Source organism: Kitasatospora phosalacinea, from assembly GCF_000717185.1.
Taxonomy (GTDB): Bacteria; Actinomycetota; Actinomycetes; order Streptomycetales; family Streptomycetaceae; genus Kitasatospora; species Kitasatospora phosalacinea_A.
Window position 1 is genome coordinate 1 of record NZ_JNYE01000013.1, and the last position, 55969, is coordinate 55969.

A 55969-nucleotide genomic window follows, 5' to 3' on the forward strand; every position below is an offset into this window, starting at 1 on the left:
AGGCAAATGCACGGCCGAGCCAGGTTCCCTCTGCTCCGCCACCGCATCCTCCTCCAGTGACCACCACAGAGCGCTACCACCGATTACGGGACAGAGCCCAAAGAACGGTGCAACTCCCGATCAAGGAAGTAGCACCTGACGACGGACGTGACCGTCTCGGCCGAGGCCGTGGAGACCGTACGGCCGGTGGAGTTGCAGCCGGACGCCTTGGACGACCAGTTGATCGGGCAGTTGGTCGACCGGGTCCGCGCGAGCGGGCTGCAACTCACCGGCGCCGGAGGCCTGCTCCAGGAGCTCACGGAGAAGCTCCTGGAGTCCGCCCCCGAAGGCGAGCTGACGGACCGTCTCGGCTACGAGAAGCACGACCCGGCCGGGGCCGGTGGCGGGAACTCTCGCAACGGCGTTCGCTCGAAGACCGTGCTGACCGAGGTCGGCCCGGTTCGGATCGACGTCCCCCGCGACCGCGAGGGCTCCTTCGAGCCGCAGCTGCTCCGCAAGCGGCAGCGGCGCACGCCGAAGGCCTCGTTCGCCTGGTACCGCGACCTGATCACCGCCCACCGGGCGCGGCACGGAGGGTGGGCCGGGCCCCCCCGCGCCGGAGCGCGGGGGGGAGCGCGGGGGAGCCTGTGGCGGAGGGCGGTCGGGGAGCCCTCCGGGCGGAAGTCATCCGAGCTTCCACTGCTGGTTGCTCTGGCCGTTGCAGGTCCACAGCTCGACCAGGGCGCCGTTGGCGGTGGACCTGGCGGTGACGTCGAGGCAGAGTCCGGACTGGACGCCGGTGACGGTGCCGTCGGCGTTCACCCGCCACTGCTGGTTCGCCTGGCCGTTGCAGGTCCAGGTCTCGACCTTGGTGCCGGGCGCGGTCTGGCTGTTGTACGCGTCCAGGCACATCTGGGTGCCGCCCGAGGAGACGGTCAGCTGGCCGGAGGCGGTGCGGGTCCAGGTCTGGTTCGGTTGGCCGTTGCAGTCCCAGATCTGCAGTTGGGTGCCCGGGGTGGTGGTCGAGTTCGGCACGTCCAGGCACTTGTTCGCACCGACCGCGAGCACCGGGCCGGTCCGGTCCGTTCCGCCGCCGGTGCCGCCCGCGACGCGGAGCATCGTGGTGCCGTGCGCCGGGACCGAGGCGCTGATGGTGCCGGTGGTGGTCGAAGTCGCGCCGGACCACAGGTCGGTGAGGTCGTAGCTGGACGCCCCGGTCTTCCCGATCGCGGCGGCGGAGGTGCTGATCGTCGCGGTCGACCCGGTTTCGTTGAACAGGACCACGGAGACGTCGCCGTTGGCCAGCGGCTTGGCCAGCACGTCGAGACCGCCGACGGAGGAGACCATGGTTCCCTGCTTGCCCAGCGGGTCCTGGTCCACCGCGATCACCCGGGCGTTGGTGAGCGTGGACAGGGTGTTCGTACTGGCCGAGGCGATGTTGGTGCCGGCGATCAGCGGAGCGGCCATCTCCGCCCACAGGCTGAACTCCGAGCGGCTCTCGGTGTCGGTGAGCGGGCTGTTGCCGACCTCCAGCATGTCCGGGTCGTTCCAGTGGCCGGGGCCGGCGTAGGCCGCCAGCTTCACGTTGCTGTGGAAGATCGACAGCATGCTGGAGTAACTCGCGTTGATGTCACCCGTGGTGCGCCAGCTGTTGCCGACACCGGCGCCCCAGGTCCACACGTTGTCCTCGCCCCAGTTGCACAGGCTGAACAGGATGGGCCGCCCCGTCGCGGCCAGGGCGTCGCGCATCGTGGTGTAGCGGGTCTGCGCGGGCGCCTTGCTGCCGTTGGGGCAGGAGTTCAGCGCGCAGCCCGGCCCGGCGTAGCAGTTGTCGTACTTCAGGTAGTCCACGCCCCAGGCGGCGAAGGTCTGCGCGTCCGTGGTCTCGTGGCCCAGGCTGCCCGGGAAACCGGCGCAGGTCTGCAGCCCGGCGTCCTCGTAGATGCCCAGCTTCAACCCCAGCGAGTGGACGTAGTCGGCGGTGCCCTTGATCCCGTCCGGGAACTTGTTCGGATCGGGCACCAGGCGTCCGTCGGAGCCCCGGGTGCGGGTCATCCAGCAGTCGTCGATGTTGACGTACTGGTACCCGGCGCTCTGCATGCCGTTGTTGTGCATGGCCAGCGCCGTGCTCTTGATCAGCGACTCGGAGACGTTGCAGCCGTAGGCGTTCCAGTCGTTGAAACCCATCGGCGGCGTGGTCGCCAAACCGTTGCCCAGGGCCGCGGCCGGTGCGGCCGAGCCCAGGGAGAGCAGCGGAACGGCCAGGGACAGGAGCAACGCCGAGAGCACGCCGGCCAGCGTCCTCCGCAGCCGTGTGCGCGCCGGTGGTCGGGTGGTGCGCGGGGTCGGGGGGAGCATGTGGTCGCCTCCTGGTGGGAGTGGTGGGAGTGGTGGGGCTGTCTGCTTCCTGACGGCTCGGCACGCACCCAACATTTTCGTGGGCATGACAAGTAAGTTTCAGTGGACGTTCCCGTGATCGCGCGCGGGGGTCGGGGCGGGGTCCGTCGAAGCTGGGGGGCGGACGACGAAGTGTTAGCGCTAACAATCAATCGTGGAGGGGGCCGTGGAAATGCACGCCCCCGGCGTCGGCCAGATGGAGCTTCCAGCACCCTGCGCGCAGTGTCAACCCTTCTCGCGGCAGTGCGCCCTCCGGGCTTGGCAGTGCGCCCTCCGGGCTTGGCAGGATGGGGAGTTGGGCCGTGGAGAGAAGGGTTGACGGCGCGTGCGGGGTGGGGCAGGCTGCGGCCGTCGCCCTCGAACCTCCTCCGGAATGCCCCGCGTCATTGTGCAGGAGAGGGCGTGCGCACGATTGTTAGCGCTAACACCACCGGTGGCCCTGCCCCCACCCGTGCGCAACACCGAGGTTCCGACCCGCTCGAAGGAACCGTTTCGACCGGCCCGCGGAAGGTCCGTCGGCCGGCGCCCTGAACTCCCGTCCACCCACAGCGGAGGAAGAGCCCGTGAAACGCAGTTCCTTGTTCACACGTGCGCTGGCCCCGGTGGTCGTCGTCGTGGCTGCGATCGGCACGGCGCTGAGCACCGGCCTCAGCGCGACCGCCGCGCCGGTCACGGTCGCCGCGCCGGTCACGGTCGCCGCGCCGGTCACCGCCGCCGCGGCCAGCGGCGGCTGCGGCAAGGCGCCGTCGCTGGTGAGCGGCGCCCACACGATCACCAGCAGCGGCCAGACCCGCAGCTACATCCTGCGGATCCCCGCCAACTACGACCAGAACCGCCCCTACCGGTTGGTCTTCGGGTTCCACTGGCGGGGCGGCACCGCCAACGACGTCGACTCGGGCGGCACCGACGGGTACAACTGGTCCTACTACGGCCTGCGGCGACTGGCGGACGCCGACAACAACGGCACCGTCTTCGTCGCGCCGCAGGGCTTCGACAACGGCTGGGCCAACTCCAACGGCCAGGACGTCACCTTCGTCGACGACCTGACCAGGCAGCTCGAAGCCGGCCTGTGCGTCGACACGACGCAGCTCTTCGCCGCCGGTTTCAGTTACGGCAGCGGGATGAGCTACGCGCTCGCCTGTAGCCGGGCGACGGTCTTCCGCGGGGTCGCGGTCTACGCCGGGGCGAACCTCAGCGGGTGCAGCGGCGGTACGCAGCCGATCGCCTACATGGGGCTGCACGGCCTCCGCGACGACGTCCTGCCCATCTCCTTGGGGAGGGGGCTCCGTGACCAGTTCGTCAGGAACAACGGCTGCACCCCGCAGAACCCGTCCGAGCCGGCTCCCGGCAGCCTGACGCACGTCGTCACCACCTACTCCGGGTGCAAGTCCGGGTACCCGGTCGTCTGGGCCGCGTTCGACGGAGCGGGCCACGACCCCGGCCCGATCGACGGGTGCACCTGCGACGGCTGGCGCACCTGGACGTCCGGCGAAGTCTGGAAGTTCTTCAGCCAGTTCGGCTCCGGCACCACCACCCCGCCGAACACCGGCCAGGAGATCGTGGGCCAGGCGTCGGGCCGTTGCGTCGACGTCCCGGGCTCCTCCACGAGCAACGGCACCCAGGCCCAGCTGTGGGACTGCCACGGCGGCACCAACCAGCGGTGGACCTACACGGCGGGCAAGCAGTTGGTGGTCTACGGCAACAAGTGCCTGGACGCCTCGGCCCAGGGGACCGCCAACGGCACCGCCGTCGTGGTCTGGGACTGCAACGGCCAGACCAACCAGCAGTGGAACGTCAACTCCAACGGCACCGTCACCGGTGTGCAGTCGGGCCTGTGCGTGGACGCCTCCGGCACGGGCACGGCCAACGGGACGAAGATCCAGCTGTGGGGCTGCTCGGGCGCGGGCAACCAGCAGTGGAGCCTGCGCAACTGACCGGGGCTCCGGGGCCGGTCCTGCTGCCGCGGGACCGGCCCCGGAGCACCTGCGGTCGGACCTCGACGCCGGTGCGGAACGGTTCACGGCGCAGCGGCGGCGCAGCAGCGGCGCGCAGCAGCGGCGCACGCCGGAGGTCCCGTACGCGGGGTGCCGCGACCTGATCTCCGCCCAGCGGGCGAAGGCGGCGGGGTGGTGACGGGGGCTCAGCGGTCGGTGCGGGCGGTGCGGTCGGGGTGGTTGGGATGGTCGGGGCGGCTGTCGGTGGCCAGGCGGTGGAGCAGGTCGACGGTCTCCGTTTCGTGCGAGGCGAAGGCGCCGTGGTCGCTGCGCCAGGTGAGGACGTGGGTCGCGCGGGCGGCGAACCGGTGCTGGAGGTGCGGGTGGACGGCGCGGTCCTCGGTGCAGACGACGTAGGTGCTGGGCCGCTGGTGCCAGGCGGCGGCGGTCGTCGGCTGGCTGCCGGGGGCCATCGCCTGGGGGACGAGTCGGGCGGTGTGGCGGGCGCGTTCCGCCGGGTCGAGTTGGGCGTGGAACAGGTTTCCCGCGGCCTCGGGGTCGATCGTCGTGGTGCTGCCCGAGGGGTCGCCGACCATGCTGGTCGCCAGGGCGGTGGGCGGTGCGTCGGCGAGGAGGCCGAGGGCGGTCTCGCCGCGGTCGGGCATCATCGCGGCGAGGTACACGAGGTGGTCGATCCGGTGCGGCGGGAGGCCGGTGATGACGGCGCCGCCGTAGGAGTGGCCGCACGCCACGACCGGCCCGTCCCCGTCCAGCCGGTCGAGTGCGGCTTCGGCCGCGGCGACGTCGGCCGCCAGCGAGCCGCGGTGCAGTTCGGCGACGGCCACGGCGAGGCCGCGCGCCCGCAGCCCGGCAGCGACGCCGTCCCACGCGTGGCCGGTGTGCCAGGCGCCGTGCACCAGTAGCACCCCGCCGGGGGAGGGCGAGAGGGCGGGCGAGGGCGAGGGGGAAGGGGAAGGGGAAGGGGAAGGCGGGGAAAGGGGCACGGGGGTCTCCAGGTGCTCGATGCGGTGCGTCGGCCCCGCGGGCCGTGCGATCACAAGAGCCGCCGGACCGGGAAAAGGATTCGGGCTCCGGGGCGAGCAACTGCACGGTGTGCGCTGCGCTCCCGCAGATTCCCGGTGCAAGGGGGTTGACCCCCGGTCGGGTCGTACCCAAAGGTGGCTCCGAAATATAAAGGTACTGTTTCGAAATTTTCGAAACCCTGGCCGTCGGGAGAGCCACCATGCACCGACCAGCACCGCAGTTCACCACCGGGCGCCGGGCCGCCCTCGGCATGGGCCTGGGGCTCGGCCTCGCCGCCACCCCGCTCGGCGGGGCCCTCGGCCTGAGTACCGAGGCCTGGGCCGCCGCGTCCTCCTCCTCCGACAGCGACAGCGACAGCGACAGCGACGGCAGCGGCGACGGCAATGGCAACGGCCTCCGGGCGACCGACCCGGGCGGCTGGATCTCCTTCACCCCGCGCCCCGGCTGCCTCCCGCTGGTCGAGGACGGCCGTGCCGCCCCGCTCGTGGTCAGCGGCGCGGACCACCCCGGCGTGCTGCGCGTCGTCGGTGACCTCGCGGCCGACCTGGAGCGCGTCACCGGCGTCCGCCCCGCGGTCGTGCGCGACGGCGTCCCCCGCGGCCGCACCGCGGTGATCGTCGGCACGATCGGCCGCAGCCCGCTGGTCGACCAGCTGGTCGCGGCCGGACGGCTCGACGTGAGCGGCATCGCCGGCCGCTGGGAGACCTCCCTGCAGGCCGTCGTCGAGCACCCGCTGCCGGGCGTCGACCGCGCCCTGGTGATCGCGGGCAGCGACCAGCGCGGCACGATCTACGGCGCGTACGACGCCTCCCGCGGCATGGGCGTCTCGCCCTGGTACTGGTGGGACGACGTCGTCCCGCAGCACCGCGACGCGGTGTACGCGCTGGCGGGCCGGCACAGCCAGGGAACGCCCGCGGTGAAGTACCGGGGCGTGTTCATCAACGACGAGAACCCGGCGCTCGGCACCTGGGCGCCCGCGTTCTTCGGCCCGGGCAAGGCGCCCGGCTTCCCCGGCGGCTTCAATGCCGACTTCTACGCCAAGGTCTTCGAGGTGATGCTGCGGCTGCGCGCCAACTACCTGTGGCCCGCCGTCTGGGGCCGCGCCTTCGCGGAGGACGACCCGCTCAACCACGCCACCGCCACCGCGTACGGCATCGTCATCGGCACCTCGCACGAGGCCCCGATGATGCGCGGCATCGAGGAGTGGAACCGGCACGCCACGCCCGCCGTCCGCGACGCCGCGGGCAACGTCACCACCCCCGGGCACGACCCGTACGGCGGCACCGGCGAGTGGTCGTTCCGCCGCAACGCCGAGGCGGTGAAGGCCTATTGGCGGGACGGCGTGCGCCGGACGGTCGAGCAGGGCATCGAGGGCGTGGTCACCCTCGGCATGCGCGGCAACGGCGACGTCAGCCTGCCCGACGGCGACGGCATCGAGCTGATGACGGAGATCATCGCCGCCCAGCGGAGCATCCTCGCCGAGGTCACCGGCCGCGACCCGGCCACGATCCCGCAGGTCTGGACGCTCTACAAGGAGGTGCAGCGCTACTGGGACCGCGGCCTGCGGGTGCCGGACGACGTCACGGTGGTGCTCACCGACGACAACTGGGGCAACGTCCGCAAGCTGCCCGACCCCGCCGAGGGCGCCCGCGGCGGCGGGTACGGCCTCTACTACCACTTCGACTACGTCGGCGTGGGCCGCAACTACAAGTGGGTCGACACCACCTGCCTGCCCAACCTGTGGGAGCAGCTCCACCAGTCGTACGCCCACGGCAACCGCACGCTCTGGGTCGCCAACGTCGGCGACCTCAAGGGCAACGAACTGCCCACCCAGTTCTTCCTCGACTACGCCTGGCAGCCCGGGAGTTGGCCGCTGGAGCGGCTGACCGACTGGGAGACCGAGTACGCCCGGCAGAACTTCGGCCCGGCCCAGGCCCGGCAGATCGCCGAACTCCTCTCCGCCTACGGCCAGTTGCAGTCGATCCGCAAGCCCGAACTGCTCAACCGCAAGATCACCGTCGACCCGGCGAAGGACCCGGCCACCGATCCGTCCGCGATCCGCTACGACGACCGGGCCACCCCCTTCTCCCTCACCGACTACCGCGAGTTGGAGACGGTCACCGCCCGCTGGCAGTCGCTGGCCGCGGACGCCGAACGGATCGGCCGCCGCCTGCCCGCCGCCGTCCAGGACGCCTGGTACGAACTCGTCGGCTACGAGGTCGCCGCCACCGCCAACCTGTACGCGCTGCGCGCCGCCCAGTTCACCAACCTGCACTACGCGCCGCAGGGCCGGGCCCTGACCAACGACCTCGCCACCGCCGCCGAGGCCCGGCTCGCCGACGACTTCGCGCTCGCCGAACGCTTCAACACCCGGGTCGCGGGCGGGAAGTGGAACGGCTTCCAGACCCAGCCGCACATCGACTACGGCGACGTCGACCGGTACGGCCCCAACGCGCCCTGGCAGCAGCCGGAACGCGACAACGTCGCCCTCCCCGACGTGCTGTTCCCCGCCGTCGCCCGGATCGAGCTGCCCGACACCGCCGAACTGGGCGTCGCCGTCGACGGCTCCGCCGCCTGGTGGCCGAACGAGCAATCCCCGGCCGTACTGCCCGAGTTCAGCCCCTACCAGAGCCAACCCGCCCAGTACGTCGAGGTGTTCAACCGCGGCAGGCGGCCCTTCGACTACCGGGTCACCACCGGCGCACCCTGGCTCACCGCGGACCGGCCCGCCGGGCGGATCGACAAGCAGCAGCGGGTCGTCCTCGCCGTCGACTGGGCCCGTGCCCCGTACGGCACCACCGAGGTGCCCGTCACCGTCACCGGGCCGGACGGCGCGAGCGTCGTCGTCAAGGCCGTGGTGAACCGTCCGAAACTTTCGAAGAGCATCCGGGTCGGGCACGTCGAAGCCAACGGCTACGTCGCGATCGACGCCGAGCACCACACCCGGGCCGTCGCCGCGGGCGGGATCTCCTGGCAGACCGTCCCCGGCATCGGCCGCACCAGCGCGGGCGTCACTCCCGTGCCCGTCACCGCACCCCGCCAGACGCCCGGCGGGTCCGGGCCGCGCCTGGAGTACCAGGTCACCCTGTTCACCACCGGCCCGGTCACCGTCTGGGCCCACCTCTCCCCGCGCAACGACGCCCTCGCCACCGGCGGCCCGGCCTACGCCGTCTCCTTCGACGACCAGCCCCCGCAGACCGTCGAGACGATCGCCCGGAGCGGCGCCGACTCCGGCACCATGAACCCCCAGTGGGCCTACGGCACCTCCGACAACGTCCGCCGCAGCGCCACCGTCCACACCCTCACCGAACCCGGCCCGCACCGGCTGACCATCTGGATGGTCGACCCGACCGTCGTCCTCCAGCGCCTGGTGATCGACACCGGCGGCCTGCGCCCGAGCCTGCTGGGCCCGCCCGAGAGCCACCGCCTGGGCTGACCGGGCCGGCCGTCACCTCGGCCCGACGAGGCGCGGCCCCGTCCCGATCACTGTCGGGGCGGGGCCGCGGGGCCGGTGGTGGCAGGGGCCGGTGGCGGCGGGTCAGGCGGCGGCGGGGAGGTCGAGGCCGCGGGTGGTGACCAGGTGGGCGGTGCCGTCGACGAGGCGGTAGGAGAGGCCGACCACGGCGGTGGTGCCCGCGGCGACCGCGGCGGCGATGGTGTGGGAGCGGTCGAGCAGCAGGGCGACGGTGTGCCGTATGTGCTCGTCGATGAAGTCGGCGTTGTCGGTGTAGCCGGCCGCGTTGGCGGCCAGCACGCTCGGGGTGACCCGCTCGATCACGTCGCGGACGAAGCCCTCGCCGCTGGCGCCGACCGCCACCGCCTCCCGGGTGGCGCCGACCGCGCCGCAGGAGTCGTGGCCCAGGACGATCACCAGCGGGGTGCCGAGCACGCTCACGCCGTACTCGATGCTGCCGAGCACCTCGGGGCCGAGCACGTGGCCGGCGGTGCGGACCACGAAGAGGTCGCCGAGGCCCTGGTCGAAGATGATCTCAGCGGCGAGCCGGGAGTCGGAGCAGCCGAACAGCACCGCGAACGGTGCCTGGGAGGGGGCGGTCTGGGCGCGTCGGGCGGCGTCCTGGTTCGGGTGGCGCGGGGTGCCGTCGACGAACCTGCCGTTGCCCGCCAACAGCATCTCGAAGGCGGCCTGGGGAGTGAGGTGCGCGGCGTCAGTCATGCCCGCAGACTACGTGCCCCGGCCGCCGCCGGTCGCGCCCGGGCCACGTCCTGGACCTTCCGGTACCGGGAGCAAGGCATGATCAAACGGGCGATAGCGGCCGAAATCGTCCGTATTTCGGTGTCTGGATGTCGATAATCGCATCGAATCCGGTCGGCTGGTACGAATACCATCGGCCCGGGGCGCCCGCGGGACGGGCGTTGACCGGGGGAGAGGACGGGGGAGCGGTGGACGCGGTGCTGTTCGACGTGGACGGGGTGCTGCTGGACTCGCTGCCCGCCTACCGCCGCATCTGGGAGGCCTGGGCCCGGCTGCGCGGCCTGGACGCCGAGCACGTCTGGCACCGCACCTTCGGCCGCCGCCCCGAGGACACCGTCCGCGAGGTCGCCCCCGCCCTCGACCCGGCCGCCGAACGCCGCGTCCTGAACGGGCTGATGCACCGTGAGGGCGACGCCTTCCCCGCCGCGGACGGCGCCGCCGAGCTGCTGGCGGCGCTGCGCCCCGGCAGTTGGGCGCTGGTCACCTCGGGCAGCCGCGGCCCGGTGCACCGCAGGTTCGCCCTGGCCGGGCTGCCGCTGCCGCGGGTGCAGGTCTACGGGGAGGACGTGCGGGAGGCCAAGCCGCACCCCGGGGCGTACCTGCTGGCCGCGCGGCGGCTGGGCGTCGACCCGCGGCGCTGCCTGGTGGTGGAGGACGCCCCGGCGGGCGTCGCCGCGGGCGCGGCGGCCGGGTGCACGGTGATCGGCCTGACGCTCTCCCACCCGCCCGCGGCACTGCCCGGCGCCGCCCGCTGCGCGCCCTCGCTGCGGGCGGCCGGGGCGGAGCTGCTGGAACTGCTGGGGCTCCCGGGCGAGGGGGCAGGCGGGGGCAGGGGCAGGGGCGCGGGCGGGGGCGCGGTGGCGGGTCAGCCGAGGTCGGTGTAGCGGTCGGGGGCGAAGGCGCGCAGCGCGGCGGGCAGGTCGCGGCCCCGGTCGGGGAGGCGGTCCAGGCGCAGCAGGGCTTAGCCCAGGTGGCCCGCGGTCGACGAAGCCGCGCGGGAACGGCAGGACGGCGCCGGGCACGGCGTACACGACCAGGTGGGGGTGCGCCTCGGCGGTGTGCGGGAGGCGGCCGGTGGTGACGGCGCCGATGTCGGGCCAGCGGGCGAACGCCTCGGCCTCGGCGGGGTCGCGCAGGCCGATGCCGTCCGGGCCGATCCGCAGCCGCAGCGGGCGCAGTTGGCGGCGGGCCGCCCGCCCGGACGCCCGGCACAGCGGTGCGGTGAGCAGGGCGCCCAGGACGGCGAACGGCGCGGAGCCGAGCGCGCGGCCGAGGGCGAGGGCGCCGGCCGGCGGGACGGCGCAGATCGCGGCGGCGGTGGCGGTGACGGCCGTCCGGACGGCGGGGTCGGCGCGGCGGCCGGTGAACTGCCGTTCCACGCCGCCGAGTCGGGGATCGCGGGCGTCCCGGGGGCCGGGCGGCAGCAGGTGCCGGGGCGCGGTCTCGAACCGGTGGCCGGCGAACTCCCGCAGCGCGCGGACGAGTTCGGCCTGCGGCTGGTCGAGGTCGGTGCAGTCGAGCAGGGTGTGCTCGCGCGGGGCGGCGCCGCGCCCGGGCTCGCGGGGAAGTTCCGCGCCCGGGGCGAGCCGCAGCACCAACCGGGGCGGGGAAGGGCTGGAGCCGTCGTTCTCGGCGGACCGCGGCGGGTGCCGCAGCGCCACCGACTCGACGGCGTGCCAGGGGACTTCGGTGTCGTGCAGGGTGAGCCCGGTGTCGTCCAGGCGGAGCCGGAAGGGCCTGCGCAGGCGCCGCAGTTCGAGGGCGCCGCGCGGCAGCAGGCCCGCGCACAGGACCAGCAGGGCCAGGGCGCCGGTGCGGCGCTCCCCGGTGGCGGCGGCGGTCCGGGCCGCGGTGCCGAGCACGCCCGGCGCGGACCGGCCGACCAGCCGCAGCCCGCGGCGGCGGATCCGCCCGCTGATGGTGAACTCCATGCCCGCGCCCGTCCGTCCGGCTCCGTTCCGCTGGGGGAATCCTGCCCGCGGCCCGCCCATCCGGACCGCGCGGGCGGACGGGTGCGGCAGGGCTGCGACCGGCCACATCCGCCCGTTCACCCGCCGGTGCCCGGCGGGGAGTTGACTCCACCGCCGGGCACCGGTAGGCAGTGCGGGTCAGTAGCAGCGGTAGTCGGCGGAGCCCTGGTAGGTGGTGCCGGACCAGTTGACCCAGTAGACGAGGTAGTGGCCGTAGCGCTGGCCGTTGCCGGCGGTGTACGTGTAGGCCAGGAACTGCTGGAACTGGCCGTCGCCGTAGCCGTTGAAGTACTCGTCGGGGCAGCCCTTGCCGGTCAGGTCGGCGACGGGGGCCGCGGAGGCGGTGCCGGCCGCGCCGAGGGCGAGGGCGCCGGCGAGGGCGGTGACGGCGAGAGCCTTGGTGGCGCGCCGGAAGGCCATGGAATCTCCTGGGGACGGTTGTCGTGCGGACCGCGCCGGCGGGGTCGGGGTCCTCCCGGCGCGAACGATCATCGGGGGGAGCGGCCGGCCCGGTCAATGGTCTGGACCTCTTCTCGGGGAAGCATGACCGGATCGCACCGGACGCCCCACCCCGAGCAGCGCCGACGCCCCGGCCGCCGCGCCCCCGTGGCCGGATCGCGCCGTGGTCGCGGGGCCCCGGCGGTCCCGGCGGCGGGTCAGCAGCGGTGCGGAACCGGTGCCGATGGGAGCCCGATGGCGTGCCGGGCCTGGGCGAGGGCGCTGTTCCAGTCGCCGGTGAAGCGGACGGCCCGGTCGTCGATGTACACGGCGGCGCCCAGCTTCTTGTTGGTCACCAGCAGGCAGTCGCCCTGCCAGTAGGCGCGCTCGGGGTCCTCGTCGACGAGCGTCTCCAGGCCGGAGTGCTCGCGCAGCCAGCCCGCCACCGCGGGATGGAAGCGGCGCGGCCGGGCGGTCATGATGAACACCGAACGGACCTGCTTCAGCGCGCGCAGCGACTCGATCGCCCCCGGGACGGGCCTGCCGTAGATCCGGCCGTCCTGCCAGCCCTCGTCGTGGGCGACCAGGGTCTGGTCGAAGTCGATGCCGACGGCCTGAGAGGCGGGCGAGGCGGGGTCGAGCGGTACGACGGTCACGGGACGTTCTCCTTCGGGTACGGATGCGGGTGCGGCCGGGTTCCGGCCGGTTCGAAGGAGGGGAGTCGGCCGGGCGGCCCCACTTACCCGCTTTCGCCGCAACCAGTGATCAATTCACTCCATGGAGTGACGCGACGGTGCGGGGCGCGACGGTGCGGGGCGCGACGGTGTGGGGCGCGACGGTGTGGGGCGCGACGGTGCGGGGCGCGACGGTGCGGGGCGCGACGGTGCGGGGCGCGGGGTCACTCCGGGGTCAGCGCGATCAGCGCGATGTCGTCGACCAGGCGGTGGCTCCAGTCGCGCACGTCCCGCTCCAGGAAGGCCAGCACCTCCGCCGGACCGCCCGCGGCGACCGGTCCGCCCGGGCTGTTCGGACCGAACGCCGCCGACAGCCGCTCCGCCGCCGGGTAGAACTCGCGCGAGGCGTTGCGGGCCTCGGTCAGCCCGTCCGTGTACAGCAGCAGCACCTCCCCGGCGGGCAGCGGCACCCGCCGCGGCACCGGCACGTCCCCGCCCAGCACGCCGAAGCCGAGCGGCAGCAGGGCCGGGGCCGCCACCTCGCGCGCCCCCGCCGGGGCCGGGCCCAGCGCCAGCGGCGCCAGGTGGCCGCAGTTCACCACCTCGACGTACCCGTCCGGCACCCGGTGCTGCAGCAGCAGCGCCGTCGCGAACAGCTCCTCGTCGCCGCGGGCCGCCGCGCTGCGCGCCGTGTGCCGGTCCAGCCGGGCCGCCAGCTCGCCCAGGTCGCCCGTCTCGTGCGCCTGCGAGCGGAAGCACCCCAGCAGGTCCGTCACCGTCTGCACCGCCTGCAGGCCCTTGCCCCGGACGTCCCCGATCAGCACCCGCGTCCCGTGCGGGGTCTGCACCGCCTCCAGGAAGTCCCCGCCGATGCCCGTCCCCGCCGTCGCCGCCTGGTAGCGGGACGCCAGCCGCAGGCCCCCCAGCCGCTCCGGGATCGGGTGCAGCACCGCCTCCTGCAGCGCCGCCGCACTGGCCCGGCTCGCCGCCAACCGCTCGCTCTGCTGCCGCCGCCCCCACACCACCAGCCCCGTCACCACCCCCACCACCAGTGCCGAACCCTGCGCCAGCGGACGCTGCGCCAACTCCGCGCCCGCCAGCACCCGCAGCAGCAGCCACTCGCCCGCCGCCGCCCCCACCACGCCCAGCACCACCATCGGCAGCCCCGCGATCAGCGCACCCGCCGCCACCACTGCGGCCGCCACCCACAGCACGTTCTCCGCCTGCCGCTCGCTCGCCCCCAGGCTCACCGCCGACGTGGCCGGCAGCGCCTGCGCCGCCGCCGTCCCCAGCAGCACCGACACCGGGTGGAACGCCGCCGCCGTCCCCAGCCGGCCGCGCGGCAGCGCCGACAGGAACCACGCCATCTGCGGCACCTGCGCCATCATCACGCCCAGCCCCGTCAGCACCGCCGCCACCGTGCCCAGCAGCAACCCGGTCGGCGCGTGCACCGGCAGCACGTGGCACAGCGCCAACCCGATCACCGCCAGCGGCAGGCCCAGCGAGCAGCCCGTCACCGGCGAGATCCGCCGCCCCCGCACCAGCAGGCAGCCCGCCACCCCGCCCGCCCCGTACGCCGAGACCATCAGCGCCGTCGCCGCCACCCCGATCCCGGACGCCGCCGTCAGCACCGGCAGCGCCAGCAGCAGCGCGACCTGGGTGAACCCCACCGCCACGCCCGTCGCCAGCGCCATCGACGCGATCCGCCGCGGCATCGTGAACCGGTGCCGCCGCCAGCGCTGGCCCGCCACCGCGGCCGCCGCCGGCAGCACCGCCAGCAGCGCCACCGTCCGCGGGTCCGCCCAGCCCCACGCCGGGCCGACCTGCAGCGCCGCCACCGTCGCGGCCAGCGCCACCGCCAGCGCGCCCAGGAACAGCCGGTCCAGCGGCACCGGTGCGTCGCCCGCCTCCGGCAGCCGCCGCAGCACCGCCACCAGCAGCCCCACCGCGACCACCGCCCCCAGGCCCGCGCTCACCCGCAGGCCCGGCATCGACGGGGCCCGCGGGATCAGGTTCGCCGCCGCGAAGAACGCCGCCGACATCACCGCCAGCCACCCGCCCAGCGCCTGCGGCATCCGGCCCGGCGGGTTCAGCGCCGCCACCGAGGCCAGGGAGCCCGCGAAGACCGCCGACACCCCGACGATCACCACCGTCCGGCCCAGCAGGTACGACCAGTCCGAGAACGCCACCGTCTCGACCGCCAGCCCCGCCGCCAGCACCCCCAGCGACCAGGCCAGCACCCGGCGCCGCCCCCACACGTCCCCCGCCCGGCCCGCCGCGAACAGCGACAGCACCATCAGCGCGCCGCCGCCCACCTTCATCGCCACCACCTGCTGCGGGCCCAGCCCGAACCGCACCCGCACCGCCGGGAGCGCCGCGCCCTGCAGCACCGGCGACACCACGTAGAACACCGCGGCCGCCGCCAGCAGCACCCCCACCGACCGGCCGCCCCCCACCCGTCCCAGTACGGACGGGGCGCTCACGGGCACGGGCGCGGGGGACGGGGAGGGGGAGGCCGTGGGGGTCGCGGCCATCGGGAACCTCGATCTTCTCGGTGGGGGAGGACCTCCCCACTGTGCCAGGTCGGATCGGGCAAACATGAACAAAAGGGACAGAAACTCCGCCCCGGGGCGCCGGGGTGAACAACGCCGGTCGGCGCCCCGCCGGGTCCGCCCCGCCGGACCGCCGGCCTGCCCCGCCGCCCTACGCCGCCCGGCCGAACCAGCGCGCCAGCGCCTCCGGCAGCCCCGCCCCGGCCCCCGGCTCCGCACCCGCCCACGCCACGTGCCCGTCCGGACGCAGCAGCACCGCCGCGGCGCCCAGCTCCGGACAGCCGTCGACCAGCACGTCCACCCGGCCCTCCCACCCGGCCGCGGACAGCAGCCCCGACCGGTCCAGCAGCAGGCCCCGCCCCGCGTGCATCCGCCCGTACAGCCGCCCCGCCGCCGGGTCGTCGACCAGCTGCACGTCGCGCTGGCGGCGGCCCAGCAGCGCCGGGCCCGGGCCGAAGTCGTAGCGGACGTCCACCCCCGAGACCACGCCGGTGACGTACCGGTTGACGTCCGGGAAGTCCATCAGCCGGGCGAACACCCCGCGCAGCGCCACCGCGCCCGGCGAGGTGCCCAGCAGCGTCATCTGCGCCCGGGTGTGCGCGATCACCGCCGCCCCCACCGGGTGCCGCTCCGCGTGGTACGTGTCCAGCAGGCCCGGCGGGGCCCAGCCCGCCACCTCGGCGGCCAGCTTCCAGCCCAGGTTGAACGCGTCCTGCACGCCCAGGTTCAGGCCCTGGCCGCCCGTCGGCGGGTGGACGTGCGCCGCGTCCCCCGCCAGCAGGACCCGGCCCGCCCGGTAGTGCTCCGCCTGGCGCGTCGCGTCCCCGAAGCGGGACAGCCAGCGCGGCGAGTGCACCCCGAAGTCCGTGCCCGCCACCGCGCGCAGCCGGGCCCGGAACTCCTCCAGCGTCGGCGCCGCACGGTCCTCCGACACGCCCTCCGCCGGAACGATCACCCGGTACACCCCGCCGCCCTCGTGGTGCAGCCCGAACCGCAGCTGCGTGCGCCGGACCTCCGCCACCACCTCGGCGATCCGCGCCGGATCCTCCGCCGCCTCCATCTGCCCCAGCAGCGTCTGCGCCGTCGCCGGCTCGCCCGGGAACGCCACGCCCGCCAACCGGCGCACCGCGCTGCGCCCGCCGTCGCACCCCACCAGCCAGCGCGCCCGCAGCCGCGAACCGTCCGCCAACTCGGCCTCCACCCCCTCCCCGTCCTGGGCCAGCCCCACCACCTCGCAGCCGCGCCGGAGCTCCGCACCCAACTCCCCGGCCCGCTCCCACAGCAGCCGCTCCGTCACCGGCTGCGGCGTCGCCAGACCGTACGGATGCGCCGTGTCCATCCCCTCCGGCCACTCCCGCGCCTCGCCCGCGAACAGCCCGCCGACCCGGAACTCCTCGCTCACCGCCCGGAACCGCTCCAACAGACCGCGCTGGTCCATCACCTCCACACTGCGCGCGTGCAACCCCTGCCCCCGGGACTCCCCGGTCGGCGCCGACAGACGCTCGAGGACCACCACCTCCACCCCGTGCAGCCGCAGCTCGCACGCCAGCATCAACCCGGTCGGCCCGCCGCCGACCACCAGCACGTCGATCATCAATCCTCCGAAATGGCCTGACAAGTGATTTTCCGTCAGCTCACGGACGAATCGTTCGCAATGCCCCCGTCCGCGGCGCCGACCGGACATTCTGGGGCATCCACCGGCCCTTGCGGCAAGGCCCCCGGGGCGCGGTACGTTGGAAGTGGCAAGAGGGGTGGGAGAGGGCGGAGGGGCGGGGCGTGACGGCGCAGGACGAGGCGGACGAGTACCTGAGGTTGCACCGGACGTCCGTCCCGGAGGAGGCCCGCCTCCAGTGGGACGCCGCACCGATGGAACGGGTCGGCCCGCTGCGGTTCGGCACCGGCCGGGCCGAGGCGGTGGCGGCGATGGCCGAGCAGGGCTACCGGGCCCGGGACGGCGGTTCCAGGTACACCGACCCCGTCGAGACCCGGGTCGACTTCCGGCGCCCCGGCACCCACCCGGAGGACGCGGTCGAGGTCACGGCCTGGTTCGTCGACACCCTCGGCCTGACCTGCGTCGCCGTGGACGCCCTGACTGGGCCGCAGGTCACCCTGGAGGGCATCCGGCTGATCGGCCGACCGCCCTCCGAACTCGCCCTGGAGACCGCCGCCCACCTGCTGGCCCGGGACGGCTTCGTCCAGTACACCCCCCAGGGCGAGGTCAGCGACCGGGACTGGGGCGTGCTGCCCCTGCCCCAGCGGGCCGGCGACCACCTGCTCACCGGCGCCGTGTTCGGCCGCCCCCACGCCCGGGCGGGCACCATGTACGACTGCGTCCCGTTCCACGCGCTGCGACGCGGATTCGGCCTCTGGTAGCACCACGCGGGGCGCTGCGGGGCGGGGCGTGCGCGGTGCGTGCGCGGCCGGGAACCGGACAAAAGCTGGCCGAGACCGCCACGGGGAGTCGGTGGGTGTGTACGCACCGTGATGGTGTCGATAAGGTGACATGACACCGGTTCCGCCGCGGCCCGGAGGGCGAGGACGCCCCGCACCGCGCCGCGGCCGAACCTCCGTTGCGGCTCCGCCCCGTGTGCTCCGCCCTCGTACGCGGCGCCCCGTGCGCGGCCCGCAGTGGCCCTCGCCGGCCCGAGAAACCCTCCGGAAGCCCCCGACGCTCCCAGCCCGAGGACCCGCCATGCCCTGGAACGCCACCCGGGTGCGCGCCGTGCTGCGCACCGACCTGCCCGCCTCGATCACCGTCTTCCTGGTCGCCGTCCCGCTGTGCGTCGGCGTCTCCGTCGCCTCCGGGGCCCCCGCCGAACTCGGCCTGGTCACCGGCATCGTCGGCGGCCTGGTCGCCGGAGCCCTGCCCGGTAGCAGCCTGCAGGTCAGCGGCCCTGCCGCCGGACTCACCGTGCTCGTCCACTCCGCCGTCACCGCCCACGGACTGCCCGCCCTCGGCGTCATCGTGCTGACCGCCGGACTGCTGCAGGTCCTGCTCGGACTGCTGCGCCTGGGCCGCTGGTTCCGCGCCGTCTCCTCCTCCGTGGTCGAGGGCATGCTCAGCGGCATCGGCCTCGTCCTGATCGCCTCCCAGGCGTACGTCCTGCTGGCCGACGCGTCCCACGGCGGGGCGCTCGCCGACCTGGCCCACCTGCCCGGCGCCGCGCTCCGGGCGGTGGGCACCGCGCCCGGCCGGGCGTCCCTGGCCGTCGGGGCGGGCGTCCTCGCCGTCCTGGCGCTGTGGAAGCGCGCCCCGCGCCGACTCGCCGCCCTGCCCGGCCCGCTCGCCGCGGTCGCGCTCGCCGCGGCCGCCGTCCGGCTGCTGCACCTGCCCGTTCCGACCGTCGGCGTCGGCGGACTGCTCGGCGCCCTGCAGCCGCCCGGCGCCGACCAGTTCGCGGTGCTCGCCCGGGCCGGGGTCTGGGGCACCGTGCTCGCGTTCGCCCTGATCGCCTCCGCGGAGAGCCTGTTCAGCGCCTCCGCCGTCGACCACATGCACGCCGGGCCGCGCACCCGCTACAACCGCGAACTCGTCGCCCAGGGCATCGGCAACACCGTCGCGGGCGCGCTCGGCGCCCTCCCGATGACCGCAGTGATCGTCCGCAGCGCCACCAACGTCCAGGCCGGGGCCCGCACCAAGGCCGCCCGCGTCCTGCACGGCGGCTGGCTGCTGCTGTTCACCCTCGCCCTCCCCGGCCTGCTGGAACTCGTCCCGCTCGCCGCCCTCGCCGCCCTGCTCGTGCACGCCGGGGCCAAGCTCCTCGCCCCGCGCGCCCGCCTGCGGCTGTGGCGCACCGACCGCTCCGAGGCGCTGGTGCTGACCGCCACCACCCTCGGCATCGTCACCACCAACCTGCTGGAGGGCGTCGCCGTCGGCCTGGTCGCCGCGCTCGCCAAGACCGCCTGGGACGTCACCCACATCCGGCTGCAGGTCGAACAGACCCCCGACGCCACCGTGGTGCGCGTCCACGGCAACGCGACCTTCCTCAAACTGCCCGCCCTGGTCGACCGCCTGGAGGAGGTCTCCCCGACCGGCCCCGTCGAACTCGACCTCTCCCCCCTCACCCACCTCGACACCGCCTGCCGCCAGGCCCTCACCGCCTGGGCCGAACAGCACCGCCGCCGCGGCCTCCCGGTGACCGTCACCCCAGACCTGGGCAACTCGCCCCTGGTGGAAGTCACTTGACGGTCCGTCACGTTCACGTGCCTCCCGACCGGGGCGGGAGGCACGCGCGGCGCTCCGGCCTCAGCGGACCACGTCGAAGACGTTCTTCTGCACGCCGTTGGAGTACGCCGCGAACTCGACCAGTTCGAGCTTCTGCGCGTCCTTGTCGGTGTCGCTGAACAGGCGCAGGCCAGCGCCCAGCAGCAGCGGGAACACCAGCAGGTGGTAGCGGTCGACCAGGCCCGCGTCCGACAGAGCGTGGTTCAGCCGCGCGCTGCCGTGCACGATGATCGGCCCGCCCTCGGTCTCCTTCAGCGCGGCGACCTCGTCCACCGAGCGCAGGATCGCGGTCGGCCCCCAGTCGGACACCAGGTCGTCCTCGCCGAGCGTGCTCGACACCACGTACTTCGGCAGCTCCTTGTAGCGGGCGAACTCCGCCATCCCCGGCCACACCGGGCTGAACGCCTGGTAGCTGACCCGGCCCAGCAGCATCGCGTCGGCCTCCTCCTGCTCCCGGCCCTTGATCTCGAACGCCTCCGGGACGAACGGGACGTCCTTGAACGTCCAACCGGAGTTGCGGTAGCCCGGCTCGCCGCCCGGGGCCTCCATCACGCCGTCCAGGGAGACGAAGGCGGTGCTGATCAACGTGCGCATCGGTGGTACCTCGTTCTGGGTGGGTCGGTGGGTGTGGGTGTGGGCGGGCTGGTTCAGGAAGCGGGGGCGACCAGGGCGGACAGCCAGTGCTGCCAGGCGGTTTCGGGGGCCTCCGGGCCCGGTTCGGCGAACAGGTGGTGGAAGAGGACCACCACGCCCGCCGGGTGCAGGAAGGAGTACAGGCCGTCGGCGGTGCGGACCGCGAAGCGTTCCTCGTCCGACCACACCAACTCGCCGTCCAGCGGGGGCAGTCCGGCCAGGTCGGCGCGCACCCGGGTGCCGGTCGGCGGGTCGGCCGGGAGGGCGAGCGCGGCGGTCAGCGCGGCCCGGACCCGGTCGGCGGGGAGGCCGGCGGTCGGCTGCACGGCGAACACCGGGACGCCGGTGCGGCCCGCGAAGTGCGCCAGGTACTCGCGCAGCGTGTGCAGGTGGAACGGCCAGCCGCGGCGCAGCGCGTCGTACTCGTCGGCCCAGTCGTCGCCCAGCATGCCGCTGTGCACCACCCGCAGCACGGTGCTGCCGCCGTCGCGGCCCTCGACCAGGTACTCGAAGGCCATGAACCGGCCGTCCCCGTCCGGTTCGGTGCGGGTCGCGAAGCGCTTGCCCGGCTCGTACGCGGTGACGGTGGAGGTCTCCCGGTGGCCGCCGGTCTCCATCGAGGCCGCCCCGCCGACCCGCGGGTCGACCTCGTTGCGGCCCATGAACCAGGAGTCGATGCCCGGGCCGGTGGCGATCGCCTCCCAGACCTGCTCCGGGTCGGCCGGCAGGGCCAGCTCGAATTCCAGCTCGAAGGGGTGCGGCATGGCGTCAGTTCTCCTGCGGAGTGGGGGAGTCGGCGTCGGGGGTGTCGGGGACGTCGGGGGACGGAGGGCCGGGGGGCGTCGTGGGGATCTGGTGCAGGCCGACGACCAGCCGGTGCTCGCGGCCCTGCGGGGCGGACTCGTCGTGGTAGCGGCCGACCAGGTCGGCAACCGCCCGCGAGAGCTCCTCGGCGAACGCGGCCCGGTCGGCCGCCGAGGCGAAGCGCACCCGGGCGTCGATCCCGAACGAGGCCACCCGCTGCCGGGCCCGGGCCGCGCCGGTCAGCAGCGACCCGACCTCCTGCACCAGCCGGGCGCCGAGGGCCAGCAGCCAGCGCGCCGAGAGCTGGTCCGGCGAACGGGACGGGTCCGGGCTGACCGAGGTGAGCGCGGCGAGTGCGGCGGGCGAGATCACGTACGAGGCCGCGGTGGCCCGGTACACCCGCTCCGTCATGTTCCCCTTGCGGCGCTCCTCGGCCAGCTCGACCAGACCGTGCCGCTCCAGCTCCTTCAAGTGGTAGTTGACCTTCTGCCGGGGCAGCCCCAGCCGGGCCGCCAGCATGGCGGCCGAGCCCGGCTCGGCCAGCGCGGCGAGGAGGCGGGCCCGCATCGGGTCCAACGAGGCCTCGGCGGCGGCGGGTTCTTCGATCACGGCAACGTCCAGCACCCCTCCAGGATGGCGCAGACAAATTTTCCTGTCAAGGAGGAAGGATTTGTCGGTGCAGCGCCGGAGGGGTGCTGGACGGAGGGGCCGGGCGGAGGGGCGCTGGACGGTGGGGCGCTGGACGGAGGGGCCGGGCCGAGGGGTCAGAGCGCGGTGCGGGCCACCCGGCGGAAGGTGAAGTACAGCGCGACCCCCGCGACGGCGGCGAGCAGGGCGGTCTCCACCAGCTGCATCGGGAACAGCTGCGACACGGGGTGGACCCGGGCCCAGGCGGGGTAGGAGGAGGTGTAGCCGTTGCAGTCCATCCCGGCCAGGCAGACGGTGTTGGCCACCCGGCTGCCGTCGGGGAGGACGTAGCCGCCCTCCACCACCCAGGAGCCGGCGGGCTGCACGAACTGCATGCTCCAGCCGGTCCGCCAGGGTGCCGCGTCGGTGAGCGGGAGGAGTGCACCCGCACCGCACGCACCAGCAGCCGGCTCGGGCCCACGACGAGGCCGGTGGCCAGCACCGACAGCACGGTGCGGCGCAGGAACTGGCCGATCGCCGCGCCGACGGCCAGGGCGTACAGCGACCAGGCGACCGGGGCCAGGCCGAGCGCCGGGTAGGTCAGCCCTTGGAACGCCGGGTCGGACGGGGGGTCGAAGCGGTGGACGTCCCAGTACCAGATCGAGGTGGACGCGGCCGCGAGCGCGCCGACCGACACCAGCACCACAGGAATTCGGCGGCCCGGGAGTAGCGGTCGGCCTCGTCGAGGAAGCCGCCGCGGCGGAAGTTCTCGCCGGTGAACGCGTCGTGGCTGGTCACCACGTTCCAGGCGGCCCGGCCGCCGCTCAGGTGGTCCAGGGTGGCCAGCCGCCGGGCCACCTCGTACGGCTCGTTGAAGGTGGAGTTGACCGTCGCGGCCAGCCCGAGGTGCGTGGTGACGGCGGACAGCGCGCTGAGCACGGTCAACGACTCGGGCCGTCCCGCCACGTCCAGGTCGTGCACCCGGCCCTTGTGCTCGCGCAGCCGCAGGCCCTCGGAGAGGAAGAGGAAGTCGAACCTGCCGCGCTCGGCGGCGCGGGCGAGCCGGGCGAAGGAGTCGAAGTCGATCTGGCTCCCGGCGGCCGGGTCCGACCAGACCACGGTGTGCTGGACGCTCGGGAACTGGGCGGCGAGGTGGATCTGCTTGAGCGGACGGGCGGGCACGGGCGACCTCCGGAGGTGCGGGGTGCGGGGTGCGAGTTCGGTGGGCGGGGTCAGGCGCGCTTCGCCGGGAAGCCGTGCGCACGGGCGCCGAGCACCACGGCCAGCACCGGGGCCAGCAGGGCCAGCACGCTCCAGGGCAGGGACGCGGCGCCCGCGGAGTCCAGCAGCACCCCGCCCAGGACGCCGCCGCCCGCCATCGCCGCGTTCCAGAGCGTCACCAGCGCCGCCTGGGCCGCGTCCGCCCGCTCGCCCCCGGCGTCGCCGACCGCGGTCTGCAGCAGCGTCGGCACCCCGCCCCAGCCCAGGCCCCACAGCGCCGCCGCCGCGTACACCAGCGCGGGCACGTCCGAGCGCAGGCCCAGCACGGCGGCCGCGGCGGCCACCAGCACCGCCCCGGCGGCGGTCAGCGCCCGCAGCCGGCGGTGGATCAGCGCCCCGGTGGCCCAGACGCCCGCCAGCGAGGCGGCGCCGAACACCAGCAGCACCAGGTCGGTCGACCCGCCCATGCCCAGGTGGTCCAGGTAGCTCGCCACGTACGCGTACAGCACGGTGTGCGCCAGCACGAACACCAGCGTCACGAACAGCACCGGCACCACCCCCGGGACGGCCAGCGCCCCCAGGATCCGCTCCCGCCGCTCCGGCGGCTGCCCCGGCAGGTCCGGCACCGCCGCCGCCGTCCAGCCGATCACCACCAGGGCGAGCGCCGTCATCGCCAGGAACGCCACCCGCCAGTCGGTCGCCCCGGCCAGGAACGTTCCTGCGGGCACGCCCAGCGACAGCGCCACCGGGATGCCCGTCATCACGACCGCGATCGCCCGGCCCTGCAAGTGGACGGGTGTCAACCGGCGGGCGTACCCCGCCAGCAGCGCCCAGGCCAGGCCCGCCGCCACCCCCGCGAGGAAGCGCGCCGCCAGGGTGAGCGGGTAGGACGAGGACACCGCGGTGACGGTGTTGGCGACGGCGAAGGCGCCCGTCGCGGACAGCAGCAGCCGCTTGCGGCGCCAGGCCGCGGTGGCGGCGGTCAGCGGGATCGCGGTCAGCGCGGTGCCCACCGCGTACACCGTCACCGCCTGGCCCGCCGCCGACTCGCCGACCCCGAGGTCGGTGCCCAGCGCGGGCAGCACGCCCGCGGGCAGCGTCTCGGTCAGGCTGGTCACGAAGACCGCCGTGGCCAGCGCCAGCAGCGCCGACAGCGGCAGCCCGTTGCTGCGAACTCGCTTCTGGGGAAGGGTTCCTGAGGGATCGTGTACTGGTGACCGGGTGCTCATGGCCGCTATCGTGGAACCCTCACACCAATGTGAGGGTCAACGCGGCTCGACGTGAGGTGGACCACAGTGGGGCGCCTGCGCATCGGGCAGCTGTCGGAACGCACCGGCACCTCCCGGCGGCTGCTGCGCTACTACGAGGAACAGCAGCTGATCGTCTCCACCCGGGCCGCCAACGGCTACCGCGAGTACGACGAACGCCTGGCCGACCGGGTCCTGCAGATCCGCGGACTGCTCGACGCCGGGCTGCCCACCCGGATCATCAAGCAGATCCTGCCCTGCCTCGACAAGCCCCGGACCATCCACTTCCCCGACGCCACCCCCGAGATGATCGCCACCCTGACCGAGGAGCGCGACCGGATGACCGAGCGGATCGACTGCCTGGTCCGCAACCGGGACGCGATGGACGAGTACCTGGCGGTGGTCACCGGCGGCGGCCCGGCGGCCACGGGCTGAGCGTCACCCGTTCGGCGGATCGGCCTTGCGGGGGGCGGCCGGGGCCGGAAGCGTCCTTCCGGGGGCCCGTCGACCCCGGTCCGGACGCGAGGGAGCACACCAGCATGATGTCGGACGACCCGCAGACGCTCGCCCACGAGGCGTACGTGTACCTGTACCCGCTGGTCACCATGGACGTCACCCGCCGCCAGGCGGTGTCCGTGCCCAGCGGGATCAAGCCGGCCTTCGGACCGCCCAACGAGTTCCACCACCTGCGGGAGTTCCCGTCCGCGGAGTTCCGCTCGGTGGTCCGGCCCAACTTCGACACCCTGTACTCCTCCGCCTGGCTGGACCTGACGAACGGCCCGGTGGCGCTGCACGTGTCGGACACCGGCGGCCGCTACTTCATGGTCCCGCTGCTCGACATGTGGACCGACGTGTTCGCCACCCTCGGCCCGCGCACCACCGGCTCCGGCGACCAGGACTACCTGGTGGTCGGCCCCGACCACCGGGGCGAACTCCCGGCCGGGGCGAAGGTGCTGCGCTCGCCGACGCCGTACGCCTGGGTCATCGGGCGGATCCAGACCAACGGCCCGGCCGACTACGAGAAGGTCCGGCGGATCCAGGACGGTCTCACGGTGCGCGCCCTCGACCCGGTCGAGCACCCGGCCGACCCGGCGGCGGACGTGACGACCCCGCCGCTGGCCACCGTCAACGGGCTCGGCGCCGTCGAGTTCTTCACCCGGGCCGCCCGGGTGCTGGCCGTCAACCCGCCGCACGCCACCGACTTCGCCGTCCTGGCGCGCATCGCCCACCTGGGCATCGTCCCCGGGCGGGAGTTCGACCCCGGACGGTTCTCCGACGCCGACCTGGCCGCGCTGGAGGCGGGGGTCCGGGCCGCCCGGGAGGCGATCACGGGATCCCCCGCCGTCATCGGCACCGCCGTCAACGGCTGGCGCGTCACCGCCGAGACCATGGGCGTCTACGGCAACGCCTACTTCAAGCGGGCCGCCGTCACCGCGATCGGCCTGGGCGCCAACCCGCCGGAGGACGCGATCTACCCCGTCCTGGCGGTCGACGCGGACGGCGCCCGGGTCACCGGCGAGCACGACTACCTGCTGCACTTCCCCGCGGACGGCCTGCCGCCCGTCGGCGCGTTCTGGTCGGTGACGATGTACGACGCCGAAGGCTTCCAGGTCGCCAACGCGATCGACCGCTACGCCCTGGGCGACCGCGACCCGCTCAGCTACAACGCCGACGGCTCGCTCGACATCCTGGTCTCGCACCGCGACCCCGGCCCCGACCGGCGCTCCAACTGGCTGCCCGCACCGACCGGCCCGATCGGCCTCACCCTGCGCCTGTACGCACCCCGGCCGCAGGCCCTCGACGGCAGCTGGAGCCCGCCCGCCGTCCGCCGGATCGGCTGAGCCGCCGGCCACCGGTCCGGCTGAGCCGCCGTCCGCCGGTTCGGCTGAGCCCGCCGACCGGCGCCTACAGCGCCGGGGCCAGGCGGGTCGAAGCCTCCAGCAGCAGCGCGTGGACGAAGGACTGCGGGAGGTTGCCGCGCAGTTGGCGCTGCGCGACGTCGTACTCCTCGGCGTACAGGCCGGCCGGGCCGCAGGCGGCCCGGTTGCGCTCGTACCAGCGCAGCGCCTCGGGCAGGCGGCCCTGGTCGAGCAGTGACAGCGACACCAGGAAACCGCAGAGCAGGAACGCCCCCTCCGCCTCGGCGAGCGGGCCCGGGCCGTGGCGGAAGCGGTAGCAGTGGTGGTCCTCGGTCAGGTCGGCGAGGACCGCCGCCAGGGTCGCCCGGCTCGGGCGCGCCAGCGGCGGGACGGCGCCGCGCAGGGCGGGCAGCAGCAGGGCCGCGTCCACCGCCGGATCGGTCGGCGAACGCTGCCAACGCCCGCTCGGGTGCAGGCAGTCGGTGAGCGCGGCGGCGGTCAGGCGCTCGGCGAGCGGCAGCCAGTCCGGGCGGTGCAGGGCGTCCGCGGCGGCCCGCAGACCCGCCGCGCAGGTCAGGCGGCTGTGCGTCCAGCGGTCCGGACGGATCTCCCAGATGCCGCTGTCCGGATCGCGGTGCCGGGCGGCGATCGCCTCCACCGCGACCCGGGCCGCCCGGCGCCCGTCCGCGTCCAACTGGTCGCGCCGGGCGGCCGCGGCCAGCAGCAGCAGCGCCTCGCCGAACCCGTCCAGCTGGAACTGCCGCCGCACCCGGTTCCCCGCCACGTCGAACCCGCCCGGGTAGCCCGGCAGTTCGAGCCTGCGCAGCTCCGGCACCGGCCCGCCGCCGACGGTGTACGCGGGCGCCAGGCCCGGCCCGTCCGCGAGCAGCCGGGCCGCCACGAAACGCGCCGAACCGGCCAGCAGCGGGTGCGGGCCGCGGGCCGCGACGGCCTGGCCGATGTACGCCTGGTCGCGGATCCACACGTACCGGTAGTCGTAGTTGCGGCCCTGCTCGGCCCGCTCGGGCAGGCTGGTGGTGGCCGCGGCGACGGTGCCGCCGTCCGGACCGGTCAGGCCGGCCAGCACGGCGTGCGCGTGCCGGACGTCGCGCGAACCCGGCAGCCCCGCCAGCTCGGCCGGGCCCGGGACGTCCGCCGCCCAGGCCGCCGCCGTCGCCGCCCAGGCCCGGTCCGGGTCCGGCGGGGCGGCGTCGAACGGGCGCTCCGAGAGCTCCAGCACCAGGTCGTGCGAGGCCCCCGCGACGGCGCGCAGCACCGCGTGCAGGCCGCCGCAGCGCCCCGGCCGGGCGTCCGGCAGGCCGGTCAGCCGGACGTGCAGCGGCCCGGTGCGCAGCGTCCAGCGCCCCGCCGCGTCCCGGACCGGCACGGAGGTGCGGGCCGTGCCGAACCCGGCCGCCAGGTGCAGCGACACCTCCAGCTCGGCGGGCCCGTCCACCGCCACGACCCGGCGCAGCAGCACCGTGCGGTGCGCCTCGGCCGGACGGGCCAGCGCCTCCCGGCACTCCACCACCCCGCCCCCGGTCACCCAGCGGCTGCGGTACACCAACCCGCCGTCCTCGTACCGCCCGCCCGGCACGTACGCCCCGGTCGGGGTCAGGCCGAACCAGCCCGGACCGCCGATCAACGCCGACAGCACCGCGTCGCTGTCCCACCGCGGCGCGCACAGCCAGCCGATCACGCCGTCCGGTCCGAGCAGGGCACCGCGCCGCCCGTCCGCGAGCAGCGCGTACGCGCGCAGCACGTGCGGCGGCGGCGGGGCGCAGGGACGGGACGCGGCGGACACGGGCACGGCGGACGCGGCGGGCACGGGAGGCACGGCGGACACGGGTGGCACGGGTACGGCGGGCACGGCGGCCTCCGGGGAGTCGGGCGGCTCTCGCAGGCGCGGCTTTCCGGTGCGGCGTCCCGGAAACCCCGGGGCCGTTTCCGGGCCGTACGGGCGGGCACACGCCCGGCGCACGCGCCGACCGACGGAAGGAGACGGTGATGGGACGGCAAGGACGTCCGCTGCACGACATGGGCGGGGCGACCGGCCCCGCGGACACCGCAGGACGGCCGGACACGGCACCCGAGGACGACGGCACGCGCCGCCGCCCCGCACCGATCGGCAAGGGCGACACCTCCAACGTGGCGGGCAGCGACGAGCAGCAGCCCGAGATCGCCGAGGGCCCGGTGCCGGGCGTCCAGCCCGGGGAGGGCCGCGCCTCCGGCGACGGGGTGACCCGGGAGCTGGACCCGCCCGGTCCGCCCCGCACCCCCGCCCGCCCCGTCCCCCCGGACGCCGTCGAGGACGCTCCCGCCGCACTCGACCCCGACCGAGCCCGCCCCGCCGACCCGGGGGCCGACCCCGCGGACGAAGGACTCCCCGACCTGGCGGACGGCTCACCCACCGCCACCCGCGCCACCGACCCGCAACGCCCGCCCGTCCCCGGCGACCGGCCCGTCGCGGCCGAGTCCTTCGGGGTGACGGGCTCCGAACAGGCCGAGGGCGAGTCGCTGGACGACCGGCTCGCGGCGGAACGGCCGGAGGTCTGGGAGGGCGGGCACGACGAGCAGGAGGGACGCCCAGGGCAGTCGGCGGAGGAGGCCGCGATGCGGGAGGAGGGGGAGGAGGAGCGGGAGGAGTGACGGGCGGTTGCGTGGACCGGCAGGCGTGGCGTCAGGCGCGTCAGGTACGCCAGGCGCGTCAGGCGTTGTGGCGCAGGGTCGTGCCGGAGGCGGTGCCGAAGACGGCGCGGTAGCGGGCGGCCGGGGCCAGGGCGCGGCCGGAGGCCGGGGTGAGCGGACGGGGCCCGGTGGGTGCTCCGGGGGTGGAATGCCTTGGCCGTAGCGGGAGTTGTCGGAGGGAACGAGCGGTGCCCGCGGAGCGGTACCGGCGGATCGGGGAAGGCGGTAGGGCGATGGTGCGTGCGGTGTGGAACGGCGTGGTGCTGGCCGAGTCCGAGGACACGGTGCTGGTGGAGGGCAACCACTACTTCCCGCCGGAGGCGCTGAACCGGGAGTTCTTCGTTCCCAGCAGCACCACGACGGTCTGCTCCTGGAAGGGCACCGCCCGCTACTGGACGGTCTCGGCGGGCGGTGCCGAGAACCCGGACGCCGCCTGGTACTACCCGGAGCCGAAGCCAGACGCCGAGCACGTCCGCGACCGGGTCGCCTTCTGGCGCGGGGTGGACGTCACCGCGGCCGAGTAGCGGGGCGGGGGTTTCGTTCCCGGAGCTGCGGGCGGGCAGTCGTTGGCGTCGGCGTCGGCGTTGGCGTCGGCGTTGGCGTTGGCGTCGGCGTCGGCCGGGAGTCGGGAGCGGGAGGAGCACGCCATGCGGAGGAAGTCGACGGCGGGGCTGCGGATCACCCACCGCCGGGGCCCGGACGGCAGCTGCGTGGTCGGGGTGAGCCCGCTGCCCGCCGCCCGGTGCCCGCCGCCCGGTGCCCGCTGCCGGGTTGCTCAGCCGAGCAGCGTCCGCAGGTGCTCCAGTGCCGCTCCCAGCGCGTCGTCGGCCGTCACGGCCAGGTCGGGCTCGACGCCGACGCCTTCCCAGTTGGTGCCGGTGACCGGGTTGACCGAACGGGCGGTGGGGACGGTCACGGTGACGTGCGGGGAGACCGGGAAGCGGGCGGTGGGGTGGGCGCCGCCCCCGGTGGTCCCGCCGACCACGGTGGCGCGCCCCAGCACCTTGAGGTTGTAGGCCAGTTCCTCGCCGCCGGAGAAGGTGGTGCCGCTGGTCAGCACGGTGACCGGGCGGTCCAGGTAGCGCGGGGCGGTGAGGTGCCCGAGGGTCCAGTACTGGCGGACGGAGTCGGTGCTCCGCTCGTAGATGTCGTTGAGGTGCACCTCGTCGCCGGCGAAGAAGTAGCTGCACCACAACTGCACGCCCTCGGGCGAGCCGCCCCGGCACTGCCGCAGGTCGATGACCAACGCCTCGGTGGGGGAGAGGAGTTGCATCGCGGCAGCGATCGCGGGGCCGCCCAGGTCGGCAGGAGGGATCATCCGCAGGTCGAGGTAGCCGATGTTGCCGTCGAGCTGCTCCACCCGCCGGACGCCGTAGTTGCTCTCCCGGGCGTACCGCGCGAAGCGGGCGCGCGCGACGTCCTCCGGCTCCTCGTCCATCGGCTGCGGCTCCTCGCTCCACAGCAGTCGCAAGTGCTTGTCCGGGCAGGCCTGTTGGAGGTCGCCGGTGACGCGCTCGCACAGCTCCCGTTCGTCCAGGCCCTGGTACGCGCCTTCGGCCAGTCGACGCCGGAGGGCCGTGTCGACGGCGGCCGCCTGCGCGGGGAACACGTAACCGGTGGCGATCCGGGCCAGTGCGGCCTCGACCACCTCGTGATGAGTCGTCATGCGCGCGATGGTAGGTCCGGGTCGAACGGGTGCCCAGTGGTTTTCGCCGGCCGCTGCTCCGGACACCGTGCGCGCCCCTGCCGCGGCCGACCCGGGCGCCCGTCTGCGCGCTGGCGGCCGCGATGCCGACGGGGGGGTTTGAGGCGGGCGGGCCTGGTCAGTCGCTGGGTATGGAGTTCACGCCGGAGTACCTGGAGCCGTTGCCCACCGCGGAGCGCTGGTCGGGCGGCGGGCAACGTCCGTCCGCGCCGTGGGTGGTGGCGCGGGGCGGGACGGCGCGGCGCCGCGCGGGGGACGGTTCCGGGGCGGCGGTGCTGCTCGACCGGGACGGCGTGCTGGTGGCCGACATCGCGTACAACGGCGATCCCGGCCGGGTCTACCCCCGCCCCGGCGCCCGGGCCGCGGTCGACGAACTGCGGGCGCTCGGAGTGCGGTTGGGGGTGCTGACCCAGCAGCCCGGGGTCGCCCGCGGGATCCTGACCAGGACGCGGGTCGAGACCGTCCACCACCGGATCGAGGAACTGTTCGGACCGTTCGACGTGTGGGCCGTCTGCCCGCACGCCCCCGCCGAGCACTGCGGCTGCCGCAGACCCGCCCCCGGCCTCGTCCTCGCCGCGACCCGGGCGCTGCGGGTGCCGCCGGAACGCACCACGGTCATCGGCGGCACCGGAGCCGACCTGGTCGCCGCGGCCGAGGCCGGGGCGCACGGCCTCCTCGTCCCCACCGAGGTCACCCGCCCCGGCGAGGTCGCCGCCGCGGGCCGCCGCCGCGCCGCGGACCTGTCGGGCGCCGTCCGGCTGCTGCCCGCGGACGGGGCGGCGGCGGTGGCGCAGGCGGTGCGGGCAGCGCCGATGGCGCCGGTGGGCGGGGGCTGACGCCGCTGCCCCCGGCGTCCCGGCGTCATGGCGCTGTGGCGGGGCAGGGCGGGTGGTGGCCGGTTCGGCGCAGTCGGCGGGGGTGGAGTTGTGGGCCAGGGCGAAGTGGACGGACTCCCGGCGGCGGTGGGTGCGGCGCTGCCCGGTGAGGGCGGGCAGTTTGCGCAGACGGTCGAGTGTTGGGCCAAGTGCCGTGCGCTGTAGGGCAGTTCGTGGACCGGGGGCGAAGCGTTCGGCGATCCGGGGTGGTTCGGCGGCGAGTCGGCTCTCGCCCTCCCACAGCTCGTGCAGTAGCTGGTGGAAGCGGTCCGTGGCGGACTCCGGGAGGCGGGCGGGAGGCAGGCGGGATTGGGGGAACGCCCCCGGGGTATGCGCCAGCGGGACGAGCAGGTGAGGTGGAGTGATGGACGGGCCGCACGGTTACCGGATCGCCGTTCCCGGGCAGCCGGGAGCGCACGCGCCGCAGGTGATGGTGGTGGTCTACCGCTCGGCGGAGACCACGGCGGAGGGGCTGGCCGTGTACGCGGGCGCGGACGGGCTGCGGGTGACCGTGCACGGCTCGGTGGCCTGCTTCCTGGAGCCGTACCCGCCCGGCCTCGCCCACCCCTACGGGTACGCCTACCCGCTGGCCGCGGCCTGACGGCGCCGACTCAGAGGGGCGGACTCAGGAGGACGGCTGCCCGTCCGGCTCGAAGACGAACCCCAGCGCCTGGACCAGGTCGAACACCAGATCCTCGGCGAACGGGTCGCCCTTCGCGACCAGCACGGCCCGGACCGCCTCCGGATCGGGCCGCATCCCGGCCTCCCGGGCCCAGGCCGCGGCGCGCCCGGCGATCTCGTCGGGGTCGCCGAACTCCTCCTCGGGGATGCCGTACTCCCGCGCCATCACGGGCGACAGGAAGCACTCCCAGGCCCGGCCCTCCGGGCTGCCGGCCCGGACCCAGCCGACGTCGCTGTCGAACACGCTCGCGATGAGCGCCGGGGCGCCCGTCGCGGCGGTGGCCGCGAGGTCGGGGTCCTCGGTCGAGCACCCCTGCAGGAGCTGCCAGTCGCTGTTCCCGGCCCGCCACAGCGCGTCCGTCGTCGCGCCGACGGCGCGCACCACGGTCAGCTCGGTGGCCGGTCGTTCGGAGCGGGCCAGGAGGAAGAATCCGGTGAATCCTATGGCGCGGAGCGTAGGCCCGGCCACGGACATACGGCCGGGCGGCCGGGCGGACGGGCGGCGGAGGGGGCCGGGGGCGGCGGGCGTCAGGCGGCGAAGGCGGTGACCAGGGCGCGGTCGAAGGCCGGGAGGTCGTCCGGCTTGCGGCTGGAGACCAGGATGTTGGGGCCGTTGGTGCAGACCACCACCTCGCGGTCGACCCAGTGCGCGCCCGCGTTGTCCAGGTCGGTGCGGAGGCTGGGCCAGGAGGTGAGGGTGCGGTCGCGGACGACGTCGGCCTCGATCAGGGTCCACGGGCCGTGGCAGATCACCGCGACGGGCTTGCCGCGGGCGAAGAACCCGGCGACGAACTCCACCGCCCGCGGGTCGGTGCGCAGGAAGTCCGGGTTGGCGACGCCGCCGGGCAGCACCAGGGCGTCGAAGTCCGCGGCCGAGACGTCCGCGACGGCCGCGTCCACCATGAACGGGTCGGCCCGGTCGAGGTGGTGGAAGGCCCGGACCTCGCCGAGTTCGGTGGAGACCAGGCGCGGCGTGCCGCCGTGGTCCAGGACGGTCTGCCAGGGCGAGGTCAGCTCGACCTGCTCGGTGCCTTCGGGGGCGACCAGGAAGGCCACGGTCATGCCGTCCAGCTCGGTCAGGCCGTTCGGCCCGTCCGGCGTGTCCGGCCCGGTCGGCCCGGTCGGCCGGGGGGAATCGCTGGGTCCGTTCATGGCGGCTGCTCCGTTTCCGGGAGTGGGCGTGTCCGCGGGGGATCCCCCGCAGGGCGCGTCTCACCGGGCACGGGGGGCGGCAAACCACCGCGAAAGCCGCACCGCGACATAGGGTGGAGTCGGAGCGGAGGAGGCGGTGGGACACGGTGGACGGGGAACGGGCCGAGCTGGAGGCCACGATCGACCGGCTGCGCACCGAGCTGGAGGGCCTGCGCACCGCGATGCGCACCCGGGCCGTGATCGAGCAGGCCAAGGGCGTGCTGGTCGGGCGGTTCGGCTACGCGCCCGAGCGGGCCTTCGACGAGCTGGTGCGCCGTTCGCAGGACGAGAACCGCAAGCTGGCCCAGATCGCCGCCGACCTGGTCGCCGCGGCCGCCCCGCCCCCGGCCGCCCGGGAGGCCCCGGCACCCGCGGCCCCCGCCCGGCCGGAGTCCGTGGCGTCGGCGTCTGCGGAGCCTGCCGGGCCCGTCGGACCCGAACCCGCACCCGAACCCGAGGGCGGGGGAGCGGAGCGGGACGGGGCCGGGTTGGCGGCCCGGTTCCACCTGGCCGCCGCCGCGCTCGCCACCGCCACCGGTCCCGACGAGGTCGCCGAACACCTGTACCGGACCGCCCTCGGCCCGCTCGGCGCGCAGGCGCTGGTCCTCGCCGCGCGCGAACCGGACGGCGCGCTGCGGCTGGTCGGCGCGTACGGAGTGTCGGCGCACCAGCTCAGCCAGTGGCAGCGCATCCCGCCGCCCACCCGGGTGCCGCTCACCGAGGCCGTCCGCACCGGCCGACCGGTGTGGGTGGCCGACCGGCGCGAGTTCGCCGCCCGCTACCCCGACATGGGCGGCGACGACCTGGTGCCCGGAACCACGGTCTGCGCCCTCCCGCTGCACGCCGACGGGCGGCTGCTCGGCGCGATCAAGATCGGCTGGTCGGAGTTCCGCCGCCCCGACCCGGACACCCGGGCGCACCTGGCCGCCCTCGCCGACCTCACCGCCGACACGCTGCTGCGCCTGCTCGCGCTCGAACTCGCACACGACGTCGAAGCCGCGCCGACCGTCCCGCTCGACCTGGCGGGCGCCCCCTGGTTCCGGGCCGTGCTGGACGGCCTGCTGGACCCGGTGCTGCTGCTGCGCGCCGTCCGCGACGAGGACGGAAAGGTCACCGACCTGCGGGTCGAGCACGCCAACGCGCCCACCGTCGACCTTGCCGGGCGGGACGCCGCCGAACTGCGCGGACGACGGCTGACCGAGCTGTACCCCGGCATGGTCGCCTCCGGCACCTTCGACCGCCTGCGCACCGCCGCCGCCGACGCCACCCCCTACCTGGGCGAGGCGGAACGGTACGTCGAGACCGTCGCGGGCAGCACCCGGGCCAGCGCGATGACCGTGCACGCCACCCCGTTCCAGGACGGCCTGCTGCTCACCTGGCGGGCCCACGACGAACGCGACCGGCGGATCGCCCAACTCGCCCAGACCGCCCGCCTGACCCGGGCCGGCACCTGGGAGTGGCGCCCCGGCGAGCGCCGGATCACCTGCTCCGAAGGCGTCCCGCAGCTCTTCGGCACCGCCACCGCCATCGGCGACCTCGACCCGCGCGCCGCCCTCGACGCCGTCGTCCCCGCCGACCGCGAGGCGGTCCGCGCCGCCGCCCGGGCCCTGCTGGACGGACGCACCTCCGTCACCGCCGAGTTCGCCGTCCGCGCCGCCGACGGCCAGCGCAACCTGCGCGCCCTCGGCGAAGCCGCCCGCGCCGACGACGGCCGCCTGCTCGCGCTCAGCGGAGCCGTCCAGGACGTCACCCCCTGGCGGCGCGCCGAACAAGCCCTCAGCGACACCCGCGACCGCCTCGCCGACCAGCGCCGCCGCACCGGCGACGAACAGCGCGCCGTCCGCGCCCTCCAGCAGGCCCTGATGCGCGCCCCCGCCGGACGCCCCGTCCCCGGGTTCGACAGCGCCGCCCGCTACCTGCCCGCCGAACGCGAACGCAAGATCGGCGGCGACTGGTACGAACTGCTCGACCTGCCCGACGGCACCGTCCTGCTCGCCGTCGGCGACGTCTCCGGACACGGCCTGCCCGCCGCCGCGGTGATGTCCCAACTCCGGTACGCGCTACGGGGTATCGCCTACGACGGCGCCCCGCCCGGACAGCTCCTCGACCGCCTCGACCGGATGCTCTGCCACCAGCGCGCCGACCACATCGCCGCCGTCACCGTCGCCCGCCTCGACCCCCGCACCGGACACCTCGCCTGGGCCCGGGCCGGACACCTGCCCCCCGTCCTCGTCCACGCCGGCACCGCCCGCACCCTCGACCCGCCCCCCGGCCTGATCCTCGGCGTCACCCCCCGCACCCGCCGCCCCACCGCCGAACTCCGCCTCGCACCCGGCGACACCCTGCTGCTCTACACCGACGGCCTGATCGACCGCCGCAGCACCAACGGCACCGGCGCGGGCGGGGGAGCGGGTACGGGCGGGGGAGCGGGCGCGGGTGCCGACCCCGACGCAGGCGTCGCCCGGCTGCTGCGCGCCTGCACCGACTACCGGGCCGCCCCCGACCCGGCCGGGCTCCTCGACCACCTGCTGCGCCGCTTCGGCGCGCCCAACCCGTCCGACGACATCTGCCTGCTCGCCGTCCGCCGCCAGGACTGAACGGCGCCCGGCTCCGGGGGCGGTCCTCGTCCGGGGTCAGCCCTCGTCCGGGGTCAGCCCTCGTCCGGGGTCAGTCCTCGCTGGAGTCGCCGAACCGGAAGCGCCGGTGCATCCGCTCGCGCCAGGGCAGCTCCGGGGCCACCAGCTCGTCCGGCGGCGCCTGCGCCCGCGGGCCCGGCCGGGGCATCGCGGAGGCCGCCGCCTCGGTGGCCCGCAACTGGGCGCCCATCGCCGTCAACCGCACCGGGGCGGTGTGCTCGCGCACCGTCGGGAACAGCCGGGCCTCCTCCAGGCCGAAGTGCCCGGTGGCCGCCTCGACCAGCCTGGCCACCAGCCGGTCGAACTCCGCCGACCCCGCCGACCCCGCCGGGCCGGTCGAATCCGCCGCCGCGACCCGCAGCTCCCGCACCAGGGCCCGCAGCGCGGCGTGCGCCTGCAGGCCCTGGTCGACCGCGTCGTCGCCCGGCGGGCGGCCGTGCCGGGCGATCGGGTACAGGTGCTCCTCCTCGGCCGTCAGGTGCCGCACCAGGGCGTCGGCCGCGACCGCCGCCAGCTGGCAGCGCCGCGGATCGCCCAGCGGCAGCCCTGCGAGTTCGCTGAAACGCACCCGCAGCACCTCGTGATCGGTCGTCAACTGCTCCAGCAGGTCCGGTTCGCGATCGGCGGCCATGCCCGTACGCCTCCTCCGGTGGTGTCCGGTGGTCCTTCCCCTCCCTGCCGGGCGCCTGCCCCGCCGACGCGACGGGAAACACCAGGTCGGGGCGGTGGCGGAGACGGTGGCGCGGGTGACGGCAGGGCTGGTGACAGGGGCTGTCCCGGGCAGCTCGGTCGGGGCCGCTCGGGACCTTCCCGGTCGGGCACCGCCCAGGAGGACGGCCCGTTCCGTGGCCGACGGGCGCTGCGCGGTCACTCCTCGTCGCTGGCGATCTCGATGCAGGCGAGGTCGATCTGGTCGGCGAGCTGGCGGACCAGGTCGGCGAGTGTGGCGGTGGTCGACGGGTCCAGGCCGCTGTTCTCCTGGCCGGCCCACTCCTCCCACTCCTCGGGCAGGGCCCGCAGCAGTTCGACCACCTGGAGGGCCGGAATGGCCAGGCCGCCGGACAGTCCGCAGATCACCGGGACATTGAGCCGTCCCATGGCGTCCACCTCCTCCTGCGTGTAGGTGCCGCTTGAGGTTCTGCGCTCACCCGGGCGTCTGCCCGGAGCCGTCCGGCGGAAACGACGGTGTGCCGGGGACGGAAGCGGGAGCGGGCGCTGGGCGGCGGTGGGTGCGGTGGCTGGTGTCGCACAGCGGGTAGCGGCGGCTGCGGCGGCAGGTGCAGACCGCGACGACCGGGCGGTCGCAGTGCAGCACCGTGCCGTCCGGCAGCAGCAGGTCCACCGGGCCGTCGACCAGCAGCGGGCCGCGTTCGGTCAGCCGGATCCGGGGCGGGGGCGGGGGCGGTGCGGCGGTCGGCTCCGGGTCAGTCGCGGACACCGCGGACCACCACCAACTCCTCGGTGCGGACGCCGGGTTCGATCAGCCCGGTGCGTTCGAACCACGGGGCCCGGGCGGTCATCACCGGCCCGAAGCCCTGCAACCGGCGGGCCACGACGGACGTCCGCAGACCGGCGGCGCGCAGCTGCCGCACCGTGGCCTCGGGCCGGGCCAGCGAGGACTGCACCAGCAGCAGCACCCCGCCCGGCGCGAGCAGCGGCGCCACCCGGCGGCACAGCCGGTCCAGCAGCAGCCGCCCGTCCGGCCCGGCGTCCCAGGCCCGGGCGGGCCCGCGCGGGGCCGGGCCGGGGTGCGGCGCGGGGACGTACGGGGGGTTGCTCAGCACCAGGTCGTACCCGTCGGCCCTGTCGTACCCGTCGGCGCTGTCGCACCCACCGGCCCTGTCGGCCTCGTCGGCTCCGCCGGTCCCGTCGTACCGGCCGCCGTCCCGGGCTTCCGGAGCTTCCCGGGCTTCCGGGGCCTCCGGGGTGAGGTCGCCGTGCCGCACGCGCAGGGGAAGGCGGTGCAGGCGGGCGTTCAGCCAGGCGGTGGCGAGCGACAGCCGGGACAGGTCGACGGCGGTCACCCGGCAGCCGCGCCGGGCGGCGGCCAGGGCGAGCGCGCCGGAACCGGTGCCGACGTCCAGGCAACGTGCGCCGGGCCGCAGCGGTTCGCGGCCCAGCACTTCCAGCAGCAGGGCGGTGTCCCCCTGGGCGGGGTACACGCCGGGCGGTCGTAGCAGCAGCATGGGCTCGCGTATGCCCGGCGGGCGGTGGACGACACGTCCGGCGGGCGGTGAACTCGGCGAGGGGTGGGGCGGCTCAGGGGCGGTTCAGGGGAGCGGGGCGGTGGCGGCGGTGCGGTGGGCGAGGTCGTCGACGACGGCGGACAGGCGGCCGTGGCGGGCGAGGGCGGCGCGCTGGTGGTCGGCGCCGCAGCCGGTGGCGAGCAGGCGGGCGGAGAGGTGGCGGGCGAGTCCGAGCTCGTGGGTGCGCAGCAGGGCCGGAGCGGTGAACTCGACCAGGGCGGGCAGGAGTCGGCGCACCGGCTGGAGACGGCCGGTGAGCGGGTCGGGCAGCCGGGCGTCGAGGGCGGCGGACGCGGCACGGCGGTGGGCCAGCCGCAGCGCGCCGTCGGGCACCGGTCGCGGACGGGCCCGGGTGCGCGGGTCGAGCAGGGTGTGGGCGAGGGCGCGCAGCAGGACGGCCAGCAGCAGGACGGTGTCCAGGTCGGCGCAGCTGTCGGCGACCCGCACCTCCAGGGTGGGCAGGTGCTCGGACGGCCGGGCGAACCAGTACAGCATCCGGCGGTCGAGGATCACCCCGTCCGCGATCATCCGGTCCAGGGCGGCCCGGTAGCCGGTCTCGTCGAGCACCGGGGCCGGGCCGAAGGTCGGCCAACGGGCGTACCGATCAGGCCGGTTGGAGGCGGTGCCGTGGTCGGTGCCCTCGCAGAACGGGGAGTTGGCGCAGAACGCCTGGAACAGCGGTAGCCAGCCGCGCATCCGGGCGCTGAGCGACAGTGCCTGACGGTGCGTCAGATCGCCCAAGTGGACGTGGCAGCCGCAGATTTCGGCACCGATCTGGTCGGCGACGCCGTCGACCCGGTCGGCCAGCAGCAGGTAGCGGGGTTTCGGGGTGACGGTCAACGGGTGGCGGCTGGGCAGGACGGCGGTGCCGGTGGCGACGAGCCGGCAGTGGGCCCGGTCGGCGGCGGCCAGCAACACCCCGCGGGTGTCGGCGAGTTCGGCGCGCAGCTCGGCGGCGGTGCCGACCGGTCGGGTGCAGCCCTCCACCTGGGTGGTCAGGAACTCGTACTGGGCGCGTGGCCCGAGCGTCCGGGCGGCGTCCGCGATCACCGCCTCGGCGGCGGGCACCGTGACCCGGCTGCGCGGGCCGGTCAGCAGGAACTCCTCCTCGACGCCGAATCGCAGCAGCGGTGGTGGCGGGCCCGGACGGCGGACGGGCACCGGGCGCTGGTCGGGTGTCGGGTCTCGGCCGGGCGTCGGGGCGCGGACGGCGGGTGGTCCCGAACCGTGCTGGAGCGGTGGGGTGTTCACGCCGGGTGTCCCGCGTCGAGCCCGGCGACGTCCCGCAGGGCGAGCGTCGTCGCCGGCGGTGGGTCGGCCCGGCCGCCCGCCAGTGGGTCGAGCAGGAACGCGGTGTGGTCGCCGCCCTCGACCCGGCCGACCACCCGTCCGGCGAACCAGGCCGCGGCGTCGGTGAGCACCGGCACCCCGGCCGGGCCCGGACGCCAGCTCACCCGGGCGAACTTGTCGACCTCCTTGCCGGTGTCCTCGCCGAACAGCCGGGCCAGGGCCCGGCCCGTGTCGTCCGGCGGCAGCAGGTGGACGGCCAGCGCCGTCGCGCGCGCCGCCACCCGGTGGGTGCGGTTGCTGTGCGACAGCCAGACGGCGAACCGCTCCGGGTGGATCGAGCACTGCGAGCCGAAGCCGACCAGGCAGCCGGCCCTGGTGTCACCGACCCCGGTGGTGACGACGTACACGGGCGGGTCGAGCAGGGGCAGGAACGCCCCGGCCCCGGTCGTCTGGCTCGGGGCCGGGTTCGGGGTCTGGTTTGGGGTCTGGCTCGGGGCCGGGGCCGGGGCCGGGTTCGGGGTCTGGCTCGGGTCCGGGGTCGGGCTCATCGTCGGGCTCCTTCCGGTCGTCGGTCGGGCTCCTCGGGCGGCAGCGGGGTGCGCAGGGAGCTGGTGCCGGAGCGCCAGGCGGCCAGCAGGTGGTCGGCGAGCCGGTCCTCGGCCCGGGCGTAGGCCAGCACGCCGAAGGCGATCTCCGGGGCGGGGCAGTCCGACGGCCGGGTCAGCAGCGGGTCGATCACGGTGTGCCGCACCAGCTGCTCGTGGACGGCGTCGGCGAGGACGTGCTCGCGGTAGAAGAGCGTCCCGCGCGGCGAGGCGCCGAGCCGTTCGAACGCGGCGGCGAGCCGGGCCGCGCCGGGCGGGGAGGTGATCTCCACGGCCGCGAACTGCCCCACCAGGGCGGCCCGCAGGGACCGGTGCAGGCCGAACAGCGACATCGTGTTGACCACGGCCAGGGCGGGCGCGGGCACCGCGTCCAGGTACGCGCCGTACGCCGGGTCGAGCCCGAAGTCGGCCATCATCCCGGCGAACAGCTCGGCGTGCGCCCGCTCCGGCCGACCCGCGCCGTACTCGTCGTACTGCACGGCGACCAGTGCGGCCTTCGCCGGGTTCGGCAGCCGGGGCACCGCCCACATCTGCGGGTCGGCCTCCTTCAGGTGGTACAGCGAGCGGTGCGCCAGGTACTCGCGGGCCTGCTGCCGGGTGCCGGTCGTCAGCAGGTGGTGCGAAGGGCCGTCGCCGTCCGGGGGTTCGACCAGCAGGTCCGCCAACACGTCCGCCAGCGGTGGCGGTTCGCCCACCTCGTGGCGCAGCGCGGCCAGGAAACCCCGCTCCAACCGTCCGCGCAGCGCGAGCAGCGGGGGCGACCACTCCCAGGCGTCGTCGACGCCCGCGAAACCGCGGTAGTGCAGCTCGTAGCAGACGTACAGGGCGAGTTGGACGTCCTCGCCCCACGGGTCCGACGGGTCGTCCAGCGGTGGGGGAGAGAGCAGTGCGGGGGCGGGGCGGCGCAGCGCGGCGAGGACCGCGGCCGAGAGCGGGCCGCGGGCCGCGGGCAGCGGCGGCGCGCCGGGGTCGGTGCGGGGGGCGGTCTGCACGGTCTCCACCTCGTTCAACTCCCTTTCGAAACGCTGTCGTTCGCTCCTGACGGGTCCGGTTCACTCCGAACGGAGTTCCAGCACACAGCACTTGGGCCCGCCGCCGGCCTTCCGCAGCTCCGCGAGCTGGACCGGCACCGGGACGAAGCCCGCCGCCCGCAACTGCCCGGCCAGGCCCCGGGCGTCCGCGGGCAGCACCACGTGGCGGCCGTCGCTGATGGCGTTCAGGCCGAACGCGGCGGCGTCCGGCGCGGTGGCCAGGATCGCGTCCGGGTAGAGGCGGCGCAGCTTCCGGCGGGCGGCCGGGGCGAACGCGTCCGGGTAGTACATCACCCGGGCGTCGTCCAGCACGGCCAGCGCGGTGTCCAGGTGGTAGTAGCGCGGATCGGTCAACTCCAGTGACACCACCGGCAGTCCGAGCACCCGCTGGGCCTCCCGGTGGGCGGCGGTGGTGGTGCGGAAGCCGCTGGCCGCGAGGATCCGCCGCCCGGCCACCAGCAGGTCGCCCTCGCCCTCGTTCACCTCGGCGGCGGTGCGGACCTGCCGGAACCGCGCGGCCGCGAACCAGCGCCGGTGCGCCGCCGACTCGCCCGCGCGCTGCCGGTGGCGGAAGTTCGCGACCAGCACCCGGCCGGCCACCACCGTCGCCCCGTTCGCGGTGAACACCATGTCGGGCAGGCCGGGCTCCGGCGCCAGCAGGTCGACCCGGTGGCCGAGGGAGCGCAGCACCGCCGCCAGCCCCTGCCACTGCCGCAGCGCCACCGCCCGGTCCACCGGCAGACCCGGATCCATCCACGGGTTGATCGCGTACTCCACCGCGAAGTGCTCGGGCGGACAGAGCAGGTAGCGCCGCCGCGCCCCCGCTCCGGGGCGGGTGCGGGTGCGGGCGGGGGCGGCAGGAGCGGTGACCGTGTCCATGCGCCGCGTCTGTCCGCCGCGTCGACGGCGAAACGGCCCCGGCGGGGTCGGGGTGAAGGGGGTGCCACCGGGCAGACGATGCGGCCTGCTGCGGCGCGGCGCGGCGTGGCCTGGCGCGGTGCCGCCTGGTGCGGTGCGGCCCGGTGCGGTGCCGCCTGGTGCGGTGCGGCCCGGTGCGGAGCCGCCTGGGGCGGTGCGGCCCTACGGGTGGCCGGTCAGTCCCACGGGCTGCCCCAGGGGCCGGTCGCCGTAGGGCCGGGGACGACGATCGAGGCGACGTCCCCGCTGCGGGTGCGGCCGGTGGGGCAGCGGACCGTCGTCACCTCGTGCAGGTGCACCTCCCCGACGAACCCGGACGGGCCCGCGTAGCGGGGCCCTCCGGCGCTGCCGCGGTCGGGCATTCCGGCCTCAGGGTAGGTGCGGGTTGCGACAGCCGGGGCCGCCGGCGGACGGGCGGACGGTGTGGGCCGCCGTCGCCACCAGCGCCGCCCCCGCCAGCCGGGCCGTACCCGTCACGGCCGCAGCCAGTGCAAGCAGGGCCCGGCAGGGCGGGCCGAGCAGGGCCCGGAACCGGTGGTGGCGCATGGTGCGCAGGCGAAGGTCGAGTTCGACGTCCACCCGCAGTTCCGCCTCCAGGGCCGCCAGCAGTTGGCGCTCCCGGGGGGAGAGCGTCGCGCCGTCCACCGCCCTCACCACCTGTCGTCACACGTCAGTCGTCAGTCGTCAGTCGTCCACGGCCGCCGCCGCTCCCGCGACCGCTGCCGGGGCCGCGACCGCCGTGGGGCCCAGCAGGGCGCACAGGGTGCACAGCGCCGACCAGGACGCGGTGCGGGTGCGGTAGCCCAGTCGGCGGGCGGTGCGGGCGAGGTGACCGCCCGCCGGGTGCGTGCCGTTCACCGCTCACCCGCCCCGGGGTGCGCCAGCACGCTGCGGTCGAGGCCGTCCAGCAGGGCGCCCACTGAGGGGTGCACCTCGACGGCGCCGGTGCCGCGGAGCTCCGCGGCGGCGAACCCGCCGGTCTCCACCCCCACGCACGGCGTCCCGGCCCGGCCCGACGCCTGGACGTCCCACACGCTGTCGCCGACGAACACCGAGCGCTCCGCCGGTGCGGACGCCTGCTCCAGCGCCTTGCGGACCAGGTCCGGGGCGGGCTTCGCGGCTTCCACCCCGTCCGCGTCGGTCACCGCGTACAACGCGTCGTCGGCGTCCAACACCCGCCGCAGCACGTCCAGTTCGCGCCCCGAGGCGGAGGTCGACAGCACCACCCGCCAGCCCCGCCCGGCGCACTCCCGCAGCAGGTCGCCCGCCCCGGGGAACGCCCGCAGACCGGGCCAGTGCTGGGCGTACAGCGCGAGGTGCGCGGCGTCGACCGCGTCGTCCTCCGAGCGGTCCCGGTCGTCCCCGAGCAGGTGGTCGAGCAACTGGTCGCTGCCCATGCCGATGGCCCGGTGGATCCGGGCCGCGTCCACCTCGTGCCCGTACTGCGCCAGCGCCTGCCACCAGGCGAGCGTGTGCAGGTAGACGGTGTCCACCAGGGTGCCGTCCACGTCGAACAGTGCGGCCGCGACGTCCGCTGCCATCCCGTCGCCTCCTCCCGACCAGGGCCCGTTGCTGGCCCTGCCTCTTCCGATGCGTGCCCCCGTCTACCCCGACCGCAGCGCCCCACACCCTCGTTTTCCGTCGCACCCGGACGGACGGATGCCCGGGGAGGAAGGGTTGCGACGATGTCCGAACTGCAGCTGGGCCGGAACGAGACCCCGAACGAGCGCGCGGACCGGCGCCGGAACGAACCCCTCCAGGAGGTCCGGGTCGCCCAGACCGGCCCGCAGACCGCCCCCGTCGCCTACCACCGGCTGCTCGCCGGACGCCGCCTCAAGCCCCAACTCATCGACGCCACCGGCCGGGTGGTCACCCACGGTGTCGTCCTGAACGACAGCAGCAACAGGAGCGGGGACGGGAGCGGGGACGGGAGCGGCGGCCAGCAGGGCTGAACCGCGGCGGTTTCCGTACCGGCCGGGGCGGTCAGACGCCCGCCATGGCACCCACCGAACCCCGTACCGTCGTCGTCACCGGCGCCTCCGCAGGCGTCGGCCGCGCCGTGGCCCGCGCCTTCGCCGCCCGCGGCGACCGCGTCGCCCTGCTGGCCCGCGGCCGGGCCGGCCTGGACGCCGCCGTGGAGGAGGCCCGCGACATGGGGGCCCGTGCGATGGCCGTCACCGTCGACGTCGCCGACCCCGACGCGGTCGAACGCGCCGCCGAGAGCGTCGAACGCGCCCTCGGCCCGATCGACGTCTGGGTCAACGCGGCCCTCGCCTCCGTCTTCGCCCCCTTCACCGAGATCACGCCCGCCGACTTCCGCCGCGTCACCGAGGTGACCTACCTCGGCTACGTGTACGGCACCCGGTCCGCGCTGCGCCGGATGCTGCCGCGCGACCGCGGCTGCGTCGTCCAGGTCGGCTCCGCGATCGCGTACCGCGGCATCCCGCTGCAGAGCGCGTACAGCGGCGCCAAGCACGCCCTGCAGGGCTGGAACGAGGCGGTGCGCTGCGAACTGCTGCACCAGGGCACGGCGGTGCGCACCACGATGGTGCAGCTGCCCGCCGTCAACACCCCGCAGTTCGACTGGGTGCGCTCCCGGCTGCCCCGGGCGGCCCGCCCCGTCGCCCCCGTCTACCAGCCCGAGCCGATCGCCCGCGCGATCGTGTACGCCGCCGACCACCCCGGCCGCCGCGAGTACCGGGTCGGCGCCTCCACCGTCCTCACCCTGCTGGCCAACGGGCTCGCGCCCGGCCTGCTCGACCGCTACCTCGCCCGCACCGGCTACGACGGCCAGCAGACCGACGCCCCGCGCCCGCCCGACCGGCCCGACAACCTGTGGGCCCCCCTCGACGAGCACCGCGACCACGGCGCCCACGGCCGCTTCGACGACGAGGCGAAGCCCCGCAGCCTCCAGTCCTGGGCCGACCGCCACCGCGCCCCGCTCGCCGCGGCCGGCGCCACCGCCGCTGCCCTGCTCGCCGCGGGGGCGCTCGGCCGCGGTCGGCGCGGCTGACGCCAGGCCCGGCCAGGGGTCAGGACAGCGGGGAGCCCGGGCCCGCCCGGGGGGTGGAGAACCACTCACCGGCCGGGCCCGGGCTCCCCGCCCGCCGGGCGGGTGCCTCGGTGCTCAGTGCGTGAAGCGGTGGCGCGGTCGGCCCTGTACGGGGCGGGTGGCGGTGGAGCCGCCGGTGGTGGTGCGGTCGGTCGGGTCGGTGGGGAGGTCGGTCCGGTCGTCGGTGCGGTCCAGGACCACCGGGGTGTCCTGGGTGGCGGGGGTCCGGTGGCGGCGGTGCCAGCGCAGGCCGCCGACCGTCAGGGCGATCCCGGCGCAGAAGAGCAGCGCGAGGGCCAGCCCGGCCAGGAAGGCGCCGAGGGTGCTCATGGTGGCGATCTGGTGGCCGAGGACGTCGACGCCGGTCTCCGGGCCGCCGCCGAGGTTGTCGGCGATCAGCAGGCCCGCGAAGGCGCCGGACGCGGCGAACAGCAGGATTCCGAGCAGCAGCATGGTTCAGGTCCTTTCGCTTGCTCCGTTGCTCCCGGTCGGCGGGCGTCTGCCCAGGACCGTCCGGGACGAATCAGCCCGGGTCAGGCGTCCACCAGGTAGGGCGCGGCGCGGCCCTCGGCGAGGGTCAGGCCGTGGCCGGGGGCGCCGTCCGCGCCGGGGGTGACGGTGCCGCCGGACGGGTCGAGGGTGCCGTCGAAGAGCAGGGACTCGACCCGGACGTGGTCGTGGAACCACTCCAGGTGCCGGACGGTGGCGGCCCGGGCGGCGGCCGCGTGCGCGTGGGCGTGCGGCGAGCAGTGCGCGGAGAGCTGGACGCCGGAGGCCTCGGCGACGGTCGCGGCGCGCAGGAAGCCGGTCGGGCCGCCGCAGCGGGTGGCGTCCGCCTGCAGGCAGTCGACGGCGGGGGCGAGCCGGGCGAAGTAGCGGGCGTCGTCGCCGTACTCGCCGGCCGCGACGTCGGGGGCGACCGCGGCGCGGACGGCCGCCAGGGCCGCCGGGTCGTCGGAGGGCACCGGCTCCTCGAACCAGGTCACCCCGTCGTCGGCGAACGCCGCCGCCAGCCGGATCGCCCGCTTCGCGGTGAACGCGCCGTTGGCGTCCACGTACAGCGCCGCGTCCGGGCCGATCGCGGTGCGGGCGACGGAGATCCGCTCCAGGTCGCGCTCGGGGCGGCCGCCCCACGACTCGCCGATCTTGATCTTGACGCGCGGGATGCCCTGCTCCTCGACCCAGCCCCGCAACTGGCGCTCCAGCACCCGGTCCGGGTACGTGGTGAACCCGCCGCTGCCGTACACCGCGACCGGCCGGGGCCGCCCGCCCAGCAGCCCCACCAGCGGGACGTCGAGCAGCCGCGCCGCCAGGTCCCACAGCGCCAGGTCGACGGCGGACAGCGCGTACGTGCCCAGGCCCGGGCGGCCCGCGTTGCGCAGCGCCCGCCGCATCGCCTCGTACGCGCCCGCCGTGTCGAGCGCGTCGCGGCCCAGCACCACCGGCCCCAGTTGCTCGCGCACCAGCGCGGCGGCGGCGGGCGGGCCGTACGTCCAGCCCAGGCCGGTGACCGGGCCGCTGGCCGCCTCGACCAGCACCAGCGTGGTGGCGTCCCAGGCGAGGGTGCCGTCGGCCTCGGGGCGGTCGGTCGGGACGGTGTACACCCGCGCCGTCAGCCATTCGACCGGATGATCGGTCCACATGATCGTCACTCCGTCAGCTCGGGGTCCGCAGGCCGCTGCGGGCACCGGCGGCGAGCACGCCCGCCGCCCGGTCGACCAGGGCCATGATGGTGAGCGCCGGGTTGGCGGCGCCCTGGGTCGGCAGTACGCTGCCGTCCGTGACCAGCAGGTTCGGCACCGCGAAGGAGCGCAGGTCCCGGTCGACCACGCCGCCCTCCGGCCGGGCCGCCATCCGGCAGCCGCCGACCAGGTGCGCGTACCGGTCGATGGCGATCACCTCGCTCGCGCCCGCCGCCGTCAGGACCGCCTCCATGGCGCCGCGCGCCGCCGCGATCAGCTGCCGGTCGTTGTCGCACTGCGAGTAGGCGAAGTGCGCCACCCGCAGCCCGTGCCGGTCCTCCTCGTCGGCCAGCGTGACCCGGTTGCCGGCCTGCGGCAGCAGCTCGGCCAGCCCGCCGAGCGTCGCCCAGTGCACGTAGTCCGACAGGTAGTGCCGCAGGTTCGCGCCCCAGTGGCCCTGGGCGACCACGTGCTCGGCCCAGGTGATCGGCAGCGGCGACACGGTCTGGATGCTGAACCCGCGCCGGTACGGCTTGCCCGGGTCGGTCTCGTAGAACGCCTCCGTCGACACCTCCGGCGGCGGCGCCTTGTACGCCCGCACCTCCTGCTCGAACCGGCCCGAGACCTGCGGCGCGCCCTGCACCATCACGTACCGGCCGACCTGGTCGAAGTCGTTGCACAGGCCGTCCGGGAAGCGCCTGCTCGCCGAGTTGAGCAGCAGCCGGGGCGTCTCGATCGCGTACCCCGCGACCGCCACCGTCCGGGCCCGCTGCAGGTGTTCGCGCCCGCCGCGCAGGTAGCGCACGCCGCTCGCCAGCCCGTCCGGGCCGAGCTCGACCGCGCACGCCATCGCGTCGGCCCGGACCTCCACGCCGTGCGCCAGCGCGTCCGGCAGGTGGGTGATCAGCGGCGACGCCTTCGCGTTGACCTTGCAGCCCTGGAGGCAGAAACCCCGGTACACGCAGTGCGGGCGCCGCCCGAACCGGCCGTTGCTGATCGCCACCGGCCCGACCCGGGCCTCCAGCCCGAGCGCCGCCGCCCCGCGCAGGAACACCTCGCCGTTCCCGCCGACCGGGTGCGGCGCGTGCGGGTAGGCGTGCGGCTCGCCCCACGGCCAGTACTGGCCCGCGACCGGCAGCTCAGCCTCCAGCCGCCGGTACGAACCGCGCAGGTCGGCGTAGCCCAGCGGCCAGTCGGCGCCGACCCCGTCCCGGCTGTACGTCTCGAAGTCGGACGGGTGGAAGCGCGGCGCGTACCCGGCGAAGTGCACCATCGAACCGCCCACCCCGCGCCCGGAGTTGTTCGACCCCATCGGCACCGGGTCGGAGCCCGACAGCACCCGCGGCTCGGTCCAGTACAGCTGGTGCGCGCCGTACTCGTCGCTCACCCAGTCCCGCAGCGGGTCCCAGAACGGGCCCGCCTCCAGCACCACCACCGACCAGCCCGTCCGGGCCATCCGCTGCGCCAGCACGGTGCCGCCCGCGCCGCAGCCCACGACCACCAGGTCCACCTCGTCCTCGTCCCGGTGGCGGCGCATCCGCTCCACCAGCCGCCGGTCGAAGCCCAGGCCGTCGCGCGGCAGCAGCCACGCGGAGGCGTTGCGCCGCCGCACCGACCGCTGGCGGCGGGCCGACTGGTGGAGGGTGGCCAGCGCGGCCTTCGCCCCGCCGTGCCGCCCCGGGTCGGTGACCGCGGGCAGCGGCGGCGGGTCGGGCCGCTCGGCCTGCGGCTGCCGCTCGGGGTGCGCGTCGGCGACCTCCCAGCGCTCGCGCCGCCCGACGCCCAGCCGGGCGTACCCGGACGGGAACGCCGGGCCGCCGAAACCGATCTCGTCCCAGGCCGCCGGGCGGGAGTAGTACGCGGCGCACGCGTAGCGCGTCCACAGGCTCCACACGTGCTTCGCGGGCCAGCCGTGCCAGCGCACCGCCCGGCGCACCTTCTCCACCAGGCCGTCCTGGAGGCGCTCCGGCAGCTCGGCGAACGTGCGGCGCCCCGGCAGCGCCCGGGCGTCCTCGTCCAGCGCCCGCACCGTCTCCGGCCAGGCCCGGTCGTCCGGCGGCAGGTCCGCGTAGTGCCAGCCGTCGGTCTCGCGCTCGGCCAGCCGGGCGTCGATCACCGGCAGCAGGTCGACCGGCGGGTGGTCCAGCAGCCGGTCCAGCAGGGCCCGGGCGGCGGCCTCCTCGGCGGGCGCGAACAGCCGCAGCGGCGGGCGCGGCCCCGCCACCCGGCCCGTCACCACGGCGGCCGTCACCTCGTCCCACTGCGGGCGGCGCGCCAGCGAGTCGTAGCCCGGGAACCGACCCTCGTACGGACGTTCCCCGGGTGTCGGCCGCTCCTCGTGCCCGGGTTGCTCCCCGTGCCCGGGCCGTCCCTCGTGCCCGGGCCGTCCCTCGTGCCCGGGCCGTTCCCCGTGCCCGGGCCGTTCCCCGTGCCCGGGCCGCCCGTCCGCGCTCACGACCGGCCCTCGCGCCGCAGCACCGCCGCGACCAGGCCCATCCCGCCGACCATGCCCAGCAGCAGCGGCGCGAACACCGGCGGCCCCGTCTCCAGGTTGAACCGGGCCATCCGCCAGCCGCCCGGCTTCTGGGCCACCCCGCGCACGTGCAGCCAGAACCCCTGCAGCCCGTTCGCGGTGATCGCCGCCGACACCAGCGGCAGCACCGTCCGGGCCGCCCGGGCGTCCAGCGCGCCCGCGACGCCCGCCGCCGCGCCGACCGGGCCCAGCACCACCGGCCACCACATCATCCGGTTCCCGAACCCGGCCCGGTCGTGCTCCAGGTAGATCTCCGCGGCCGCCACCACCGAACCGGCGCCCGTCGCCAGCGCCAGCGAGCGCTGGAACCGCCCCTCGCGGACGGCTTCGAGCGGCCCGCGCACCGCCGCCAGCGGCCCGGTCACGACCTGCTCCGGTGCGGCAGCAGCTCGGCCAGCTTCGCCCGCAGCCCGCGCTTGACCACGTTCGCCCGGTCGCTGTCGCCGCGCAGCACCGACTCCGCCGCGTCCTTGATCTGCGCCCACTCGGCGTGCGGCGGGATCGGCGGCACCGCCGGATCGGTCCGCACGTCCAGCACGCACGGCCGGTCCGCGCCCAGCGCCCACTCCCAGGCCGCCCGCACCTTGCCCGGCTCCTCGACCCGCAGCCCGCGCAGCCCCACCGACTCGGCGAAGTCCGCGTACCGCACGTCCGGCAGCTGCTGCGAGGGCAGGAAGCTCGGCGCGCCCTGCATCGCCCGCATCTCCCAGGTCACCTGGTTCAGGTCGCAGTTGTTCAGCACGCACACCACCAGCCGCGGGTCGCTCCAACGCTCCCGGTAGCGGGCCACCGTGACCAGCTCGGCCAGCCCGTTCATCTGCATCGCGCCGTCCCCGACCAGCGCCACCACCGGCCGGTCCGGGTGCGCGAACTTCGCGCCGATCGCGTACGGCACGCCCGGGCCCATCGTCGCCAGCGTGCCCGACAGCGAACCGCGCATCGTGCCGCGCATCCGCAGGTGCCGGGCGTACCAGTTTGCCGCCGACCCGGAGTCCGCCGTCACGATCGCGTCCTCGGGCAGCAGCGCGTCCAGCGCGTGCACCAGGTACTCCGGGTTCACCGGGTCGGCGGGCACCTTCGCCCGCTCCTCCATCACGCCCCACCAGCGCGCCGTGTTCTTCTCCACCTGCTTGCGCCAGCTCCGGTCCTTCTTGCGGTGCAGCATCGGCAGCAGCCGCTCCAGCGTCGCCGCCGCGTCCCCCACCAGGTTCACCTCGTACGGGTAGCGCAGCCCCACCATGAACGGGTCCGCGTCGATCTGCACCGCCCGCGCCTGGTCGAACTCCGGCAGGAACTGGCTGTACGGGAAGCTCGATCCGACCGTCAGCAGCGTGTCGCAGTCCCGCATCAGCTCGTACGAGGGCCGGGTCCCCAGCAGCCCGATCGATCCCGTCACGTACGGCAGGGTGTCCGGCAGCACGTCCTTGCCGAGCAGCGCCTTCGCCACCCCCGCGCCCAGCAGCTCCGCCACCTGCTCGACCTGTCGGCGCGCACCCCGGGCGCCCTGCCCGACCAGCATCGCCACCTTGCCGCCCGCGTTCAGCACCTCGGCGGCCCGCGCCAGCTCCCCGTCGTCCGGCACCGGGTGCGAGTGCGGCATCCCCAGGCTGGACGGCACCATCTTGAACGCGTGCTCCGGCGCCTGCTCCGGCAGCTCCTGCACGTCCGCCGGGATGATCACGGCGGTCACCGTGCGGTACGTCGCGGCCGTCCGGAACGCCCGGTCCAGCACGTTCGGCAGCTGCTGAGGGACGGTCACCATCTGGCAGTACGCCGAGGCCACGTCCTTGTACAGGCTCAGCAGGTCCACCTCCTGCTGGTACGAGCCGCCCATCGCGCTGCGGTCGGTCTGCCCGACGATCGCCACCACCGGCACGTGGTCCAGCTTCGCGTCGTACAGCCCGTTCAGCAGGTGGATCGCCCCCGGGCCGGACGTCGCCGCGCACACGCCGACCCGGCCGGAGAACTTGGCGAACCCCACCGCCTCGAACGCCGCCATCTCCTCGTGCCTGGCCTGCACGAACGCGGGCCGGTCGTCGGCCCGCCCCCACGCCGCCAGCAACCCGTTGATCCCGTCCCCCGGGTACCCGAACACCTGCTCCACGCCCCACTCCCGCAAGCGGGCGAGCACCTGATCCGCGACAGTCCTGGACACGGGACGTCCCTCCTTCACGCGCTTCGCGCACGACGACGACACCACTCCCCGGCGTCTGACCGCCCGACCGGAACGGAAACACCGGGGGCGGGGCGGAGCGGGAGCCGGGAGCGGTGGGGTGGGAGCGGGGAGCCGGGAGCGGTGGGGCGGGGACAGGAGGTAGGCCGGACCGGACGCGGACGGCGGGCCGCCCGAGCCGCCGCAGGGGCGGCCCGCCGTCCGCGCGGGATCAGTGGGCGGGCGCGTGCACCGGGCTGTTGTGGTAGGCCGCGATCAGCCAGCGCTCCTCGCGCTTCTCCAGCACCCAGGTCGCGTGCACCTTGTTCTGCTCGGGCACCTCGGTCGCACCGCCGAACAGGATGCCCGACTCGCTGACGACGACCGCGGCGTCCCGGCCCAGGAAGCGCACGCCGAGGGTGCGGTTCCAGGTGGAGGTGGACTTCAGCGGGCCCGCGAAGCCCTTGGCCATGCTCTCCCGGACGGCCTCGCGGCCGTCGCGGAGCGAGCCCGGCAGGACGGCGGTGGCGTCCGCCGTGTAGTCGGCGACCACGGCCTCGGCGTCACCGGCCGCCCACGCCTGGTAGGACGCGGCCAGGACCGCCTGGATCGCGGCTAGGTCCGCCGTACGGGTGTCCGACATCGGACGTCTCCCTTGTGCTCGTTCTCGGTTCGCCCCACCGGGTCCGGGGGGCTCACCGGTACGTACCGGCGGCGCGCGGGAAACTCATCGCGGCTCCGGGGAGAATTTCTCCGGAGCCGCGGCGGACGGGGCGGGGCGGGCCGGTTGGACCTCCTCCCGGACCTCCTCCCGGACCTCCTCCCGGACCTTCTCTCAGACCTCTTCGATCCGGGCCTTGAGCAGGCAGAAGACGTTGCCCTCCGGGTCGGCGAGGACGTGCCAGGACTCCTCGCCGGTCTGCCCGACGTCGGCCGGGCGCGCCCCGAGCGCGAGGAGGCGCTCCAACTCGGCGGCCTGGTCGCGGTCGGTGGCGCTGACGTCGATGTGCAGGCGCGGCAGGCCCGGGTGCGGCTCGGCCTCGGGGCTCAGGACCAGCGTCGGCTGCGCGCCGCCGAAACCCTCCCGCGGGCCGATCTCAATGCTGCCGTCCTCCTCGCGGCCGAGCACCACGAAGTCCAGCACCTCGCACCAGAACCGTGCCAGCACCTCGGGCTCGCGGCAGCCCAGGACGAGTTCGCTGATCCGACACGCCATCGGCGGAACCTGCTTCCATCGAGAGGGAATTGAGGGACGCCAGGACGATCCGCCCGGGCACCCGGCGCAGACCGTACCCGCCGGGGCGGGACGGGGCGAGGGGTTTCAAGGGAGGAGCGGGGGTGGGGGTGCCTGGCGGCTACCCCCGGCGGCTACCCCCGGATCGCGGCCAGCAGCCAGAACACCGGGACCAGCACCACCCCCAGGACGCCCGCGCCGAACAGGACCGCCAGCCAGGCGAAGACGTAGCCGTCGCCGCTGCGGGTGCGCCCCTTGCGGGCGCAGGCCAGCAGCCACAGGGCGGGCAGGCCCAGGGACGAGGCCGTCCACCCGGCGAAGGCGACGTACTCCCCGGCGGTGACCGGGGAGGGCTCGAAGGCCCGGCCGCCGACCTCCCGGACCTCCAGCCGGGTGCCGACCCGGTGCCGCTCGGCGGCCCCGCGCAGCGTCATCGGCCGCGACGGCGCCCCGACCGGGAGCGAGGGCGTGTACCGGCCCTCGCAGCTGACGTCGGTGCTCTCCACCTCCTCGTAGCAGCCGGAGGTCACGTAGCTGCCGGTCGGGCCGACGAGGCCGCTCATCGCGACCAGCCGCTCGCCGAACAGCAGCCAGGTCACGACCACCACGCCCGCCAGCCACAGCACGGCGAAGGCCCCCGCGACCCGCCAGGGGCCCGTCCGGCCCAGTAGGTCCGCTCCACGCACGCGCACGTCCCCGCCCCCCGGGTCGCCCGGGGGCGTCCGCTCCCGGGTTGCTCCAGGGCGCCCTACCCGTTGGCGGCCTCGGGGAACCGCGCCTGCGCGGCCCGTGCTTCCGTCGCCCGCGCGTCGGCGGTGGCGAGCATGAAGTAGACCGGCGGCAGGGCGAGTTCGATCGCCAGCAGGACCAGTTGGAACCAGTGCGGCCGACCGGCCGCGGCCAGCGAGAGCAGTCGGCTGAGGCCGCCCAGCAGGAGGACGCCCGCCAGGATGCGGACCGGGGCCGGGGGGATCGGGGAGCGGCGGGCCGTCCGCAGCCAGGCCAGGCCGTAACCCGCGAAGACGGCGCCGAAGAAGCGGTTGAGCGAGTCGAGGGTGGGCCCGGCGTCGGTGGCGCCGGGCACGGCGGCGTTGCCCGCCAGCATGTGGAACAGGCCGATGGCCAGGCAGGCCCAGCCCATCGTGTGGCAGAGGAAGCGCAGTGCTCGGGCCATGGCTCACCGTCCCGCTCCCCGGCCGGTCGCCCGGCGCGGACTGGTTGACACGTGTCTACTAGTGGGTCCGGCTCCAGGGTGACCGCCGCGCGGGGCGCGTGTCAAGTAGACGTGTGTCTACTAGGATCGGGGTCATGAACACCGCCCCGCGCCGCCGCCTCACCCCCGACCAGCGACGGGCCCAACTGCTTGCCGTCGGAGCCGAGTTGTTCGCCGCGCACCCCTACGAGGAGGTGCTGATGGAGGAGGTCGCCGAACGGGCCGGAGTCTCGCGGGCCCTGCTCTACCGGCACTTCCCGGGCAAGCGCGAGCTGTTCGCCGCCGTCTACCAGCAGGCCGCCGACCGACTGCTCGCCGCGACCCGCCTCGACCCGGCGGAGACGCTGGTGCAGCAGCTCGCCCAGGGCCTGGACGCGCACCTCGACTACTTCGTGGCCAACCGCCACGCCGTGCTCGCGGCGAACCGGGTGCTCGCGGGGGACCCCGTCGTGCAGACGATCATGGCGGAGGAGCTGGACGCGCTGCGCACCCGCCTGCTGGCCGTCCTCCCGCTGGCCGGCGAGGACGCCCGGGCCACGGTCTCGACCGTGCTGAAGAGCTGGCTGGTGTTCGTCCAGGTGCTGTGCGTCGACTGGCTGGCCGAACCCACCTGCAGCCGCTCGGAACTGCGCGACGTCTGCATCGGCGCGGTGCTCGGCGCCCTGCGGCCGCTGCTCGTGGTCGACCCTGCCCCCGGGTGGGACGGCCGGACGGTCTGACGGCCGGACGGTCTGACGGCCGCGCGGTTTGACGGCCGCGCGGTTTGACGGCCGGGTACTCGGGCGTTCAGGCGCGCGGGCGGTCCGACGGTCGGAGGGGGCGGGAGCCCCGGCCGTCCCGCCCCGGGGGCCCGGGGCTCAGGGGCTCGGCTGCGGGGTGGGCTCGGGGTGCGGCTCGGGCCGGAACGGCGGGCCGTGGCGGTCCGGCGGCTCGGGGAAGGGCTCCGGCGAGGGCGCCGGGTCGGGCGGAGCGGGATCCGGGCCCGGACGCGGCGGCTGCGGGTCGTGCGGGGCGGGGTCGAGCGGGTCCGGCGGATCGGTCGGCCGGGGCGGCGCGTCCGGCGGCTCGGGCGGTCGGACGTCCGGGTCGACGGGCATCGGAATGGTCATCGTGGTCGGCGGAGCGGCCGTCACGGTCATCGTGGTCGTCGCGGTCATCGGCCTCACCGTCCCAGTGCGTGCGCGAGCTGGCCCTTGTTCATCTTCGACCGGCCCTTCACGCCGCGCTGCCGCGCCTCGTTGTACAGCTGCTGGTACGTCGGGCCTCCGGCCCCCTGGTGCGAGCGCTTGCCGCCCCGGTGCCCGGAGGAGACGTCGTGCGTGGAGCTGCGGCTCGCCGTCCGGCTCTCGCCGTGCCGGGCGCGTTCCTTGTTGACGGTGCGGGCGGCGATCTCCGCGGCGCGCTTCTCGCCGACGCCGCGCTTCAGCTCGCCCTCCTTGATGTGCTCGTACTGGCGCTCCCGCTTGGGGCTCGATCCGGCGGGCATGATCGGACTCCTCTCGTCGCCGGACAGTGACCCGCCGCGCCTACCCGCCGCGGCACGAACCAACCGGGCCCGGATGGAACGCCGACCGGACGGAACGCAGATCGGGCGAATACGGATCAGGTGGATGAATACGGCGAATGTGGTTCACGGGCAACGAACGGGGTACAAAGTAGGACGCCACGTCGGGCGCGCACCGCTCGGCGCGACTGACCCCCCTCAGGGGTCACTACGTCACACCACGTGACACGTCACGGTATGTGAGCCGAGTTCGCGAGCAGGAAATCGCGAACCGCGCGCCGCGTGCCGGGAGCCGTCGCCTGAAGAAGCCGGGTTTCCACGGTTCTCCGCCCGCCCCGCCGCCGTACCGACGCCGTGCGGCCCGCCGAGTCACGGACGACCTCGTCGTCCGGCGCCCGGCGCGCCGTCACCGGCCGGGCTGTCGGGGCAGGTCCCACCGTACCCGGGAGATGACTCCCCGTGACCAGAGCCTCCACGCTGCGCGGCGCACCCGCCGCCGTTTCCACCACCCCGGAGATCACCGTCACCACCGCCGCGACCGCGACCGACCCGGTCGAGGCAGACCCGATGCACCGGCCCACCCGGCGCGAGATGCGCGCCATGGGCAAGTACGAGGCCCGCCGGCTCGGCGACGCGCTGTTCCGCAGGCTCGCCGAACTGCCGCCCGAGGACCCGGCCCACAGCTACGTCCGGGGCACCCTGATCGAGCTGAACATGCCGCTGGTGCGGTTCGTCGCCGCCCGGTTCCGGCACCGCCCGGAGGACCTGGACGACATCGTCCAGGTCGGCACCGTCGGACTGATCAAGGCCGTCGACGGCTTCGACCCGGACCGCGGCGTCGAGTTCGTGACGTACGCGATCCCCACCATCTCCGGCGAGATCAAACGGTTCTTCCGCGACACCTCGTGGCCGCTGC

55 protein-coding genes and 2 pseudogenes (1 of these 57 cut by a window edge) are annotated in these 55969 nt (G+C 75.4%); 17 read left to right on the top strand and 40 right to left on the bottom strand.

All coding sequences use genetic code 11. From position 1 onward, the window contains the following. Nucleotides 1-135: 135 nt before the first annotated feature. Nucleotides 136-510: pseudogene (locus tag OO57_RS40760) on the top strand (transposase); the annotation flags it as partial. 153 nt (nt 511-663) lie between these two features. Here OO57_RS40760 and OO57_RS07520 read toward each other — a convergent pair. Beyond that, nucleotides 664-2337: a glycoside hydrolase family 27 protein gene (locus OO57_RS07520; protein ID WP_051776831.1), complete on the bottom strand. Its 1674-nt coding sequence runs from the start codon at nt 2335-2337 to the stop codon at nt 664-666. Nucleotides 2338-3011: 674 nt separating this feature from the next. Here OO57_RS07520 and OO57_RS07525 point away from each other — a divergent pair. Beyond that, a complete protein-coding gene (locus tag OO57_RS07525; RefSeq protein ID WP_418909874.1) occupies nt 3012-4310 on the top strand; it encodes a ricin-type beta-trefoil lectin domain protein in 1299 nt (432 codons plus the stop codon). Between the two features lie 206 nt (nt 4311-4516). Here the strand turns inward: OO57_RS07525 and OO57_RS07530 are convergent, their stop codons facing one another. Beyond that, the gene (locus OO57_RS07530; protein WP_158715046.1) at nt 4517-5236 is read right to left on the bottom strand and encodes an alpha/beta hydrolase; all 720 of its coding nucleotides are present in this window, start codon (nt 5234-5236) and stop codon (nt 4517-4519) included. Between the two features lie 317 nt (nt 5237-5553). On the opposite strand from OO57_RS07530, the gene OO57_RS07535 reads away from it, so the two are divergent. Then, the gene (locus OO57_RS07535; RefSeq protein WP_033251527.1) at nt 5554-8790 is read left to right on the top strand and encodes a glycosyl hydrolase 115 family protein; all 3237 of its coding nucleotides are present in this window, start codon (nt 5554-5556) and stop codon (nt 8788-8790) included. Nucleotides 8791-8892: 102 nt separating this feature from the next. Here OO57_RS07535 and OO57_RS07540 read toward each other — a convergent pair whose 3' ends face one another. Next, on the bottom strand, nt 8893-9528 hold the full coding sequence (locus OO57_RS07540; protein ID WP_033251528.1) for a carbonic anhydrase: 636 nt from the start codon (nt 9526-9528) through the stop codon (nt 8893-8895). A gap of 200 nt (nt 9529-9728) precedes the next feature. On the opposite strand from OO57_RS07540, the gene OO57_RS07545 reads away from it, so the two are divergent. Next, nucleotides 9729-10451 (top strand): HAD-IA family hydrolase, encoded by a 723-nt coding sequence (locus OO57_RS07545; RefSeq protein WP_033251529.1) that lies wholly within the window; start codon nt 9729-9731, stop codon nt 10449-10451. Between the two features lie 1224 nt (nt 10452-11675). Here OO57_RS07545 and OO57_RS07550 read toward each other — a convergent pair. From OO57_RS07550 to OO57_RS07565, 4 genes are all read right to left on the bottom strand, one after another. Continuing rightward, entirely contained in the window at nt 11676-11957 is a 282-nt protein-coding gene (locus OO57_RS07550) for a hypothetical protein (RefSeq protein WP_033251530.1), read from the bottom strand. 236 nt (nt 11958-12193) lie between these two features. Next, nucleotides 12194-12631, bottom strand: a complete 438-nt coding sequence (locus tag OO57_RS07555; protein WP_033251531.1) for a hypothetical protein — start codon at nt 12629-12631, stop codon at nt 12194-12196. Nucleotides 12632-12873: 242 nt separating this feature from the next. Continuing rightward, complete coding sequence (locus tag OO57_RS39210) at nt 12874-15183, bottom strand: MFS transporter (RefSeq protein ID WP_051776839.1); 2310 nt, start codon at nt 15181-15183, stop codon at nt 12874-12876. A 169-nt stretch (nt 15184-15352) separates the two neighbouring features. After that, complete coding sequence (locus tag OO57_RS07565) at nt 15353-16885, bottom strand: FAD-dependent monooxygenase (protein ID WP_106973927.1); 1533 nt, start codon at nt 16883-16885, stop codon at nt 15353-15355. A 92-nt stretch (nt 16886-16977) separates the two neighbouring features. Between OO57_RS07565 and OO57_RS07570 the strand changes: the two genes are divergently transcribed. Next, a complete protein-coding gene (locus OO57_RS07570) occupies nt 16978-17574 on the top strand; it encodes a hypothetical protein (RefSeq protein ID WP_051776841.1) in 597 nt (198 codons plus the stop codon). A gap of 319 nt (nt 17575-17893) precedes the next feature. Beyond that, entirely contained in the window at nt 17894-19387 is a 1494-nt protein-coding gene (locus OO57_RS07575) for a SulP family inorganic anion transporter (RefSeq protein ID WP_033251533.1), read from the top strand. A gap of 60 nt (nt 19388-19447) precedes the next feature. On the opposite strand, the gene OO57_RS07580 is transcribed toward OO57_RS07575, so the two are convergent. From OO57_RS07580 to OO57_RS07605, 6 genes and pseudogenes are all read right to left on the bottom strand, one after another. Then, nucleotides 19448-20020, bottom strand: a complete 573-nt coding sequence (locus OO57_RS07580) for a dihydrofolate reductase family protein (protein ID WP_033251534.1) — start codon at nt 20018-20020, stop codon at nt 19448-19450. Nucleotides 20021-20073: 53 nt separating this feature from the next. After that, entirely contained in the window at nt 20074-20823 is a 750-nt protein-coding gene (locus tag OO57_RS07585) for an SRPBCC family protein (RefSeq protein ID WP_033251535.1), read from the bottom strand. A 4-nt stretch (nt 20824-20827) separates the two neighbouring features. Beyond that, nucleotides 20828-21487 (bottom strand): ArsR/SmtB family transcription factor, encoded by a 660-nt coding sequence (locus OO57_RS07590; RefSeq protein WP_051776845.1) that lies wholly within the window; start codon nt 21485-21487, stop codon nt 20828-20830. Between the two features lie 140 nt (nt 21488-21627). Beyond that, a complete protein-coding gene (locus OO57_RS07595) occupies nt 21628-21885 on the bottom strand; it encodes a hypothetical protein (RefSeq protein WP_033251536.1) in 258 nt (85 codons plus the stop codon). Nucleotides 21886-22162: 277 nt separating this feature from the next. After that, nucleotides 22163-22672, bottom strand: a pseudogene (locus OO57_RS07600) (LLM class flavin-dependent oxidoreductase); the annotation flags it as partial. A gap of 50 nt (nt 22673-22722) precedes the next feature. Continuing rightward, nucleotides 22723-23940 (bottom strand): MFS transporter, encoded by a 1218-nt coding sequence (locus OO57_RS07605; RefSeq protein ID WP_033251537.1) that lies wholly within the window; start codon nt 23938-23940, stop codon nt 22723-22725. Between the two features lie 75 nt (nt 23941-24015). On the opposite strand from OO57_RS07605, the gene OO57_RS07610 reads away from it, so the two are divergent. Both OO57_RS07610 and OO57_RS07615 read left to right on the top strand, forming a co-directional pair. Further along, nucleotides 24016-24393 (top strand): MerR family transcriptional regulator, encoded by a 378-nt coding sequence (locus tag OO57_RS07610; RefSeq protein ID WP_033251577.1) that lies wholly within the window; start codon nt 24016-24018, stop codon nt 24391-24393. A gap of 104 nt (nt 24394-24497) precedes the next feature. Beyond that, the gene (locus OO57_RS07615) at nt 24498-25799 is read left to right on the top strand and encodes a DUF1254 domain-containing protein (RefSeq protein WP_033251538.1); all 1302 of its coding nucleotides are present in this window, start codon (nt 24498-24500) and stop codon (nt 25797-25799) included. Between the two features lie 64 nt (nt 25800-25863). Here OO57_RS07615 and OO57_RS07620 read toward each other — a convergent pair whose 3' ends face one another. Next, nucleotides 25864-27621, bottom strand: coding sequence for a glycoside hydrolase family 15 protein (locus OO57_RS07620; RefSeq protein WP_033251578.1), 1758 nt, complete (start codon nt 27619-27621; stop codon nt 25864-25866). 203 nt (nt 27622-27824) lie between these two features. On the opposite strand from OO57_RS07620, the gene OO57_RS42290 reads away from it, so the two are divergent. Continuing rightward, nucleotides 27825-28466 carry a hypothetical protein gene (locus OO57_RS42290; RefSeq protein ID WP_158715047.1) on the top strand — a complete coding sequence of 214 codons (642 nt, stop codon included), beginning with the start codon at nt 27825-27827 and terminating at the stop codon, nt 28464-28466. Nucleotides 28467-28738: 272 nt separating this feature from the next. After that, nucleotides 28739-29029, top strand: a complete 291-nt coding sequence (locus tag OO57_RS07630) for a DUF427 domain-containing protein (RefSeq protein WP_033251539.1) — start codon at nt 28739-28741, stop codon at nt 29027-29029. A gap of 251 nt (nt 29030-29280) precedes the next feature. Here OO57_RS07630 and OO57_RS07635 read toward each other — a convergent pair whose 3' ends face one another. Next, nucleotides 29281-30171 (bottom strand): S41 family peptidase, encoded by an 891-nt coding sequence (locus OO57_RS07635; protein ID WP_033251540.1) that lies wholly within the window; start codon nt 30169-30171, stop codon nt 29281-29283. A 170-nt stretch (nt 30172-30341) separates the two neighbouring features. Here OO57_RS07635 and OO57_RS07640 point away from each other — a divergent pair, with 170 nt between their 5' ends. Then, entirely contained in the window at nt 30342-31046 is a 705-nt protein-coding gene (locus tag OO57_RS07640; RefSeq protein WP_081973521.1) for a D-glycero-alpha-D-manno-heptose-1,7-bisphosphate 7-phosphatase, read from the top strand. A 403-nt stretch (nt 31047-31449) separates the two neighbouring features. Then, nucleotides 31450-31686: a DUF6296 family protein gene (locus tag OO57_RS07645; protein ID WP_033251541.1), complete on the top strand. Its 237-nt coding sequence runs from the start codon at nt 31450-31452 to the stop codon at nt 31684-31686. Between the two features lie 24 nt (nt 31687-31710). Here OO57_RS07645 and OO57_RS07650 read toward each other — a convergent pair whose 3' ends face one another. Together OO57_RS07650 and OO57_RS07655 are read right to left on the bottom strand one after the other, a co-directional pair. Continuing rightward, a complete protein-coding gene (locus OO57_RS07650; RefSeq protein ID WP_158715048.1) occupies nt 31711-32235 on the bottom strand; it encodes a hypothetical protein in 525 nt (174 codons plus the stop codon). A 59-nt stretch (nt 32236-32294) separates the two neighbouring features. Then, a complete protein-coding gene (locus OO57_RS07655) occupies nt 32295-32828 on the bottom strand; it encodes a type 1 glutamine amidotransferase domain-containing protein (protein WP_033251582.1) in 534 nt (177 codons plus the stop codon). A 236-nt stretch (nt 32829-33064) separates the two neighbouring features. On the opposite strand from OO57_RS07655, the gene OO57_RS07660 reads away from it, so the two are divergent. Then, nucleotides 33065-35554, top strand: a complete 2490-nt coding sequence (locus OO57_RS07660; RefSeq protein WP_033251542.1) for a SpoIIE family protein phosphatase — start codon at nt 33065-33067, stop codon at nt 35552-35554. A 70-nt stretch (nt 35555-35624) separates the two neighbouring features. On the opposite strand, the gene OO57_RS07665 is transcribed toward OO57_RS07660, so the two are convergent. The 12 genes from OO57_RS07665 to OO57_RS07715 all read right to left on the bottom strand — a co-directional run bounded on the left by OO57_RS07665 (nt 35625) and on the right by OO57_RS07715 (nt 43224). Then, a complete protein-coding gene (locus tag OO57_RS07665) occupies nt 35625-36224 on the bottom strand; it encodes a hemerythrin domain-containing protein (RefSeq protein ID WP_033251543.1) in 600 nt (199 codons plus the stop codon). 236 nt (nt 36225-36460) lie between these two features. After that, complete coding sequence (locus OO57_RS07670) at nt 36461-36691, bottom strand: DUF6213 family protein (protein WP_033251544.1); 231 nt, start codon at nt 36689-36691, stop codon at nt 36461-36463. Nucleotides 36692-36737: 46 nt separating this feature from the next. Continuing rightward, nucleotides 36738-37031 carry a CDGSH iron-sulfur domain-containing protein gene (locus OO57_RS07675; RefSeq protein WP_033251545.1) on the bottom strand — a complete coding sequence of 98 codons (294 nt, stop codon included), beginning with the start codon at nt 37029-37031 and terminating at the stop codon, nt 36738-36740. Continuing rightward, nucleotides 37018-37779, bottom strand: coding sequence for a methyltransferase (locus OO57_RS07680; RefSeq protein ID WP_033251546.1), 762 nt, complete (start codon nt 37777-37779; stop codon nt 37018-37020). The genes OO57_RS07675 and OO57_RS07680 overlap by 14 nt, the downstream gene beginning before the upstream one ends. Nucleotides 37780-37863: 84 nt before the next feature. Continuing rightward, nucleotides 37864-39090, bottom strand: coding sequence for a carboxylate-amine ligase (locus OO57_RS07685; RefSeq protein WP_081973522.1), 1227 nt, complete (start codon nt 39088-39090; stop codon nt 37864-37866). Further along, entirely contained in the window at nt 39087-39677 is a 591-nt protein-coding gene (locus OO57_RS07690; RefSeq protein WP_081973523.1) for a flavin reductase family protein, read from the bottom strand. The genes OO57_RS07685 and OO57_RS07690 overlap by 4 nt, the downstream gene beginning before the upstream one ends. Beyond that, entirely contained in the window at nt 39674-40735 is a 1062-nt protein-coding gene (locus OO57_RS07695; protein WP_051776880.1) for an iron-containing redox enzyme family protein, read from the bottom strand. The genes OO57_RS07690 and OO57_RS07695 overlap by 4 nt, the downstream gene beginning before the upstream one ends. A 51-nt stretch (nt 40736-40786) precedes the next feature. Then, nucleotides 40787-41644: a dimethylargininase gene (gene ddaH, locus OO57_RS07700; protein WP_033251547.1), complete on the bottom strand. Its 858-nt coding sequence runs from the start codon at nt 41642-41644 to the stop codon at nt 40787-40789. Between the two features lie 215 nt (nt 41645-41859). Then, nucleotides 41860-42045, bottom strand: coding sequence for a hypothetical protein (locus OO57_RS42295; RefSeq protein WP_033251548.1), 186 nt, complete (start codon nt 42043-42045; stop codon nt 41860-41862). Nucleotides 42046-42052: 7 nt separating this feature from the next. After that, nucleotides 42053-42328 carry a hypothetical protein gene (locus OO57_RS07710; protein ID WP_033251549.1) on the bottom strand — a complete coding sequence of 92 codons (276 nt, stop codon included), beginning with the start codon at nt 42326-42328 and terminating at the stop codon, nt 42053-42055. 39 nt (nt 42329-42367) lie between these two features. After that, complete coding sequence (locus tag OO57_RS43645) at nt 42368-42541, bottom strand: hypothetical protein (protein WP_158715049.1); 174 nt, start codon at nt 42539-42541, stop codon at nt 42368-42370. After that, nucleotides 42538-43224, bottom strand: coding sequence for an HAD family hydrolase (locus OO57_RS07715; RefSeq protein WP_033251550.1), 687 nt, complete (start codon nt 43222-43224; stop codon nt 42538-42540). The genes OO57_RS43645 and OO57_RS07715 overlap by 4 nt, the downstream gene beginning before the upstream one ends. Before the next feature lie 144 nt (nt 43225-43368). Here OO57_RS07715 and OO57_RS47175 point away from each other — a divergent pair, with 144 nt between their 5' ends. Both OO57_RS47175 and OO57_RS07725 read left to right on the top strand, forming a co-directional pair. Further along, nucleotides 43369-43635, top strand: a complete 267-nt coding sequence (locus OO57_RS47175) for a DUF6328 family protein (RefSeq protein ID WP_033251551.1) — start codon at nt 43369-43371, stop codon at nt 43633-43635. Nucleotides 43636-43679: 44 nt separating this feature from the next. After that, nucleotides 43680-44696 carry an SDR family oxidoreductase gene (locus tag OO57_RS07725; RefSeq protein WP_033251552.1) on the top strand — a complete coding sequence of 339 codons (1017 nt, stop codon included), beginning with the start codon at nt 43680-43682 and terminating at the stop codon, nt 44694-44696. A gap of 114 nt (nt 44697-44810) precedes the next feature. On the opposite strand, the gene OO57_RS44620 is transcribed toward OO57_RS07725, so the two are convergent. From OO57_RS44620 to OO57_RS07770, 9 genes are all read right to left on the bottom strand, one after another. Further along, nucleotides 44811-45188, bottom strand: a complete 378-nt coding sequence (locus OO57_RS44620) for a hypothetical protein (RefSeq protein WP_033251553.1) — start codon at nt 45186-45188, stop codon at nt 44811-44813. Nucleotides 45189-45268: 80 nt separating this feature from the next. Beyond that, on the bottom strand, nt 45269-46378 hold the full coding sequence (locus OO57_RS07735) for an enolase C-terminal domain-like protein (protein ID WP_033251554.1): 1110 nt from the start codon (nt 46376-46378) through the stop codon (nt 45269-45271). Nucleotides 46379-46391: 13 nt separating this feature from the next. Next, nucleotides 46392-48668, bottom strand: coding sequence for a GMC oxidoreductase (locus OO57_RS07740; RefSeq protein WP_158715050.1), 2277 nt, complete (start codon nt 48666-48668; stop codon nt 46392-46394). 200 nt (nt 48669-48868) lie between these two features. Then, the gene (locus OO57_RS07745) at nt 48869-49315 is read right to left on the bottom strand and encodes a hypothetical protein (RefSeq protein WP_051776861.1); all 447 of its coding nucleotides are present in this window, start codon (nt 49313-49315) and stop codon (nt 48869-48871) included. Further along, nucleotides 49312-51105, bottom strand: a complete 1794-nt coding sequence (locus OO57_RS07750; protein ID WP_033251555.1) for a thiamine pyrophosphate-requiring protein — start codon at nt 51103-51105, stop codon at nt 49312-49314. The genes OO57_RS07745 and OO57_RS07750 overlap by 4 nt, the downstream gene beginning before the upstream one ends. A gap of 229 nt (nt 51106-51334) precedes the next feature. After that, the gene (locus tag OO57_RS07755; RefSeq protein WP_033251556.1) at nt 51335-51745 is read right to left on the bottom strand and encodes an SgcJ/EcaC family oxidoreductase; all 411 of its coding nucleotides are present in this window, start codon (nt 51743-51745) and stop codon (nt 51335-51337) included. A 192-nt stretch (nt 51746-51937) separates the two neighbouring features. Continuing rightward, nucleotides 51938-52318, bottom strand: coding sequence for a VOC family protein (locus OO57_RS07760; RefSeq protein ID WP_033251557.1), 381 nt, complete (start codon nt 52316-52318; stop codon nt 51938-51940). A gap of 152 nt (nt 52319-52470) precedes the next feature. After that, nucleotides 52471-53022 carry a hypothetical protein gene (locus OO57_RS07765; RefSeq protein ID WP_158715051.1) on the bottom strand — a complete coding sequence of 184 codons (552 nt, stop codon included), beginning with the start codon at nt 53020-53022 and terminating at the stop codon, nt 52471-52473. Nucleotides 53023-53084: 62 nt separating this feature from the next. Continuing rightward, a complete protein-coding gene (locus OO57_RS07770; RefSeq protein WP_033251559.1) occupies nt 53085-53510 on the bottom strand; it encodes a DUF4345 domain-containing protein in 426 nt (141 codons plus the stop codon). A gap of 134 nt (nt 53511-53644) precedes the next feature. Here OO57_RS07770 and OO57_RS07775 point away from each other — a divergent pair, with 134 nt between their 5' ends. Beyond that, complete coding sequence (locus OO57_RS07775) at nt 53645-54268, top strand: TetR/AcrR family transcriptional regulator (protein WP_033251560.1); 624 nt, start codon at nt 53645-53647, stop codon at nt 54266-54268. A gap of 138 nt (nt 54269-54406) precedes the next feature. Here the strand turns inward: OO57_RS07775 and OO57_RS07780 are convergent, their stop codons facing one another. Both OO57_RS07780 and OO57_RS07785 read right to left on the bottom strand, forming a co-directional pair. Next, complete coding sequence (locus tag OO57_RS07780; RefSeq protein WP_051776863.1) at nt 54407-54706, bottom strand: hypothetical protein; 300 nt, start codon at nt 54704-54706, stop codon at nt 54407-54409. A 5-nt stretch (nt 54707-54711) separates the two neighbouring features. Then, nucleotides 54712-55035, bottom strand: coding sequence for a hypothetical protein (locus OO57_RS07785; RefSeq protein WP_033251561.1), 324 nt, complete (start codon nt 55033-55035; stop codon nt 54712-54714). Between the two features lie 618 nt (nt 55036-55653). On the opposite strand from OO57_RS07785, the gene OO57_RS07790 reads away from it, so the two are divergent. After that, a protein-coding gene (locus OO57_RS07790) for a SigB/SigF/SigG family RNA polymerase sigma factor (RefSeq protein ID WP_033251589.1) crosses the window boundary here: on the top strand, nt 55654-55969 show its 5' portion. 512 nt of this gene lie beyond the right edge of the window; only the first 316 of its 828 coding nucleotides appear in the window; its start codon is at nt 55654-55656; its stop codon lies off the right edge, out of view.

Excerpts from the sequence above, each read along its gene's own strand:
- OO57_RS07520 (WP_051776831.1), bottom strand. The coding sequence starts at position 2,337 with ATGCTCCCCCCGACCCCGCGCACCACCCGACCACCGGCGCGCACACGG.
- OO57_RS07535 (WP_033251527.1), top strand. The coding sequence starts at position 5,554 with ATGCACCGACCAGCACCGCAGTTCACCACCGGGCGCCGGGCCGCCCTC.
- OO57_RS07540 (WP_033251528.1), bottom strand. The coding sequence starts at position 9,528 with ATGACTGACGCCGCGCACCTCACTCCCCAGGCCGCCTTCGAGATGCTG.
- OO57_RS07550 (WP_033251530.1), bottom strand. The coding sequence starts at position 11,957 with ATGGCCTTCCGGCGCGCCACCAAGGCTCTCGCCGTCACCGCCCTCGCC.
- OO57_RS39210 (WP_051776839.1), bottom strand. The coding sequence starts at position 15,183 with ATGGCCGCGACCCCCACGGCCTCCCCCTCCCCGTCCCCCGCGCCCGTG.
- OO57_RS07565 (WP_106973927.1), bottom strand. The coding sequence starts at position 16,885 with ATGTCCGGTCGGCGCCGCGGACGGGGGCATTGCGAACGATTCGTCCGT.
- OO57_RS07575 (WP_033251533.1), top strand. The coding sequence starts at position 17,894 with ATGCCCTGGAACGCCACCCGGGTGCGCGCCGTGCTGCGCACCGACCTG.
- OO57_RS07580 (WP_033251534.1), bottom strand. The coding sequence starts at position 20,020 with ATGCGCACGTTGATCAGCACCGCCTTCGTCTCCCTGGACGGCGTGATG.
- OO57_RS07585 (WP_033251535.1), bottom strand. The coding sequence starts at position 20,823 with ATGCCGCACCCCTTCGAGCTGGAATTCGAGCTGGCCCTGCCGGCCGAC.
- OO57_RS07595 (WP_033251536.1), bottom strand. The coding sequence starts at position 21,885 with ATGCAGTTCGTGCAGCCCGCCGGCTCCTGGGTGGTGGAGGGCGGCTAC.
- OO57_RS07605 (WP_033251537.1), bottom strand. The coding sequence starts at position 23,940 with ATGAGCACCCGGTCACCAGTACACGATCCCTCAGGAACCCTTCCCCAG.
- OO57_RS07615 (WP_033251538.1), top strand. The coding sequence starts at position 24,498 with ATGATGTCGGACGACCCGCAGACGCTCGCCCACGAGGCGTACGTGTAC.
- OO57_RS42290 (WP_158715047.1), top strand. The coding sequence starts at position 27,825 with ATGGGACGGCAAGGACGTCCGCTGCACGACATGGGCGGGGCGACCGGC.
- OO57_RS07630 (WP_033251539.1), top strand. The coding sequence starts at position 28,739 with ATGGTGCGTGCGGTGTGGAACGGCGTGGTGCTGGCCGAGTCCGAGGAC.
- OO57_RS07635 (WP_033251540.1), bottom strand. The coding sequence starts at position 30,171 with ATGACGACTCATCACGAGGTGGTCGAGGCCGCACTGGCCCGGATCGCC.
- OO57_RS07640 (WP_081973521.1), top strand. The coding sequence starts at position 30,342 with ATGGAGTTCACGCCGGAGTACCTGGAGCCGTTGCCCACCGCGGAGCGC.
- OO57_RS07645 (WP_033251541.1), top strand. The coding sequence starts at position 31,450 with ATGGACGGGCCGCACGGTTACCGGATCGCCGTTCCCGGGCAGCCGGGA.
- OO57_RS07655 (WP_033251582.1), bottom strand. The coding sequence starts at position 32,828 with ATGACCGTGGCCTTCCTGGTCGCCCCCGAAGGCACCGAGCAGGTCGAG.
- OO57_RS07665 (WP_033251543.1), bottom strand. The coding sequence starts at position 36,224 with ATGGCCGCCGATCGCGAACCGGACCTGCTGGAGCAGTTGACGACCGAT.
- OO57_RS07670 (WP_033251544.1), bottom strand. The coding sequence starts at position 36,691 with ATGGGACGGCTCAATGTCCCGGTGATCTGCGGACTGTCCGGCGGCCTG.
- OO57_RS07680 (WP_033251546.1), bottom strand. The coding sequence starts at position 37,779 with ATGCTGCTGCTACGACCGCCCGGCGTGTACCCCGCCCAGGGGGACACC.
- OO57_RS07690 (WP_081973523.1), bottom strand. The coding sequence starts at position 39,677 with ATGAGCCCGACCCCGGACCCGAGCCAGACCCCGAACCCGGCCCCGGCC.
- ddaH (WP_033251547.1), bottom strand. The coding sequence starts at position 41,644 with ATGGACACGGTCACCGCTCCTGCCGCCCCCGCCCGCACCCGCACCCGC.
- OO57_RS42295 (WP_033251548.1), bottom strand. The coding sequence starts at position 42,045 with ATGCCCGACCGCGGCAGCGCCGGAGGGCCCCGCTACGCGGGCCCGTCC.
- OO57_RS07715 (WP_033251550.1), bottom strand. The coding sequence starts at position 43,224 with ATGGCAGCGGACGTCGCGGCCGCACTGTTCGACGTGGACGGCACCCTG.
- OO57_RS47175 (WP_033251551.1), top strand. The coding sequence starts at position 43,369 with ATGTCCGAACTGCAGCTGGGCCGGAACGAGACCCCGAACGAGCGCGCG.
- OO57_RS07725 (WP_033251552.1), top strand. The coding sequence starts at position 43,680 with ATGGCACCCACCGAACCCCGTACCGTCGTCGTCACCGGCGCCTCCGCA.
- OO57_RS44620 (WP_033251553.1), bottom strand. The coding sequence starts at position 45,188 with ATGCTGCTGCTCGGAATCCTGCTGTTCGCCGCGTCCGGCGCCTTCGCG.
- OO57_RS07735 (WP_033251554.1), bottom strand. The coding sequence starts at position 46,378 with ATGTGGACCGATCATCCGGTCGAATGGCTGACGGCGCGGGTGTACACC.
- OO57_RS07755 (WP_033251556.1), bottom strand. The coding sequence starts at position 51,745 with ATGTCGGACACCCGTACGGCGGACCTAGCCGCGATCCAGGCGGTCCTG.
- OO57_RS07760 (WP_033251557.1), bottom strand. The coding sequence starts at position 52,318 with ATGGCGTGTCGGATCAGCGAACTCGTCCTGGGCTGCCGCGAGCCCGAG.
- OO57_RS07770 (WP_033251559.1), bottom strand. The coding sequence starts at position 53,510 with ATGGCCCGAGCACTGCGCTTCCTCTGCCACACGATGGGCTGGGCCTGC.
- OO57_RS07775 (WP_033251560.1), top strand. The coding sequence starts at position 53,645 with ATGAACACCGCCCCGCGCCGCCGCCTCACCCCCGACCAGCGACGGGCC.
- OO57_RS07780 (WP_051776863.1), bottom strand. The coding sequence starts at position 54,706 with ATGACCGCGACGACCACGATGACCGTGACGGCCGCTCCGCCGACCACG.
- OO57_RS07785 (WP_033251561.1), bottom strand. The coding sequence starts at position 55,035 with ATGCCCGCCGGATCGAGCCCCAAGCGGGAGCGCCAGTACGAGCACATC.